This is a genomic window from Stenomitos frigidus ULC18 (genome assembly GCF_003003795.1).
Taxonomy (GTDB): Bacteria; Cyanobacteriota; Cyanobacteriia; order Leptolyngbyales; family Leptolyngbyaceae; genus Stenomitos; species Stenomitos frigidus_A.
The window spans coordinates 1-57,671 of sequence record NZ_PVWK01000009.1 but is presented as its reverse complement, the minus strand read 5'-3'; the positions used below and the strand labels follow the sequence as shown (position 1 = coordinate 57,671).

54 protein-coding genes, 1 tRNA gene and 3 pseudogenes (1 of these 58 running past the window's edge) are annotated in these 57,671 nt (G+C 51.5%); 26 read left to right on the top strand and 32 right to left on the bottom strand.

The genetic code is table 11. The annotated features are described in order from the left end of the window. Nucleotides 1-502, bottom strand: the 5' end (the start) of a protein-coding gene (locus tag C7B82_RS01280) for an alanine/ornithine racemase family PLP-dependent enzyme (RefSeq protein ID WP_106254499.1). 596 nt of this gene lie to the left of the window's left edge; 502 of the gene's 1,098 nt are visible here — the first part of the coding sequence; its start codon is at nt 500-502; its stop codon lies off the left edge, out of view. A 24-nt stretch (nt 503-526) separates the two neighbouring features. Beyond that, entirely contained in the window at nt 527-1,648 is a 1,122-nt protein-coding gene (locus C7B82_RS01275) for an N-acetyltransferase DgcN family protein (protein ID WP_106254498.1), read from the bottom strand. Between the two features lie 1,086 nt (nt 1,649-2,734). Between C7B82_RS01275 and C7B82_RS34915 the strand changes: the two genes are divergently transcribed. From C7B82_RS34915 to C7B82_RS01260, 4 genes and pseudogenes are all read left to right on the top strand, one after another. After that, nucleotides 2,735-2,947, top strand: a complete 213-nt coding sequence (locus C7B82_RS34915; protein WP_425443593.1) for a carbamoyltransferase C-terminal domain-containing protein — start codon at nt 2,735-2,737, stop codon at nt 2,945-2,947. Then, nucleotides 2,926-3,276: pseudogene (locus tag C7B82_RS31230) on the top strand (carbamoyltransferase C-terminal domain-containing protein); the annotation flags it as partial. The gene C7B82_RS34915 and the pseudogene C7B82_RS31230, both read left to right, overlap by 22 nt. 215 nt (nt 3,277-3,491) lie before the next feature. Then, nucleotides 3,492-3,638: a hypothetical protein gene (locus tag C7B82_RS31835; protein ID WP_219903868.1), complete on the top strand. Its 147-nt coding sequence runs from the start codon at nt 3,492-3,494 to the stop codon at nt 3,636-3,638. 20 nt (nt 3,639-3,658) lie between these two features. Then, a complete protein-coding gene (locus C7B82_RS01260; RefSeq protein ID WP_106254496.1) occupies nt 3,659-4,090 on the top strand; it encodes a cupin-like domain-containing protein in 432 nt (143 codons plus the stop codon). A 24-nt stretch (nt 4,091-4,114) separates the two neighbouring features. Here the strand turns inward: C7B82_RS01260 and C7B82_RS31830 are convergent, their stop codons facing one another. Then, nucleotides 4,115-4,255 (bottom strand): hypothetical protein, encoded by a 141-nt coding sequence (locus tag C7B82_RS31830; protein WP_181357300.1) that lies wholly within the window; start codon nt 4,253-4,255, stop codon nt 4,115-4,117. A 75-nt stretch (nt 4,256-4,330) separates the two neighbouring features. Further along, on the bottom strand, nt 4,331-5,353 hold the full coding sequence (locus tag C7B82_RS01255; RefSeq protein WP_106254495.1) for an SGNH/GDSL hydrolase family protein: 1,023 nt from the start codon (nt 5,351-5,353) through the stop codon (nt 4,331-4,333). 499 nt (nt 5,354-5,852) lie between these two features. Between C7B82_RS01255 and C7B82_RS01250 the strand changes: the two genes are divergently transcribed. Continuing rightward, entirely contained in the window at nt 5,853-6,260 is a 408-nt protein-coding gene (locus tag C7B82_RS01250) for a hypothetical protein (RefSeq protein WP_106254494.1), read from the top strand. 150 nt (nt 6,261-6,410) lie between these two features. On the opposite strand, the gene C7B82_RS31225 is transcribed toward C7B82_RS01250, so the two are convergent. From C7B82_RS31225 to C7B82_RS01225, 6 genes are all read right to left on the bottom strand, one after another. Further along, a complete protein-coding gene (locus tag C7B82_RS31225; RefSeq protein ID WP_219903866.1) occupies nt 6,411-6,509 on the bottom strand; it encodes a caspase family protein in 99 nt (32 codons plus the stop codon). Nucleotides 6,510-6,567: 58 nt separating this feature from the next. Then, entirely contained in the window at nt 6,568-6,921 is a 354-nt protein-coding gene (locus C7B82_RS01245) for a Pepco domain-containing protein (protein WP_106254510.1), read from the bottom strand. A 193-nt stretch (nt 6,922-7,114) separates the two neighbouring features. Then, nucleotides 7,115-7,942, bottom strand: a complete 828-nt coding sequence (locus tag C7B82_RS01240) for an NADPH-dependent oxidoreductase (RefSeq protein WP_106254493.1) — start codon at nt 7,940-7,942, stop codon at nt 7,115-7,117. A gap of 138 nt (nt 7,943-8,080) precedes the next feature. Next, nucleotides 8,081-8,920, bottom strand: coding sequence for an aldo/keto reductase (locus tag C7B82_RS01235; protein WP_181357299.1), 840 nt, complete (start codon nt 8,918-8,920; stop codon nt 8,081-8,083). 87 nt (nt 8,921-9,007) lie between these two features. Continuing rightward, nucleotides 9,008-9,541, bottom strand: coding sequence for a DUF4174 domain-containing protein (locus C7B82_RS01230; protein WP_106254492.1), 534 nt, complete (start codon nt 9,539-9,541; stop codon nt 9,008-9,010). 311 nt (nt 9,542-9,852) lie between these two features. Beyond that, entirely contained in the window at nt 9,853-11,388 is a 1,536-nt protein-coding gene (locus C7B82_RS01225; RefSeq protein WP_106254491.1) for a thioredoxin-like domain-containing protein, read from the bottom strand. 85 nt (nt 11,389-11,473) lie between these two features. Between C7B82_RS01225 and gntT the strand changes: the two genes are divergently transcribed. Next, nucleotides 11,474-12,802: a guanitoxin biosynthesis MATE family efflux transporter GntT gene (gene gntT, locus C7B82_RS01220; protein WP_245939678.1), complete on the top strand. Its 1,329-nt coding sequence runs from the start codon at nt 11,474-11,476 to the stop codon at nt 12,800-12,802. A gap of 94 nt (nt 12,803-12,896) precedes the next feature. Here the strand turns inward: gntT and C7B82_RS33500 are convergent. Next, nucleotides 12,897-13,076, bottom strand: a pseudogene (locus tag C7B82_RS33500) (RlpA-like double-psi beta-barrel domain-containing protein); the annotation flags it as partial. Between the two features lie 450 nt (nt 13,077-13,526). Here C7B82_RS33500 and C7B82_RS01210 point away from each other — a divergent pair. From C7B82_RS01210 to C7B82_RS01185, 5 genes are all read left to right on the top strand, one after another. Continuing rightward, nucleotides 13,527-15,323 (top strand): iron uptake porin, encoded by a 1,797-nt coding sequence (locus C7B82_RS01210; RefSeq protein WP_106254490.1) that lies wholly within the window; start codon nt 13,527-13,529, stop codon nt 15,321-15,323. A 119-nt stretch (nt 15,324-15,442) separates the two neighbouring features. Then, nucleotides 15,443-15,886, top strand: a complete 444-nt coding sequence (locus C7B82_RS01205; RefSeq protein WP_106254489.1) for a helix-turn-helix domain-containing protein — start codon at nt 15,443-15,445, stop codon at nt 15,884-15,886. After that, nucleotides 15,883-16,578 (top strand): IS630 family transposase, encoded by a 696-nt coding sequence (locus C7B82_RS01200; RefSeq protein WP_106254488.1) that lies wholly within the window; start codon nt 15,883-15,885, stop codon nt 16,576-16,578. The genes C7B82_RS01205 and C7B82_RS01200 overlap by 4 nt, the downstream gene beginning before the upstream one ends. Nucleotides 16,579-16,892: 314 nt before the next feature. Next, the gene (locus tag C7B82_RS01190) at nt 16,893-17,162 is read left to right on the top strand and encodes an LLM class oxidoreductase (RefSeq protein WP_219903864.1); all 270 of its coding nucleotides are present in this window, start codon (nt 16,893-16,895) and stop codon (nt 17,160-17,162) included. Then, a complete protein-coding gene (locus C7B82_RS01185) occupies nt 17,156-18,370 on the top strand; it encodes a tetratricopeptide repeat protein (RefSeq protein WP_106254486.1) in 1,215 nt (404 codons plus the stop codon). The genes C7B82_RS01190 and C7B82_RS01185 overlap by 7 nt, the downstream gene beginning before the upstream one ends. Before the next feature lie 99 nt (nt 18,371-18,469). Here C7B82_RS01185 and C7B82_RS01180 read toward each other — a convergent pair whose 3' ends face one another. Both C7B82_RS01180 and C7B82_RS01175 read right to left on the bottom strand, forming a co-directional pair. Next, complete coding sequence (locus C7B82_RS01180; RefSeq protein WP_245939676.1) at nt 18,470-18,775, bottom strand: ATP-binding cassette domain-containing protein; 306 nt, start codon at nt 18,773-18,775, stop codon at nt 18,470-18,472. Next, the gene (locus tag C7B82_RS01175) at nt 18,772-18,954 is read right to left on the bottom strand and encodes a hypothetical protein (protein ID WP_245939675.1); all 183 of its coding nucleotides are present in this window, start codon (nt 18,952-18,954) and stop codon (nt 18,772-18,774) included. Before C7B82_RS01175 ends, C7B82_RS01180 begins: the two co-directional genes overlap by 4 nt. Nucleotides 18,955-19,667: 713 nt before the next feature. Here C7B82_RS01175 and C7B82_RS01170 point away from each other — a divergent pair. Continuing rightward, the gene (locus C7B82_RS01170) at nt 19,668-19,865 is read left to right on the top strand and encodes a hypothetical protein (protein WP_106254485.1); all 198 of its coding nucleotides are present in this window, start codon (nt 19,668-19,670) and stop codon (nt 19,863-19,865) included. Between the two features lie 312 nt (nt 19,866-20,177). On the opposite strand, the gene C7B82_RS01165 is transcribed toward C7B82_RS01170, so the two are convergent. Further along, nucleotides 20,178-20,393 (bottom strand): WYL domain-containing protein, encoded by a 216-nt coding sequence (locus C7B82_RS01165; RefSeq protein ID WP_106254484.1) that lies wholly within the window; start codon nt 20,391-20,393, stop codon nt 20,178-20,180. A gap of 314 nt (nt 20,394-20,707) precedes the next feature. On the opposite strand from C7B82_RS01165, the gene C7B82_RS01160 reads away from it, so the two are divergent. Then, nucleotides 20,708-22,183, top strand: a complete 1,476-nt coding sequence (locus C7B82_RS01160) for an aromatic ring-hydroxylating dioxygenase subunit alpha (RefSeq protein ID WP_245939674.1) — start codon at nt 20,708-20,710, stop codon at nt 22,181-22,183. A 357-nt stretch (nt 22,184-22,540) separates the two neighbouring features. Here the strand turns inward: C7B82_RS01160 and C7B82_RS01155 are convergent, their stop codons facing one another. From C7B82_RS01155 to C7B82_RS01145, 3 genes are all read right to left on the bottom strand, one after another. Continuing rightward, nucleotides 22,541-23,089, bottom strand: a complete 549-nt coding sequence (locus C7B82_RS01155) for a transposase (protein ID WP_106254483.1) — start codon at nt 23,087-23,089, stop codon at nt 22,541-22,543. A gap of 16 nt (nt 23,090-23,105) precedes the next feature. After that, nucleotides 23,106-23,176, bottom strand: a tRNA-Gly gene (locus C7B82_RS01150). A gap of 61 nt (nt 23,177-23,237) precedes the next feature. Continuing rightward, nucleotides 23,238-24,278: a hypothetical protein gene (locus tag C7B82_RS01145; protein ID WP_106254482.1), complete on the bottom strand. Its 1,041-nt coding sequence runs from the start codon at nt 24,276-24,278 to the stop codon at nt 23,238-23,240. A gap of 355 nt (nt 24,279-24,633) precedes the next feature. On the opposite strand from C7B82_RS01145, the gene C7B82_RS01140 reads away from it, so the two are divergent. Continuing rightward, entirely contained in the window at nt 24,634-25,521 is an 888-nt protein-coding gene (locus C7B82_RS01140) for a glycoside hydrolase family 19 protein (RefSeq protein WP_106254481.1), read from the top strand. Nucleotides 25,522-25,625: 104 nt separating this feature from the next. Here the strand turns inward: C7B82_RS01140 and C7B82_RS01135 are convergent, their stop codons facing one another. Then, complete coding sequence (locus C7B82_RS01135) at nt 25,626-26,774, bottom strand: DUF3747 domain-containing protein (RefSeq protein ID WP_281258900.1); 1,149 nt, start codon at nt 26,772-26,774, stop codon at nt 25,626-25,628. A 271-nt stretch (nt 26,775-27,045) separates the two neighbouring features. Here C7B82_RS01135 and C7B82_RS01130 point away from each other — a divergent pair, with 271 nt between their 5' ends. Further along, a complete protein-coding gene (locus C7B82_RS01130) occupies nt 27,046-28,281 on the top strand; it encodes a BaiN/RdsA family NAD(P)/FAD-dependent oxidoreductase (protein ID WP_106254479.1) in 1,236 nt (411 codons plus the stop codon). Here the strand turns inward: C7B82_RS01130 and C7B82_RS34910 are convergent. From C7B82_RS34910 to C7B82_RS01110, 4 genes are all read right to left on the bottom strand, one after another. Beyond that, nucleotides 28,278-28,478: a DUF3096 domain-containing protein gene (locus C7B82_RS34910; protein ID WP_106254478.1), complete on the bottom strand. Its 201-nt coding sequence runs from the start codon at nt 28,476-28,478 to the stop codon at nt 28,278-28,280. The two genes, C7B82_RS01130 and C7B82_RS34910, sit on opposite strands and share 4 nt — an antisense overlap. 98 nt (nt 28,479-28,576) lie before the next feature. After that, entirely contained in the window at nt 28,577-29,335 is a 759-nt protein-coding gene (locus C7B82_RS01120; RefSeq protein ID WP_106254477.1) for a HEAT repeat domain-containing protein, read from the bottom strand. Between the two features lie 157 nt (nt 29,336-29,492). Next, entirely contained in the window at nt 29,493-31,934 is a 2,442-nt protein-coding gene (gene ppsA / locus C7B82_RS01115) for a phosphoenolpyruvate synthase (protein WP_106254476.1), read from the bottom strand. 216 nt (nt 31,935-32,150) lie between these two features. Beyond that, nucleotides 32,151-33,875 carry a putative bifunctional diguanylate cyclase/phosphodiesterase gene (locus C7B82_RS01110; RefSeq protein ID WP_106254475.1) on the bottom strand — a complete coding sequence of 575 codons (1,725 nt, stop codon included), beginning with the start codon at nt 33,873-33,875 and terminating at the stop codon, nt 32,151-32,153. An 833-nt stretch (nt 33,876-34,708) separates the two neighbouring features. Here C7B82_RS01110 and C7B82_RS01105 point away from each other — a divergent pair. Together C7B82_RS01105 and C7B82_RS34085 are read left to right on the top strand one after the other, a co-directional pair. After that, nucleotides 34,709-35,161, top strand: a complete 453-nt coding sequence (locus C7B82_RS01105; RefSeq protein WP_106254474.1) for a CAAD domain-containing protein — start codon at nt 34,709-34,711, stop codon at nt 35,159-35,161. Between the two features lie 23 nt (nt 35,162-35,184). After that, on the top strand, nt 35,185-35,319 hold the full coding sequence (locus tag C7B82_RS34085) for a hypothetical protein (protein ID WP_281258899.1): 135 nt from the start codon (nt 35,185-35,187) through the stop codon (nt 35,317-35,319). Nucleotides 35,320-35,368: 49 nt separating this feature from the next. Here the strand turns inward: C7B82_RS34085 and C7B82_RS01100 are convergent, their stop codons facing one another. Further along, complete coding sequence (locus C7B82_RS01100; RefSeq protein WP_106254473.1) at nt 35,369-36,004, bottom strand: (2Fe-2S) ferredoxin domain-containing protein; 636 nt, start codon at nt 36,002-36,004, stop codon at nt 35,369-35,371. A gap of 237 nt (nt 36,005-36,241) precedes the next feature. Here C7B82_RS01100 and C7B82_RS01095 point away from each other — a divergent pair, with 237 nt between their 5' ends. The 3 genes from C7B82_RS01095 (at nt 36,242) to C7B82_RS01085 (ending at nt 39,457) form a co-directional block, all read left to right on the top strand. Then, complete coding sequence (locus C7B82_RS01095; RefSeq protein WP_106254472.1) at nt 36,242-36,658, top strand: DUF1824 family protein; 417 nt, start codon at nt 36,242-36,244, stop codon at nt 36,656-36,658. Between the two features lie 61 nt (nt 36,659-36,719). Continuing rightward, a complete protein-coding gene (locus C7B82_RS01090) occupies nt 36,720-38,975 on the top strand; it encodes an ATP-dependent helicase (RefSeq protein WP_106254471.1) in 2,256 nt (751 codons plus the stop codon). Between the two features lie 302 nt (nt 38,976-39,277). Then, on the top strand, nt 39,278-39,457 hold the full coding sequence (locus tag C7B82_RS01085) for a DUF2949 domain-containing protein (protein ID WP_245939672.1): 180 nt from the start codon (nt 39,278-39,280) through the stop codon (nt 39,455-39,457). Nucleotides 39,458-39,528: 71 nt separating this feature from the next. Here the strand turns inward: C7B82_RS01085 and C7B82_RS01080 are convergent, their stop codons facing one another. From C7B82_RS01080 to C7B82_RS01065, 4 genes are all read right to left on the bottom strand, one after another. Further along, entirely contained in the window at nt 39,529-40,017 is a 489-nt protein-coding gene (locus C7B82_RS01080) for a Crp/Fnr family transcriptional regulator (protein WP_106254470.1), read from the bottom strand. A 196-nt stretch (nt 40,018-40,213) separates the two neighbouring features. After that, entirely contained in the window at nt 40,214-43,288 is a 3,075-nt protein-coding gene (locus C7B82_RS01075; RefSeq protein WP_106254469.1) for a HEAT repeat domain-containing protein, read from the bottom strand. Between the two features lie 280 nt (nt 43,289-43,568). After that, nucleotides 43,569-44,111 (bottom strand): translation initiation factor IF-3, encoded by a 543-nt coding sequence (gene infC / locus C7B82_RS01070; RefSeq protein ID WP_106254468.1) that lies wholly within the window; start codon nt 44,109-44,111, stop codon nt 43,569-43,571. Between the two features lie 213 nt (nt 44,112-44,324). Next, nucleotides 44,325-44,708: a Mo-dependent nitrogenase C-terminal domain-containing protein gene (locus C7B82_RS01065; RefSeq protein ID WP_106254467.1), complete on the bottom strand. Its 384-nt coding sequence runs from the start codon at nt 44,706-44,708 to the stop codon at nt 44,325-44,327. 385 nt (nt 44,709-45,093) lie between these two features. Here C7B82_RS01065 and C7B82_RS01060 point away from each other — a divergent pair, with 385 nt between their 5' ends. The 5 genes from C7B82_RS01060 (at nt 45,094) to rfbD (ending at nt 49,926) form a co-directional block, all read left to right on the top strand. Beyond that, the gene (locus C7B82_RS01060) at nt 45,094-45,714 is read left to right on the top strand and encodes a TetR/AcrR family transcriptional regulator (RefSeq protein WP_106254466.1); all 621 of its coding nucleotides are present in this window, start codon (nt 45,094-45,096) and stop codon (nt 45,712-45,714) included. Nucleotides 45,715-46,020: 306 nt separating this feature from the next. Beyond that, a complete protein-coding gene (locus C7B82_RS01055; RefSeq protein WP_106254465.1) occupies nt 46,021-46,635 on the top strand; it encodes a 2OG-Fe(II) oxygenase in 615 nt (204 codons plus the stop codon). A 109-nt stretch (nt 46,636-46,744) separates the two neighbouring features. After that, complete coding sequence (locus tag C7B82_RS01050; protein WP_106254464.1) at nt 46,745-48,175, top strand: aminopeptidase P family protein; 1,431 nt, start codon at nt 46,745-46,747, stop codon at nt 48,173-48,175. 35 nt (nt 48,176-48,210) lie between these two features. Further along, nucleotides 48,211-48,858: a photosystem I reaction center subunit XI gene (locus C7B82_RS01045; protein ID WP_425443591.1), complete on the top strand. Its 648-nt coding sequence runs from the start codon at nt 48,211-48,213 to the stop codon at nt 48,856-48,858. Nucleotides 48,859-49,041: 183 nt separating this feature from the next. Beyond that, complete coding sequence (rfbD, locus tag C7B82_RS01040) at nt 49,042-49,926, top strand: dTDP-4-dehydrorhamnose reductase (protein ID WP_106254463.1); 885 nt, start codon at nt 49,042-49,044, stop codon at nt 49,924-49,926. 56 nt (nt 49,927-49,982) lie between these two features. On the opposite strand, the pseudogene C7B82_RS33495 reads toward rfbD, so the two are convergent. From C7B82_RS33495 to guaD, 5 genes and pseudogenes are all read right to left on the bottom strand, one after another. Next, a pseudogene (locus tag C7B82_RS33495) lies at nt 49,983-50,195 on the bottom strand (IS1 family transposase); the annotation flags it as partial. A gap of 145 nt (nt 50,196-50,340) precedes the next feature. After that, the gene (gene acnB, locus C7B82_RS01035) at nt 50,341-52,953 is read right to left on the bottom strand and encodes a bifunctional aconitate hydratase 2/2-methylisocitrate dehydratase (protein ID WP_106254462.1); all 2,613 of its coding nucleotides are present in this window, start codon (nt 52,951-52,953) and stop codon (nt 50,341-50,343) included. Between the two features lie 299 nt (nt 52,954-53,252). Continuing rightward, nucleotides 53,253-53,993: a type 1 glutamine amidotransferase gene (locus C7B82_RS01030; protein WP_181357296.1), complete on the bottom strand. Its 741-nt coding sequence runs from the start codon at nt 53,991-53,993 to the stop codon at nt 53,253-53,255. Nucleotides 53,994-54,064: 71 nt separating this feature from the next. Next, nucleotides 54,065-55,042, bottom strand: coding sequence for an aromatic ring-hydroxylating dioxygenase subunit alpha (locus C7B82_RS01025; RefSeq protein WP_106254460.1), 978 nt, complete (start codon nt 55,040-55,042; stop codon nt 54,065-54,067). 185 nt (nt 55,043-55,227) lie between these two features. After that, nucleotides 55,228-56,556 (bottom strand): guanine deaminase, encoded by a 1,329-nt coding sequence (gene guaD, locus C7B82_RS01020; protein WP_106254459.1) that lies wholly within the window; start codon nt 56,554-56,556, stop codon nt 55,228-55,230. 356 nt (nt 56,557-56,912) lie between these two features. Between guaD and uraH the strand changes: the two genes are divergently transcribed. Further along, nucleotides 56,913-57,275 carry a hydroxyisourate hydrolase gene (uraH, locus tag C7B82_RS01015; protein ID WP_106254458.1) on the top strand — a complete coding sequence of 121 codons (363 nt, stop codon included), beginning with the start codon at nt 56,913-56,915 and terminating at the stop codon, nt 57,273-57,275. The last annotated feature ends 396 nt before the right edge of the window (nt 57,276-57,671 follow it).

The window sequence follows — 57,671 nt, the reverse complement described above, 5'->3', positions numbered from 1 at the left end:
TGCCACCATAACAAGCCAAATTGCAGCCAAGACCAACCAGCTTGAGATGGGGCAGAGAAAGCGTTTCCCTGATAAAGGGGGCAAGATCGCACGGAAGCACCCCTTCACGCAAATCACCCAGTTCCACCATCACAATCACCTGATGCTGCTTATGATGTGCTTTGGCATAGTAGGAAAGTTTCTGCAGCGTTGCGATCTCTGTGTTGAGACTAATATCGACACTTTGAACCACCGCTTCCGCCTGACTTAAAGGCGTGCGTAAAAGCACAAACTGAGTGATTAGCCCCGCCGCTTTCATTTTTTGAATGTTTTCAAGACGAGAGTCGGCAATAAACCTGACGCCGCCTTGAATCATAGCCTCGATAACAGCGGGTTCTCCAAGCACCGCTTTAGAAACGCCCATGATGGAAATCCCTCTTTGCCCATAAAGCTCGGAGAGCAGCCGAGCATTCTCCCGAATTTGGGCTAAGGCAATATCTATTCTTGGCAGGAACGCTTTCATGTCATGCTTTCTAGACGGTAACGTCTATCTCATTGCTAAGACAGGAATGGTTTCTAACGGCGATCGCTTGATTTTTTGCTTTAATGTTGGAAACTGCTTGCTTAAGGCTTGCACTAACTTCTGGCAGCCCTGGCTCAAAACATCCGTTGTCGGTAAGTGAAACTGCTGCTCATAGGCCTCAATGATTGGCAGCATTGCTTTATCTGCTAAATTTTCATGACTTAAGGTAATGGCCATCACTCGAGTTTGAGCGATCGCCTCAATCAATTTAATTTCGCTCTCAACAGTGGGCATAGCCAAATGCGGAAAATCGCATCGAAACTTCCTGGCAGGTGGGTGTTGAAGGATAACGCCATCAGGCCTACTTCCTTTCAAGATGCCAAGAGAACTCATAAACGCGGGATGACTCACAGCGCTCTGCCCCTCCACCAAAATAATGTCGGGACTTTCATTATCAAAGGCTTGCAGTATAGAGTGTTCAATTTCACCGATCACAAATTGGGAAATCAGCGCATCGATCGCAACGCCATATCTTGCTCCCTGCATCAAGCTGGTTTGTCCCGTTCCCACCAGGATTGATTTGATGCCCAGGTCAATGAGGGCCTGGTTGAGTGCCACTGCGGTAGTCCTTTTTCCGCAGGCGCAATCGGTACCTAAGATGGCAACGACAGGCACAGTGACCTTACCGATTTGACCCGCGAAGACATGTAAATCTTTTAAATGGGGCGGTTTCCTGATGTCTTTAATTTGAACACCGCACCGAGTAGCCATTTGGGTAAACTCTCGATCGTCAGAAAAGAACTCATGCAAACCATTAAGAATATCCATCCCTTTTTGCATGGCTTCTAAGACAAGCAGCCTTTCTGTAGCGGGTATACAAGCATCTAAGGGCGCTTTGCCATAAATGTAGCAATCAGGAACGGTTGGCAACTGCGCCAACGCAGCCTCTAAATTGGCAAAAATGGGAATATGGTTTTTCGCGCCACCTAAGGCTTCCCCCGCATCCTTTCCAGCCAAGGCACTATCAAGCACCCCAACAATGGTATAAGTCTCCGAGCGTCGCACTAAACCGGCGGCTGTTTTGCCATCTATTAAGCCAAACTGCTTTTCGCAGTAAACTAAAGCTGTTTTTTTCAAAGGCGCCATTAAGATTAGCTCTCAAATTTAGTTTCAACCCCTCAAGCGCTTAACCTGAGCATGCCCTTAATGGACTGGGCAAAAAACTTGCTCAGTCAAAGAACCGAATCAGAATTAGTTAGCAATGAGAAAAGACCGATGGATCAGCTTAATTTCACTTGGACTGGAGCGTTGGCAAGGAAATAAGCATCTTGAGCTAAAGCATTACGCAAGCATTAATGCTTTCATATGAAGCGATTATCTTTACCCTGGTTGAGGTCTGAGTGAGCTTGATCGCAGGATTTTGTAGCTTCGTATACATTTATTCTAGCACGAGATTGGCATCACCATGATGCTTACTTGTTTTAGTCAATCAATGATGAGGACAATCAAGCCCGCTCAGCGCTGCTGTACCTGAGTTGTTAAAGCGAAGCGCTTGGCTAAAACAGAACCTTTCTAATCGTTTTGGGCAAGTGTTTCAAATCGTATCGGTGCCTAAAGTGGCGTAACAAATCGTTTGATTACCACCAACCATGACGTCCTTTGGCGAGGCTGCTGGAGTCAGTGGGCGATCACTTGCAGAACCCAATGACGTTCAGCTTGGTCAAACCCCGCCCCAAAAACGTGCTTTTGTTGACTCGTACGCATCACTAGGTGTTGAAGCAAAAGACCCTTGTCTTTCAAAGCTTCGGGTGTATCCTGGGTGCTCTTATCAATGTCTGCATTCAAGCCGTTAGAACGTTTTACTGTGTATCCTAACAGGCATTTGTAGAGGTGATATGGACAGGATGCTTAAAGATCCGGCATTTTGATACCTCAGCTACTTAGAAGCCACTCAATCAAAATCGGCTTTCTGGGCTCCTACTGACTAGTTAAAGTGCATTTGAAGGAAAACGGACCCTTTGAAAAAGTATACATTCCCCCTGGTACCCATGATTCAGGGACACCTGTTGGCGCAGCATTAGCAATTTGTCATAAATATACGCTTGCAAAAGGCATTTATCAAGTGAGTCCTTACATAGGGCCGGAGTATCAGATCTCACAGCATCTTACTTTAGTTAAACAAGCGGGGCTGAAGGCTCGTTTTTCAAACGATGTAACGCATGAGGTGGCTCAATTAATGCAAGTGGGAAGTTAGTCGCTTGGTTTCAAGGAAAGATGGAGTTTGGTCCAAGAGCACTTGGAAACCGTTCACTGTTAGCGGATCTCAGAAATCCTTCGATGCGAGAGGTGCTCAATAGAAAAGTCAAACATCGCGAGGATTTTCGCCCCTTCGCCCCTTCGCCCCAAGTGTACTCGCAAGTAAAGCAAGTGAATGGTTTGAACTAGGGCGCTTCTCAGAAAGCCTGAAATACATGCTCTTTACCTGTCCAGTGCATTCAAGCAAGCATTCATTCATTCCTGCTGTTCTACATGTCGATGGGACAGCGCGAGTACAACTTGTCTATCCTGAAATCAACCTCAAATATTTTCAATTGATCCAACAGTTTGAGAAAATTACAGGTGTTCCTCTTGTACTCAATACGTCTTTCAATGATAGCAAACCCATTGTTTGTTCTCCCCAGGATGCGATTTCAACCTTTAAGAAAACAGCCATTGATATCCTCGTCTTAGGAGATTACATACTTGAGCGCGCTGAACAAAGAGAAACGCTTTAATAACAGCGACTACGAAGAGCTTTTGACTTCACATCATGACCAATTTTCAAGCTTTACCTAAAAACTCAAAAGAGCCAGTTCTGGTCAAAAATGGTGTTGACTCCTGGATTGCTCTTAGGAAGTGGATCTGGTCTTATCTTGAAACTCTTTCAGGCGATCGCTAAGTTCGCCTCGTGCGGGGAAATCGAGAGCAGTATCAAACCCGCTTTGTACAAATGTCTCTAACTGCTTATATTCGCAGTCTGGCTTATCCTGCGTCACCGACAGAAGACACACTTTATCTCAAAGAATTTGATTTGTTTCAAGAATTTCCAGTCTTGCAGCACGATGTTGACTACACAGATTTTTTCCCAGGAGCGTAACGCCCGTAAAAGCTGCCTGGATTGGGCCAGAAGCCGCTTTGACTGGGCTCCATTATGACGTGTTCAATAGCTTTCTGGTTCAAGTTGTAGGAGACAAAGAAATATGGTTATATCCTCATTCCGCCATTCCGCCTGAATACCGTAGTGACAAGTTTGATTACGGGGCTAGAGATGCAATAGTTAATATGTTTGATCTTGATTTGCAAGCGTTTCCACATCTTAAAGGCGTTGAACCAAGAGTCATGTATGTGACTGCTGGAGACGTCCTCTTTATTCCCAAAGGCTGGTGGCATCAGGTGCGATCACACACCCCTACAGTGACCATTGCCCATTTTATGCTTGGAACGATTGATCGCTTGACGACAGAAGTCTGGGAGAATATGAGACGCTTTCTACATAATCAGGGTGTCTACAAAGTTAAAAATTGCACTTGTCATGCTGCTGATCGTTGAAAAGCTTTGGAGCAGCACAAATGTTTAAACATCAAACCCCGATGAGGGGTCACGAATGAGTGACAAAACCGCAGCTTCCGCTATGACCATTGCAGGCAGGTGATCGCGCCCAGTAGCACGATGAACCCGATCGCCCGCCGGACGTCGTTGACACCCTGAAATCATGCCTGCGATGCCCAGGTGCATAAGGAGCCAACGACGATCGTGTCTAGCTCCTCACCAGACTATGTTTGTACCGGACTATAACAGTGTGGAGGTCGTTGGCTGAGAGTCGGCATCGTTGAGCGGCAACGTTTTTGAGCGTTGGCGTCGCTTGTAAGCAGCTGCACCAGCGGCAAAGACACCAAAGATGGCTAACCCTAAGGACGTCGGTGGTTCAGGCACACCAGCAGTACTGATTGTCGCGGCGGCAGCATCCGCAATACGCTCATGTCCAGCAGTGGTGGGATGGATGTCGTCCCAGAAAAGGTAGGTATCGGGGGTCTGGCAGAGTGTGAGCAGGCAAGCGTCGGTCACATTGGTGAAGCCATAGCGACTTGGCTGGGCGATCGCATCACTAAAGAGAGCGGCGACATCAAACGGAATCACTTGCACATTCGGCGTGACTAGAGCTAGCTGCTGGATGGATTGAGCCAGGGCGACATCATGGGCGGCGCTGAGCGCTGTGAGTTGTGCGTTCCCTTGAGTACCAGGCAGTTTGCCTAAATCAGGTAAATTCGCCAGCAATACCGTTTGTGCACCGACTCCAGCCAGCGCCTGCACGGCACTGACTAAATTTGTGCCGGGCTGTTGCACAGGCTGCAAGGGGTCTAACGTACTGGCAGCACCCAGATAATCATTGGCACCCGCCCACACAATATAGAGCGCGTTTGGATCGGCCACTGGTGTAGCCTGTGTGAAACCAGTAATTTGCTGTTGCAGTCCGGGCAAACCAGGCACAAAGGTATTTTGAGTGCCAGTGGTAGCTCCGCCGTAGGCAAAAGCAGTGGCGTTATTAAAGGTCAGCCCTAACCTGGGTGCCAGGTACTCGACCCAGACGGGGCCATTGGAGAAGCGTCCAGCGGTGTAGAACGGTGCTGGTGGTAGCAAGCCTCCGGTTGCGTTAAAGGTATTCCCGGTATCAGAAAGGCTGTCGCCGAAGACGTAGAGTCCAGTAAAACTAAAGGCCTGCGCGGCCGTTGGAGTGAGGGCTGTGAGCGTGACTGGGAGTGTGCTCAGCAGTAGTGCCTGCTGTAGTTTAGCAACCAAAGAGATGGGGGGCATGGGTCTCTCCTGAAACAGTCGTTGCGGCAAGTGTGCTTTTCTGCTCTCCAGCGCCTGTGCTAGCGCTAAAGCGGTCGAATTTGAACGGCTAAGGTCTGACACGTCTGGATGTTCCTATACACAGAGGATAGATAAAAAACGTGTCGATCGATCGCTCTTTTCTTAAAGCTTGTATGAAGCCTGCCACTGATGAAAGAAAAAGTAGCTGGTTTTAGACCGCCGCGGTTTTCAAACCCTCGATGGTCTTTGAGTATTAGGTTTCGCGTCAACTAATGCTTTACAGACAAGCGCTTGACGGTGCTCAATTGAGCTGAAGAGAGGGGAGATCACGCGCCAAATTCATTTCTAGCATCAGCAACGCTTGTGAGAATAGTACCCTTCTGGGTACTGCTGATGTTCCATCAACGCTTCCATGATCAGAAGGCATGTGAAATGGTTTCCTCCTCTAGTGAGAAACACCCATCACTTGCGCTATCCCCCTGAAAATGGAGTTTTTACAATGCAAGCACAAGCTCTAGACACCGTCACCCCCAACCTGTATGAATTGCAGGGGTACGACAAGCAAATCACTTTTTCGACCACCAGTATTACAGGCGTGCCCCAGCTTAGTTACAACGATCGCGGCGAGGTGAGAACCTTTAGCGGCTCTGACATTCTTACCGAAGAGACCGGATTGGGTCAGATGGTGACCGTTCAGTTGAAAAACAATCAGGCAGATGAAGGCTTTGAGAGCCTGACTCTGCTGCTGCCAGCGGTGCAGCTATCGCCAAAGTCGCGTGAACTTTCCATTCAAACAATGGCAATTCTCAGCAAGCGCGTTGTGTTCGTCAATCCTACTGAACCCATCCAACTACAACAGTACGACACGATCGAACTCGCTGGAACGGCTAAGAACGTTAACTTCTAAGCCGTTGTCTTCTAGACGGTTAAAAGAGTCATCACGTTAGATTCTCGTACCGAGAAGATCCCCCTCAGTCCATCTTGATCAGGATGCTGGAGACAGGGGGATCTTCATCTACCGCGATCGCTATTCAAAGCGGTATGAAATCTTGCTCGGCTAAATTCGCATCGCTTCAGCATCCCGCTTGGCGTACTTCAGCGGTTGTAAAAAGCGATATTGATTAATGCCAATAACGATCGCCCAATTGTTTGCCATCTACGTCGTTGTGTCTGCTTTCGTAAACTCTAGGTTTGTAGAGTGGGCATTGCCCATCCTACGGTTTGGCATCCGATCGCTTGAATTTCAGCTTAATCGCCCCTTTCCCTGCCGCTTTGCCGCCTGCCACCAATTTAACCTCCCCTTCGCCGCTGATTTCAACGGATAGCTCCACCTCATCTAGCGTCATGCCCGATTCAGAACCAATCTGCTGATCCACCTGCTTGAACAAGCGCCCGACCAGTTGCAAGAATTGATTCATGTTCTGCTCTAGCTGCGAGACAGGCAACCGGACTTCCTTCAGGCTGGCGATGCGTTTGCCAACTTCCTCGCGCCATCCCCGTTGACCGTCGATCGGTGCAGAAGATTCATCCGTCTCATCCGTCACAATCACGATGTAGTCTTCTGGCATACGTTGCGGGGCTAGGAGATTAACCTGATCATAGCCTCCAGCAAACGGTAAAAACCAGGTCACATTTTATCAGGATCATTACGCGGGTGTTCTTCTTACTGTTTCGCTGTCGATTACGGGGCTATGGTCATCGTCCCAAGGGGAAGCCCTCAAAATACTATTTAGTTATTCCAGGTATCGCTGGCTGTGTGCCTTAACGCAATGGAAAGCCAAGCTTCTGCAAGCTCTCCTTCAGCCGATCGCGACCACTCAATGCCTCTGCGGTTGCAACTCGCTTGAGCGAATGCTCCACCCAATCGCCAGCAACGCTCATGTTCTGCGCGTCGTAAAACTGTTGCATGACCTCGTTGTACTGGTCGATCGCCGCTTCTTGTTGAGCCAGATCATACGTTTCTCGATGTAAGACAGCCGCCTGGGGTAGACGCGGTTTGATCGCGGCAGGTTTGGCCTCATCGGGATACCCCACACACAGCCCAAAAACCGCAAATAAATGTGGCGGTAGTTGAAGCGTTTCGGCAACGCGTTCAGGCTGGTTTCGTATGCCGCCAATGTAGACCGTGCCCAGCCCCAAAGACTCAGCGGCGATCGTGGCATTCTGTGCTGCTAGTGTCGCGTCGATCGTCGCTGTGACAAACATCTCCAGGTAATCCAACCCATCCGTAGGCAGTCTCCGTTGTGAAGCAAGGTGATGGAGTCGTGCCAAGTCAGCTAGCCACACCAGAAACAAGGGACACTGGCGGATATGGGCTTGATTGCCTGCCAGTTGAGCCAACGTTGCTTTCCGCGCCAGATCTTCAACTGCAACAACGCTCCAGGTTTGCAAATTGGAAGAGGTTGCAGCCGACTGAGCCGCTGCAACCAGAGTTTCCAGCGTTTGAGATGGTAGAGAGTCAGGCCGATAGGCGCGCACGGAGCGATGAGACAGCAGAGTGGTCAACGTTTCGTTAAAGAGAGGCTCTGAATCGAAGGCGCTACTGCCATAACGTTCTCGAATCAAAGCGGTTGGGCTGAGCAGGTTCATGTGAAACAGGGTGAGTGACGGGATAGAGAGTATGGTAAAACAGCACTCCTCGTCTCTGCATCTACCGCTGATCTCATCATTCAACGTGCAAGTAAACTTGACTAACCGAGTGAGGCCGCAAAAACCGCAATAAAGTTGTTACAGCATCTCCAGGGCAACCGGTTTAGTCGGTGGGGGAAAGGCAGCATCTAACGTCGCTAGTTCTTCGATGCTCAATTTCAAAGTCAGTGCAGCGTAATTTTGCTCTACATGATCAATCCGACTGGCTTTAGGAATTACAATCACGTTGTCTTGATGCAATAACCAGGCGATCGCAACCTGCGCCGACGTTACTCCACGTGCTTGAGCGATCGCCGTGAGTGTTGAGTCGTTCAGCAACCGTCCTTGCTCAATCGGGGAATACGCCATCATTGGCATCCCGTGTTGCCGACACCAGGGCAGCAAATTCCACTCAATCCCTCGTCGCGTGAGGTTGTAGAGCACTTGAAGGGTGGCGATCGCGTCTCCACCCTTCAGATGGTTAGCTGCTTCCATAGCTTTGGCATCAAAGTTGCTTACGCCATACGCACGGATCTTGCCTGCTTGTTGTAGCGTCTGGAATGCCTCCAACGTCTCTGCTAACGGGGTAGAACTACGCCAGTGCAATAGATAGAGATCGAGATAATCCGTCTTTAAACGTTTAAGGCTCCGTTCACAGGCCGCGATTGTCCCTTTCTTAGAGGCATTATGGGGATAAACCTTGCTGACCAGAAAGACATCTGAGCGACGATCGACGATGGCTTCAGCAATCACTTCTTCTGCGCCACCTTCCCCATACATTTCCGCAGTGTCAATCAGCGATAACCCTAGATCGAGTCCGTGACGGAGGGCATCACTTTCACTCTGACGGTTGTGAGCCTGCTCGCCCATCTGCCAGGTGCCCATGCCTAGTACAGGGATGGCTTGTCCAGAGGGTAATGTAAGCGTTCGTATCGTCATCGTTATCGACTCAAATGAAAGGACAGAGGCAGAAATCACTTACCAGTCAACCACGAATTCTGGTAGAGGCATGGCAATGCCATGCCTCTACGGTTGGGAGCGCTGTTCTTGCTGACGCATGGGCATGGCGTCGATCGTGCGAAAAAGTGTGCTTGGCGCAATGGGTGCGCGTTCTCGCTGCTTCTCAGTGCCATCTTTGCCAATCAGAATCACGGCAAACGACGCTGAGGTCAGGCCGAATTGTTGCCTGAGACGCGCAGTCGCTGCTGGAGTGATGGGTTGTCCATCGGCTCGACTTTCGCCTTCTCCCAACACTTCCACCAATTTGAGATCCCGTTCTTGCATGCCCGCTTGGTGTGCCTGCCACTGCTCCATCTGTTGCTGATAGGCAGGCGATCGCTCGGAGGGCGCAAAGAGCAACACAATGCGATGTTGCCACTGCTGATCACGCAGATTAAAGCTCATTTCTGAAGGAGAAGGCGTTGCGGCAAGATTGAGTGCTTCAGGCTGTGGTGCAGGAACCGATGCTTTGGGTGATGGTTGCAACCAGTCGGGAAAATGGGCATTGGTGCAAGCCTGAAGGAGCGGTAGAAAAAGGGCAAGGATGAATAACGGCTGCATTTTGGGGATGATGGCTACCTTCTTACTGTAATCAGGTCAGTCATATAGTGGACTGCCTCTGAAGTGAGAATTTTTCAGCTTCGTGGCTGGTTGCACCAACCAAACAGGCGTGACCGCTTGCAGTGATACCGATTCAAAACTAGTCGTTACAGATCAATCATTGGGTAAGAAAATGGCAATGCCATGTCCATCCCTACAAGCTATGTCACCGTTTCAATCTAAATGGGTATGACCATCTTTTCTCGTTGCACAGGTGTCAGGTTTAAGCGTGCCTGCAGCGATAGTTTGCCGTACAGCCCCTTCCAGGTTGTTTAGCTCTTGAGTTGGGCGGGAGTGCAGGTGTAGGGAGAACAAAGCTGTTGCAGCGGCAGCGTTGTCACCTCCAGGGACTTGAGATGCATGCAGCGAATGGCATGATTATTGGTATCGGCAAGATAGAGCCGATCGCTGGCATGGGCGAGTCCAGATGGTTCTGAGAAACAGACAGCCGTTCCCATACCATCCTCAAAGCCTGACGCGATTCCACCAGCAATAGTCTGACAGGTTTGGGTGGCTGGATGAAGCTGTTTAAGCTTGTGGTTATAGGTATCGGCAATCCAGAGCGATCCTTGAGCATAAACCAGTCCTGAACAGTGCTGAAGTTGAACATCCAGGCCAATGCCATCGCGATCGCCAAAGGCAAACAGTTGACCTTGTCCACACACTGTTTGAACGATCGGTGCTGGATCGATCGACGTTGGGTTTAAGGTGATGGCACGAATCGAACTGGTTTCGCTATCCGCCACAAACAGTTGGGTGCCATCGGTTGCAATACCGTAGGGCTGGGCAAAGGCCGCAATGTCCGGCAAACCATCCACACAACCTTCTGCACCTGTGCCCATGAATGTCTGTAGCGTTTGCTGAACTAGATCCATCACCCAGATTTGATGGGAACCTGCCATGTCAATATAAAGCTGCTTTCCAAGCAGTGCCAGATCCCAGGGTGAATTTAAGGCAATGTCCAGCGCCCTACCACCATGTGGGAAAATTGCTCGACTCTGGACACCCGTTCCCGCCAGCGTACTGACCGTCTGTTGCACCAGATCAAGGCGGCGCAGCAAATGGTTGCCCGCATCGGCAATGTAGAGCATCTGCCCGGTTGTATCCAAGGCCATACCCTGTGGTGCAGCAAATTGAGCCATTTCCCAAGCACCATCCTGCCATCCTGCGCTTCCAGTGCCGATCGTCGCTTTGAGCGCTCCATCCAACGTGGTCAGAACAAGCCGATGATGTCCCGTATCTGCGATGAAAAGCGTATCGCTCGCTTCATCAGCCAACACCTTGCCCGGAAAGGCTAAAGGAGTTAGCGGTGGTTGGGACTGCACAATTGCCTGTAAAAAAGGCTCACTGAGCGTGCCCTTGCCCGTATGTTCTTCAAGCACGCGTTGGATCAGGTCATCCAGAACTTGTCGTCGTCCCTCACCCGCAAGCGTTGTCACGATGTAACCCTGTGGGTCGATTAAGACGAAGGTGGGGTAGGCTCGAACGGCATATTGCTCCCAGAGATCGCGATCGCGATCCACCACAACGGGATGGGTTATGCCATAGCGCAAAATGGCCTGCTCAACGCTCTCTAAATGCTGTTCGTGGTCAAATTTAGCCGTGTGGATGCTGATAATGGTGAGATGCTGCGAGTATTTTTGTTCCAGATATTGCAGATCGGGAAGGACATGCAAACAATTGATGCAGCCATACGTCCAAAAATCCAACAGCACGATTTGCCCACGCAAGGCCTTCAGAGACAGAGGGCGATCGCAGTTTAACCAGAGCAAGGCTTGATTGAATGCGGGCGCTCTGACACGAACCATACTTCAAAAATTAAATAACCTGTAAGGACATGGCAGTGCCATGTTCTTACTCTGTGATCGTTAAACCATTATCGTGCATCAGCCCTTGTTCAACCTCCAACCACCGACATTTCTACGACAGTTTCTCAAACTGACCGCCATTAACATCCTCTCGAATGTGATGGTGCCGATCGCGGGGCTGCTCGATGTCGCTTTCTTAGGGCACCTGGCTGACATTCGGCATCTGGCAGGTGTTTCACTGGCAACCGTTGTGTTCAACTACTTGTACTGGACGTTTGGCTTTCTGCGCATGAGTACAACCGGCCTGACGGCACAGGCCATTGGGCGCGGTGAAGAAGAAGAAGCACTTTTGATTGGACTGCGACATGGCCTTCTGGCGCTGCTATTGGGGGTGGCGATCGTCATTCTGCAAGTGCCCCTGCGGCAAATTGGCTTTGCGATGCTCAGTGCGACTCCGGAGGTCTCAGCTGCAGGACAGACCTTTTATAACGCCCTGATCTGGGGTGCCCCTGCGACGCTGGTTAACTTTGTCATCATTGGTTGGCTGCTCGGACGGTCTCAGAGCGATCGTGTGCTGATCCTGACAGCCGTTAACAGTGGCGCAAACGTAGCGCTTGATTATTGGTTGATCGTCCACCTCGATTGGGCCAGTGCTGGAGCCGGAATCGCAACGGCAGCGAGCCAGTACCTCATGCTGGTGGTCGGTTTGGGTCTTCTCTACCGAGACGGGAACGGCAAACAAAGGCGGATCAATGTCCGAAAACTCTGGGATGCGTCAGCGTTAACAGTGGTCTTAGTGCTCAACCGGGATATCTTGATCCGCACCTTTGCCCTCATCTCAACCTTTGCCGTCTTTACCAATCTTAGCTCTGCTTTTGGCACCGTCCCCCTCACTGCCAATGCCATTTTGATGCAGGTCGTGACCTTGGCAGCCTACTTCATTGATGGCATCGCTTTCGCGACCGAAAGTCTAGCCGGACTCTTTCGGGGTCAAGGGAGGCTGAGTCAATTGCAACAACTGGTGCTGGTGGCTGGAGGGCTTAGCCTCTTAGTGGGCGTGTTGTTTGCCATCGCCTTCATCAGCTATCCAGACCCCTTATTCGGGCGACTCACTGATCATGCCTCAGTGCTGCTTTACCTGAAGCAATATGTGCTTTGGCTACTCCCTGTGTTGGGTTTTGGTTCCATTGCATATATGTTGGATGGCTATTTTCTAGGACTGACAGAAGGATGGATTTTGCGGCAATCCATGCTGCAAGCGGTGCTGCTTGGGTTTGTGCCGATCGCGCTCATCGCCTGGTATCAACACAACAATCATTGGTTATGGCTATCGCTATCGCTCTTTATGGCAATGCGGGCACTGTCCCTGAGCTGGCAATGGTTTAACGGTTGGCGTCGTACTGAAGTCAGTTGATACAAGCGGTATCACCCTCCCTACCCTGTTCTGCGGCATAATTATCCCCTTTGGGTACAGAGCCCAGTTGTCGCCATGCGCCCATTTCAACCAATTAGCGATCTAAAACTTCCATTGTGACCCGAGAGGTTTCTGTCAAGCTAATAGACTGGGCAGCACCACTTGAAAGGTCAATCACGACTCCCGGATCAGCTAAGCGATCGTTAATGCGAACGACTACCACACGCCCATTTTTCACATTTGTGACGCGCACCTGTGTCCCAAAGGGAAGGGAACGATGGCTGCCGTTAAGGCCTTGGGATCAAAGATTTCGCCACTGGCTGTTCGGTTGCCGCTGAACCCAGGGCCATACCAGGTTGCGAGGCCATGAATGCTCGCCATGCAGCACGCGTTTCAGGATGAATTGCATTCTCTAGTTGTTTGGACATCTCCAGTTGGCTCATCTTTAACTAGACACGTCAAATTCTAGAGCTTGCCTCCGCTGCGCCAAGTTGGCAAGAGTCCATCTGCTCAAACGCCCTGCCGTCGATTGGGGCGGCGAATGGAACTGATCAGTAAGGTGCACGTGAAGAGAATCCCGTCGGTCTGCAATTTTTGAGAACGTCCGGATCATTAAATGCCACCAGCGTAAGGTTAGTAGGGCAAAAATACTCTTGAGTTCATTCAAAAACCTGTATGTAACTTTTGGGTTTTGCAACGAAAGGTGTGGAGAGGAGGCTTAACAATGTCAAAACAGTCTTGGAAAACTTTACTGACGGCTCCAGCCCTGCTGAGTGCTACCGCTGTGGCTTCTGCGATCGCTGGTACCAGTACAGCTGTGCAAGCCGCTGAAGCGGTTGATGCAACTTCGCCAGCGACGACAATTGACCAATCTGCAAAGGCCTCGAAGGCGCTTTCAACCAACCAGGTATCGGTCGCAGCCGTTGCAGCCGCATCGCCTCGGCCAGCGCCTCCGACGGCTACACTCAACCAAGTCGCTGCTTATAGTGTTGAAAGCAATACTTCTACAGATATTGGTCAAGTCACCTCTGTCTCCCAGCTTTCAGATGTGAAGCCGACTGACTGGGCGTTCCAAGCGCTGCAATCGTTGGTGGAGCGCTATGGTTGCATCGTCGGCTATCCTGACAAGACTTATCGCGGGAACCGAGCACTCAGCCGCTACGAGTTTGCTGCTGGTCTAAACGCTTGCATGGATCGGGTCAACGAGCTGATTGCGGCAGGCACTGCTGATCTCGTCAAAAAAGAAGATCTGCTGGCCGTGCAAAAGCTGCAAGAAGAATTTGCGGTTGAACTGGCAACCCTGCGTGGCCGCGTGGAAGCAGTGGAAGCACGAACAGCCACTCTGGAGAAGCAGCAGTTTTCGACCACCACAAAGCTGAACGGCGAAGTCATTTTCTCGATCGCGGATACGTTTGGTAAGAGTGCGACCGTCAACGGTGCAGGTGGAGCGATCGCAGGCACATCGAGAAATGACAATACACAGACGATTTTTTCCGATCGCGTGCGCCTCTCGCTGGATACCAGCTTTACCGGTAAAGACCGTCTGCGGACTCGTTTACAGGCTCGTAATACGACCCCTTTTGCCGGTGCCTTTACAGGAACCAATCAGACTCGCTTGGGTTTCGACGGTAACGAGAACAATGCCGTGCAAATCGACAAGCTGTTCTATCGCTTTCCTGTAGGCGACAAGCTCACCGTGCAGATCGATGCGCTGAATGATGAGCTTTCAGATACGATCGTGAGCACTTTAAGCCCTTTTGAAAGTAGTGGTGCGGGATCGATTTCGCGCTTTGGGCGTTTCAACACCTTTTATCGGCTTAATAACCCGAACAACAACGGTTCCGCTGGTATCACGTTTGCCTATAAGTTTAATGATGCGCTGAGATTGGAAGGTGGTTATCTGGCTGGTGGCAGCAGCAATAATCCAGCCGCTAAGGGAGGCTTATTTAATGGCTCTAATGCCGCCGTTGCTCAGGTCGTTTTCCAACCCAACCAGGCGCTGACCCTTGGTCTGGCTTATGCCCACTCGTATTACACGGGTGCAGAACCGAATGGTGGCGGCATTAACATCACCAGCAGCACTGGCACTGGCTTTGCCGCCAACCCCTTTAATGGTGCTGCTACATCAGCAGACTCGATCGCTGGCGCTGTGCAGCTTAAGCTTACTCCGAAGATCATTTTGGGGGGCTGGGCCTCGGCATCGTTCGCGCATCGCCGCAGCAACAGCGATAACGCTACGATCCTTAGTGCTGTGGGCTATCTGGCGTTCCCCGATTTGGGCAAAAAAGGGAATTTGGGCGGTCTCCTTTTTGGGATGGCACCCAATGTCATCAGCAACAGCGGTCTGACGAATAATCGTACTGATAGCAGTACACCACTTCATTTAGAAGCCTTCTACCGCTATCGTTTGACAGACAACATCGCGATCACGCCGGGTATATTTGTACTGTTTAACCCAGAAGGGAACAGCCGCAATGATACTCAATATGTGGGTGTGATTCGTACAACCTTCACCTTCTAGATGACCCGACTTGCACAACAGTTCCTTCCTACCCAACCCTAGTGCAGCGTCACGTTTAGGAATTAGGATTGGCAAACCCGTCCAAATCGACGAAATTGGATAAAGCGAGAGGGTGCTTTATGCAAAAGAAATACATTGTCCGCTTAACTGACGAGGAACGACAGCAGCTACGAGAAGTGATCAAGAAACTGGACGGCAGCAGACAAAAGGTTCGGCGTGCCCAAATTCTGCTTAAAGCTGACATTGCCGGGTCACACTGGACAGACGAGCGCATTGCCGAAGCCTTTGGTTGCCGCACCAAAACGGTGGAGAATATCCGACAACGGTTAGTGGAGCGGGGCTTTGAAGAAACTCTCAATGGTGCCCGTCGCAGTACCCCTCCGATTGAGAAACTGCTGGATGGGGAGCAGGAGGCGCACATCCTTGCCCTGCGTCTAGGAGCACCCCCCAACGGCTATGCCCATTGGTCGCTGCGGTTATTATCCCGCAAGGTGGTCGAGTTGGGTTTGGTTGAGCGCATCAGTCACGAAACCATCCGACGCACCCTGAAAAAAACGGGATGACCAACCGCAAGCTTGAGTATTGGGTCATTCCACCCGATGCCGATGCTGAGTTCGTGGCACACATGGAAGACGTGTTGGACACCTACGCCCAACCCTATGATGCGCGTTGTCCAGTGTTATGTATGGACGAACAGCCTGTGCAACTGCAAAGGGAGGTGCGCCAACCCCGTCCCGCAACCGATAAACATGGCAAACGGATTGATTATGAGTATGAGCGTGCAGGCGTTGCCAGTATCTTCATGTTCACGGAACCGTTAGCGGGTTGGCGGGACGTGGCGGTGCGCCCAAGGCGCACCAAAGTGGATGGGGCAATTGAGATGGCTCGGTTGTTGGAGGGGCGCTATGCCCAGTGCGAGCGGGTCATTTTGGTGTGCGACCAACTCAATACCCACACCAAGGGAGCCTTCTATGAAGCCTTTAAGCCAGAGCGAGCCCGTCAATTGGTGCGCCGTATCGAGTTTCGTCAGACGCCAAAACATGGCAGTTGGCTGAACATCGCTGAGAATGAACTGAGTGCGTTAACCCGGCAATGTGTGAGTCGTAGACGCTTTGGAGACATCGCAACATTGCGGCAAGAAACGGAGGCTTGGTCAACCGATGTCAACCGCATGCAACGGGGAGTTGATTGGCAAATGAAAGTCGATGATGCCCGATGCAAACTCACTTCTGTCTACCCTAAAATTAAGCTGTGACACAGCACTAGCTTATAAAAGCTGGTGACAATTCGATCGCCCTCCACTCGGATTAATCCCACAGAGCATGCACTATCATGTCCGTGATCAGCAGTCTCAAAATCCAGAGCAACAAAGGTTGTCATGATCAAGCATCCAGCGCAAGCGGCTAAGGCGATATCGCTATTATCGAGCCTAAACGAGACGAGAACGTGTAGAGATAGTCAGGTTTAGTCTGTCTACTCTGGTACTGGCTGATCGTGCTTGAGTCTCATTTCATGTAACGACAGCGTATGACATTCTCCGGCACGGTCTGACATTAGAAGGGTATGGATATGCAGTTTGGTTACTGGTCTACGGATAAGGTGGGAATGTGGGCAAATTCAGACTTTGCCAATCTGGTGCAACCCAATGATGGGTTCAAAACAGGTTTGATTGGAACGGCTGAGCAGGTAGCGGAAAAGATCCGCGCCTATCATGCCATTGGCGTGGATCTGATTTTGTGTGGGTTTTTGCATGATGCCGATGAGTTAGAGGCGGTTGGTCGCACAGTCATTCCGCTGGTGCGCCAATTGGAAGCCAAGCGGAGGCTACCCTTATGTTGATCGATGCTCAGGGATTGAGCATAACAACGGATGCGCCAGAAACCGTGGAGGCGATCAACGAGTTCACCACTCAATTACTCAGCTATGGCAAACACGCCGATCGAATCTTCAACGGTGTGGCAGCAGACCCAGCCAGTCCCTTAGCCAATGCCTATGCTGCCGCTTTATACCTCTTTGCCGAAACGGCTGATTCCTTGCGCCTGGCGACACCTCACCTGCAAGCGGCTCAGCGGTATGCCGCACAAGCAACCGAACGAGAGCAGTGGGCGATCGCAGCAATCGCATCCTGGGCAGCAGGCGATGTGCAACAAGCCCTTGCCTACCACCAGGCACTAGCAGAGAACTATCCCCGTGACCTCGTTTCTGCGTCGATCGGTCAGTATCATCATCTCTTTGCTTCTGGTAGCACTCAGGGGTTACTGAAGCTGATCGAAACCATCTTGCCAGCGAATGCGGAAAATCATTATGTACATGGCATGCTAGCGTTCGCCCTGGAACAAAACCATCAGTTAGAGGCGGCTGAAAGCGCAGGCAGGCGAGCGGTGGCTATGCAACGGTCTGATCCCTGGGCACACCATGCCATTGCCCATGTGCTAGAAACACAGGGGCGGGCGCAAGACGGTATTGCCTGGCTGGAAAGTGTCGCTGATACCTGGGAGGAGTGCAGCACTTTTCGCTGCCATAACTGGTGGCATCTGGCACTGTATTATCTGGCATTAAACGACATTGATAAGGTCTTGGAACTCTATGATCGCAAGGTTTGGGGACAAGCCATCCACGACTATAGCCATTGCCAGGTAAACGCGATTGCCCTGCTGTTGCGGTTGGAATTGCAGGGGGTGGATGTCGGCGATCGCTGGCAGGCGATCGGCCCTTCCCTGCCATCGCAGATGCACAACCACTTTTTACCACTGACCGACCTGCACCTGATCTACGGCTTAGTGCGCTCCGGCCAATCAAACCAGGCTGAACAAATGCTCAGAAGTATCGAACGTCATGCAGCCAATCGCCACTATGCACTGCAATCCGTTTGGGCTGAAGTGGTTTTACCCATCGCTCGCGGTTTCGTTGCCCATGCCGAGGGCAAATGGTTGGCCGCTATCACTCAGATGAGACCTGTCCTATCACAACTCCAACGAGTGGGTGGCAGTCATGCTCAAAGGCAAGTGTTCCAGCACGTGTACGAGCACGCTCTAGTCAAATCTTAAAGCCGATGGCAAAGGGTTTCCTGACTTAACGACCTTTAGTGATGCAGATAATAATCCAGCAAACTTCGTTGGGACGATGGGGTAATGAGGAGGCAAGGGTTAGCGATTATCTGTCATTCTGAATGATCCCACATGGGGATAGCTTCTTCGCACCGGGTTGCCGTTCAGGTAAATGTCACCTCGATCGGCTGTCTGCAACCCCGCGATCGTTGCCAACAGTGAGGACTTCCCACAACCACTCGCTCCCAGTAAACAAACGACTTCACCCAACTGCACTGCTAAATCAATCCCCTCAAAAGCGGTTAGAGTTCCCTGGCGAGTCTTGTATTGCTTTTGCAACTGCTGCACAGACAGCAGGGGAAACATCTGTTCACGCAGAGGGACATCGGTTAAAGAGGCAATCAATGGCTTACTCTGTATCCCCACCGAGAGGCAAGAGCCCACGCTTCGGAGGGGTTTGGAGCCGTATCTTGTCCCAGCAAACCGGGTGGTTCATCAATCACATGGGCGGGTAAGTCACGCACATAGTTGAGATTGCGAAACCGCCCTTCACAGATGGTTTTGAGCTTTAGGGACTTGACCACGTTAGGGTTCGTTTTTGCCGTGGCCGCCAGCTTTTTTAGCCCCGCCTTGCTAACGGAGCGGAGGTTGTGTGGACTTGACGTCAGTCATGGCTCATATAAATAGAACAATCCATCCAATTGAAGTAAAACTGTGTAACTTAAGCTCAAAGCTTATCGGTGTAAAGCTTAACAATCAGGACTTACGCCTGTGCCCTCAAGCCTTCTTCTTGGCTGCATGACATCGCTATACGCAGGGGCCTTTAATCGACTCAATGCCTCAAGCTTGGCAGCAAAGGGGGAACGCCAACAGAGTCGATGCCAGTCCTAACGTCAACCATCTTCATTCAAGTACACTAAACCGATAGGTTTAAAGATCTTTGATAGGGTTTATCTTTTCATAAATGGCAAGGAAGGTCAATAGCCGAAACCTGTTCGTTATGGGTGAATTTAAACAACAGGCACAACCCGTAGTCTAGTCATGCCTGTAAGCAAGGAATCGGGCTAGGGTCGGCGCACCCGATCGCGCTGGTTAGGCCCTTTTGCAGATGGCTCACGCTGCCACTGGTCTGGCAGCGGTACAGCGTTAAGACGATTGTTTGCGTGCGTAAAAGAAGCCCCAAAATGAGTACGCTCTGTCTAAAGATAGAGGCAGAGAGAGCCGGTTTGCGCCAGCATGAAACACATATCTTGCACCGAGTGGGGCAAGGTTACTGTCCTAATTGGAGGTCATAGTTATGACACCCATTGAACGCCATGACATTGTGGGCTTGACGCGAACCCTAAGTGAGACGTTGCAAGAAGGCATGATTGGACGTGTGCTGTATTGTCATTCCCAAGGCTTTGAGGTGCAATTCCCCACACCCAGTGAAACCCGTTACGCCAATGTGAGTGGTGCTGATCTGAAGTTCTTGATTGGCGGTATAGAATCTTAGTGACTCAGTCTTACGTTGTCTGCAACACTGAACGTTGCGCAAGGAAGAGTCTAGCTTTGTACTCAAATTTCTTTGCTGGCAACAAACTTATAGCTCTACTGAAGAAAACTGGCTAATCTGGCTAATCTGACTAATCAGTATGGATTGTTGGCTCATCAGTTGTCTCTGTAGGGCCTAATCTAATGGTGAGACAGCTGCTAAATTCAACGGAGAAAATCACGGCTCCTCTCGATAGGTTGCCAACTCCTGGTAGGCTTCCTCCGTAATGTGCTGTCTTAGCCATAGGGGCGCAATCACCTCTCCATTCGATCGCTAGTCGCGCAAGCGCATCATGACGTTAATATCACCTGCCCGAATCCACACAGCGTAGTAGGCATCTTTGGCGGAGCGACGATCGATCAGCTTCAAGGTTTTCTGTTGCTCAAGGGGATCAGTGATTGCTTGGCTAATCAGATCGGGCAAACAGCTGTAGGCGATCGGGCGAAAGGTGGGTGGCGAAGGGCATTGATCGCCGTTAACTGTTCCCACAGCGCTTGAACAACCAGTTGCAGGTGAGGCTGCACAAAGGAAAGGGTCTCTAAGACGCGCAGCAGTTCCCAGGTCTGAGCGGCAGAAAGAGCAGCGAAAAGGGCAAAGTGTGCTGTAGCGATCGCGACGACCAAGTTTTCGTCAACGACTGCCCCAGCACTGCGCCGCGACTCTCGTCCTATGACAGCCGTACCGACCCGCTTGGCGCTAAAACACTCTCAAAGCGAGTTGGGAGAACTTTACCCTCAACCCGTCCGCCTTCGATCGCAAAGCTTTGTATAGTCATAGCTAACGCCCCCTCATCCTTAAAAGCCGTGCTCTCTGAATCGCAAACCCAACAAACAAACGCTCATCCTCTGGCTGATCCATCAGACCGCGATGGGCAGTTCCAATGGACGAAGCAATGGTATCCGGTGGCTGTAGTCGAATTTTTAGATCCTGACCGTCCACACGCCATCCAGGTGATCGGGATAGACATGGTGCTTTGGCGAGATGGTTCAGGCGCTTGGCGGTGTTTTGAAGATGTCTGTCCTCACCGTCTTGCGCCGCTGTCAGAGGAGCGGGTGGAAGCCGATGGCACCCTCTTGTGTGCCTATCATGCTTGGCGCTTTAACGGCGAGGGTCAGTGCGTCAGTCTGCCCCAGTCAAAGGACGCTGCTACGGAAGCGACTCACTGCGCTAATCCCAAAGCCAGGGCGATGGTTTATGCCACGCAGGAACGACAAGGATTGCTTTGGGTGTGGGCTGAAGCAGGTGCTGCTGCTGAGTTAGAAAGCCAGCAGCGTGACCCTCGCCTCATACCCGAATTGGATGACACCTCGGGGCACAGCGTCAAAGCCTTTTGGAATATCCGTGACTTGCCCTATGGATGGGATTTTTTTATGGAAAATGTTGCTGATCCCGCCCATGTGCCGGTTTCGCATCATGGCTTGGTGGGCGATCGCTACCAGGATGCCAAGTATTACGATATGCCCCGGCTACGAGAGATCTCCACTCAAGAGGGGTTTGCCTTTGCGGTTACACCGACAGCGCCGACGATTCAGCGCACGAGCCACGACTTCCAACCGCCTTGTCTGATGCGGATTGAGACTACGTTTAGCGATGGTGGGAGCCTCCTACTGATCCTTTATGCAACACCAACGCGCCCAGGGTGGTGCCGTCATATTGGTCGTCAAGTGCTGCTTAAAAATGCAGCAGGCAAAACACCGCCAGGACTTGCCTTCTTCGCGTTACCGATGCCGACCTGGTTAGGGCATGTACTAGCCTCGCTCTTTCTTCATCAGGATCTGGTCTTTTTGCATCATCAAGAGCGAAGACTGGCAAAACGCCAGGGACGTTGGTTAGAACAGGTGTATACGCCCAATCCTCAAGACAAGATGGTCATCACCTTTCGTCAATGGCTAGAGAACAGAGCCGGAGGCGGTATACCGTGGTCTGAGCATTATCTAGAACCGATTGCTGGTGGGAACCATCGCGCTCTGTTTGACGTTTGGGGTACGCACACACAGCATTGTCATACCTGCCAACGGGCACTCAAGCGAATCACTTGGCTGATAACAGGTGTTTGGGGGGGAGCCTTGTTCGCTCTGTTCTTAGCTGTTTTCCTGGATGCGCGTTTCTATACGCTGACCACTGCTCATCAGGCTCAGGCTTCTTTGTGGCAAATGCCTCCCTTGAGTGTGCTACTCCTCCTGGGTGTGGCAGTGCTTCTAGGAATCAGTGGCTATTGGCTCAAACAACTGCGCCAGCTTTTCTATGTGTATGAATTCCATCATGCCGATAACGATTGATCCATCAATACCTCACGGTTTGGGCACTCTAAAGGACCGACGAAATGACGCAGGAATGGTGTCAGCAATGCGGATAGCGATCTATCAAACTGCCCTCTGAGGGCAGCCATATGATTGGTAACGTGCGGTGTATCACGAGGGTGCTGGATGGCTTGTGGTAGCGACACCGCTATACAGAGGCAGCCAAGCGATTCTTTCGCTAACTGCTTAAGCGGCAAGGCTCTGTGCCACGAGTTATGGTCAGTGACCAGTGCAAAAGCGATGAAGCAAGTGCTGAAGAGCTTGGAGCGTCGGCAGCAGCAGGAGTTGAACAGCCACCTGAGAACTTGCCTCAGCCTATAGAACCCATTTGAGATCTCAGGAAGCGGCTGCAAGCCGCTTCAGCAAGAGCCTGACAAAGCAGAGGTTGATCTTGGTCGTGGCATGAGCGAGCGTGCGCTCAAAGTTTTTGACCAGACTTTTACAACGCTCCATCCAAGCTTTGGAGCGTTCAATGACCCCTCTTGCAACGGCTGGGACAAAGCCAGCTTTGCCTTGTGCCGCTTTCGCTTGTTTCGAGGGCTTCGTCGAACGCTCAAAGCTGATTTTCGTCATGAGCTGGGGATACACCGGCTCTAACGCCTCAATTAAACCGTCAAGGTGATAACCGTGGTCTAGCAGGATGGTGGTCTTGGGCAGAGCGACGGGTTTGGCTTGGCAAGAAGCGATGTTGAGCGTCAGCAGCTCAATCAAGCCCACATCATCGGAAACACTCGCTTTGGTGCCGTGAGTGAAGCAGGGAAACCCCAGCGTGTCCACGGCGAGATGCCTTTTGATCCCATTGGTGGCTTTGTAGAAACAAAAGCCCTTCGAGTCCACACTGGCGTTGCAGGTATTTTTTACGGCTTGGGAGTCGATGATGATCAACGTCGTCCATGGGAGAAGCGGGCGGCGAGAATCGAACTCGCATCATTAGCTTGGAAGGCTAAGGTTTTACCACTAAACTACGCCCGCATGGGTAACACGCGTGAAGCATTTATAACCCTAGCATACTTGCAGCTTAAGGAAGCGTGAACTAGGGAAATTGAATTTGGGCGTCGACGGTTAGATTTGACAGTAGAGGCTTTAAAGGTGCATTGTCACCTGATAGGTTTTGAGCAGGCTCAAACTCCCAGGTTTTAAAAATCTGGTCGGCGATATTGTCCAGTTCTTCCTGATCGATCGAACTCGCTGGAGAAAGAAGGCTCGCTCTGCCAATATCTACAACCCGACCGTTTGAGTCGATTGTCAAGGGCACTTCTATACTCATACTGCGACTTGGTAGTTGGGCAATAGCGCCAGAGTAGTAAATCGATACCGTTTTTTGCTGCTCCTTTGGTTTTGCTGGTTGCTGCTGACGATCAACAGAGGGCTGTCGAGGGTTAGAAATGACGACAGCAACCCTGTTTCCTCCGGGTTGCTGTGCTATCTCGGTACCTGATTCTGCTGGTGCCTGGGAGCCGCCTGGCTGTGGATCAGGATTGCCAGAGGGATTAGGCGGAGCGCCTGGTAACCCTGTCTGAAAAGGATTGCTGGGAGCAGGCTGAGGCTGCGTTAAGTCTCGACGATCGGGCTGCTGTGGCAACGAATTTCTAAACGGGTTGGGCTGAGGCTGAGTAGAATTGGGCGCTGGATCGGGCTGAGACGGCAAGGGGTTTCTAAAGGGTTGTGGTTGCCGTGTCCGGAGAGGAAGCGGTCTGCGCTTGACGGGCGGTAGTGGGGCAATAGGTTGTTCTACCGATCGCCTTGGTTCTAAAGATGCTTGAGGTATCTGGGTGGTCAGTGGCGCTTGACGGTTCGCTGAAGCATTGGGCACGGTTTGGCTAGGGCGCGCAGCGATCGCCCGACTCGGTGTCGCCGATCGCGCTTGTACCGGATTTGTCGTTGGATCAACGAACTCAACGGCAATGGGCTCGGCGTCGAGCTGCACTTTTGCCGTACGAGTCAGAACAACACTGACAAGAATAAAGATCACTAAATGGATCAGCACGGAGCCCAACGCCAGCGACAGCCATAAGGTTGGAGGATCAGTCGATCGTCGCCAATCGATCGCTTGAGGTTGATCAGCAGGGCTCATCGCAGTGTCAAGGGGTTAATTGATCTTGCAGGCAGTTCGCAGTTTGCGCACTCAGCCAGCGGTTGCCGCATTGATCCTAGCTCACTCTCGGTCATACCATCACTGATGCCGCGATCGCCGCCTGAAGCTTGCTGTAAAGTAAATAGGGGACAAGCGGCATGTCAATCATGTCAATAAGTCAGGTTGACGCGAAAGCTGCCGGAATCCGAGTCAGTCCGTAAATCCTATTAGTAAAGCTGTAGTCAAGAATCTAGCAATTCATCACGTCTGTGTGAATAATTAGCATACAAAGATTAAGACCTTGCTTTAGTTTTCAAGGTCGGTCTAAACCACCATCAACAAAAGGTGCTGAACTATGGCGCAACTTGATATCTGGAGAATTCAAGCTTTTATACGCTTAGGCTCGTTGATCAGCAAGCTGCAAGGGGCTGCCAACAAGAACGATGAGCTGGTGGATAGCCTCATCCGAGTTTTAAGCAACCTGCCACCACGCCCAACCGATAAGCCACCGTATGCGGGTTTGTTTTCAGTCAGTGACGTTAAGGTCGGCAGACAGGGGGCCGCAAATCGGCTACAAGAGCTGGCAGGCAAACTCCAGGGAAGCGTCAACGATAAAGATGGGCTGGTGGATAATGCGCTGCGTGCGCTTAGCAATCTGCCCGATCGACCAGCAGGGAAGCAACCGTATGCTGGACTTTTTCCGACCAGCACAATGCTTTTGTTGACGCCCCAGCAAATCTTGGCGATCGCGCCTGAAGCCAGTACCAGCCGCATCAATGCACTCACGCCGTATCTCAACCGTACGATGGTTGAGTTCAACGTCTCGACGCCGTTACGGCAAGCCCACTTTTTGGCACAGATTGCCCATGAGTCCGACCGTTTTAACGCCTTGGAAGAGTATGCGTCTGGTGAAGACTATGAGGGTCGTGATGATCTAGGCAATGTTTACAGCGGTGACGGGGTGCGCTTTAAAGGCAGAGGGCTGATTCAGGTGACGGGTCGGACTAATTACATTGCCTGTGGTAAAGCCTTAGGTATGGATTTGATCAACAATCCGACACAATTGGCCAGTCCCGATTTGGCAAGCCGCAGTGCTGGCTGGTTTTGGGCGACCAACCAACTCAATGGTGATGCCGACAATGACGATGTGAGAACCGTAACCCGCGTGATTAATGGTGGTTATAACGGGCTAGACGATCGCATCCAACTGCTTCAAGCGGCAAAGCGCGTGCTCAAGCCGTAAGACTTCAACCGTGAAGTGCAAATTCTGAGACATCCTGGAACGAGCGGCAACGCTGGTAGAAGACCATTTGCTTTTGCTCTCTACCAACGTTGCGGTGCCGATCCTCAAAGCGCTGTCGTTGGCACAACAAAGTCTCCAGGTTTGACTGCCGAAGGTGTTGGGTTTTTCACGATCGGTTGCGGCTGTACAACAGGGCGTGTGACGGATGGTGGCGTGACGGGCGATCGAGTAGCAGGCAGCTGGATCACAGATGGCGCTGGCGCGAGTGGTGGCGCTGGTGGCGGCTGCATGGCTTCGATGCTGGACTCAAAAATCGGTCGGGTGGCAGCAGGGGGAATCGGCACTCGAATGGGCTTCCCTTTGACTGGCGATCGTGTCGTTGTCACTGACTGACTGGCACCCGACGGGACAGCTGGTTTCGGTCTAGAAACGGTAACCGTTGTGGTTGGTGCTGAAACTGATGGGGCAGGCACTGAAGCCGATGGGGTCAGCGCTGGAACTGGACGAAGCGTGCCCTTAACAGACGCTGATTCTGGCGGGGGCACAGGAATCGGAATCGACGTGCTAGTAGGTCGGGTGGGCTGCGATGACACCGTCGAGTTAGGCGTAATGATGATATCGGGGCGAGACACTGGCAAGGGCAATGATGGCTTTGGCAGTGACGGGGAGACAGGTGCTGGAAGCGTTACTGGAGCAGCCGCGATCGCGCTATTCAACGGTTGATCATTGGTGAGATAGAAATGTCCCAACGGCTGGTTATCGTAGACTCGGCGCGTAATCCGCCAGCCAGGATTCAAGTACAGTTTGGCAAAGCCATTCGTGACACCGCCAGCCCGACCGATCGGGATTTCTGGTGCCGTGCGATCGCGGTTAGAAACGCCTACAAGCAGCAAATCACCGTTTCGCTGTACCACTCGCAAGCTGTATTGCAGCCCCAAGTCCTGGTCACCCATCCGAATGGAGTAACCGTTCGCATCAGTACTACGTCCACAAATGCCCGTAAAGTCAAAATTTGCCAAGAGTGGATCAACGACTGTTGGACTGCTGCCACTTTCGCTCCAACAAGCGCGGTTATTCGACACTTGCTCAACGATCAAAAGTTGATGGGCATTGCTGCCATAGGGTGACGCAATCAGAGTCAGTTTGCTGGGATCGAGAGCCGCCTTGCTAAACAATGCAGCATCAGCGGGTTTCATCGGAGTCAGGGAACTTAAAGCCAAGGTTGACAAAGCAACCAATTTTAGTCGAGTCATCATAGCCGTTTGTCTCGGTCGGAAGGTAGGTACTGTTGTCCTGTCCACCAGGGAAAGTAACTGTTCCGGACAAAACCAAACGGCAGTGTGTCAATTTTTCGACTGACACGTAAAAATGTCACAGATCCTTACGTAGTAGTGGTTTTCGGGAACTCTCGGCAACCTTTTAGGTCGTTTAATTGTTAGAACTGCAGCGCAGGACCAAAACGTTTTATCCTTTAGCTTTCAGCCTTTCGCTTTTAGCCATTATCCTTTCGCTCCACCTGCTCTTATGTCGTCTGATCCGTTATCTGTTGTCGTTGTTGGTGGTGGGGCTGCTGGATTTTTTGGCGCGATCGCCTGTGCCAGTCACAATCCCAATAGTCGAGTGACGCTGTTAGAAGCTGCTCGGCAACCCCTTGCCAAAGTGCGCGTTTCGGGAGGCGGACGCTGTAATGTTACCCATGCCTGCTTTGATCCAGCACTTTTAGTACAGCATTATCCCAGAGGTGGGAAAGCATTGCGGGGTGCCTTTAGTCGGTTCCAGGCACGCGATACGGTGGAGTGGTTTGAGTCTCGCGGCGTCACGCTCAAAACCGAGGCAGACGGACGTATGTTTCCCATCACCGATGACTCGGCTACGATCGTCGATTGTTTGATGCAGACCGCTCATACGATGGGCGTTAAACTGTGGCAAGGTGCTGCTGTTAAGGCCGTGTCCCGAAAAGAAGATGGTTTTCGGGTAGATGTGAAAGCCGGTGAGGTACTGACGTGCGATCGCCTTCTACTGGCGACTGGCAGCAACCCTCAGGGGTACGCGATCGCACGCGCTTTGGGGCACACGTTCGCACCACCCGTGCCGTCTCTCTTCACCTTCAACATTGTTGATGAGCGCTTACAAGATCTGGCAGGTGTCTCTGTGACCAGCGCCCATCTCAGGCTGCAAACAGGTGAAAAAAGCTATTTAGAGCAAACAGGCCCACTTCTAGTAACGCATTGGGGCATGAGCGGCCCAGCAGTACTCAAGCTCTCTGCTTGGGGAGCCAGAGTCTTACACGACAGCCATTATCAGGCAACGCTGCTGGTCAACTGGTTGCCGCAGCCGAAGCCAGAAGCACTCCGGCAACAGCTCTTAGCCGTCAAATCGCAGCTACCCAAACGGGCGATCGCCACCAGTTGTCCCGTGCTCCTTCCACGTCGCCTCTGGGAGCGCCTCACCAGCTACGTTGGGATTGCCGCTGAAACCCGTTGGGCAGAGCTTTCCAATAAGACGCTGAATCTGCTGATTCAAGAGCTGACCCGCGGACAATACAGTATCAGCGGTAAAGGTGCGTTCAAAGAAGAATTCGTGACCTGTGGTGGGGTAAATCTTAAGGAGGTGGACTTTAAAACGATGGAGAGTCGGCTTTGTCCGGGACTGCACTTCGCAGGCGAAATTCTAGATATCGATGGTGTCACAGGTGGCTTCAACTTTCAAAGTGCCTGGACAACGGGCTGGATTGCAGGACAGGCAATGGGTGCAAATTAGATCCTCAGATTGAACACTTGCACCAGTCCCGTCAGAATCAGGTAGATTGCCACAATGAGATTGAGCAGTCGGGGGATCGCCAGGATCAAAATGCCTGCGATGAGAGCAACAATGCCGCTGAGTCGAAAATTGACCTGAACATTAGCAACTTGTTGTGCTAGAAAAAGGTGCTGCGTTAGAAAGAGGGAATTGAACACGACGGAGTCCTCGCAGTGAATGGGTTAGAAGCGATCGGTACGCTTAACATACTGCGAGACTAACGGTATCAGGATGTATCCGCAGAGAGAAAAAGGGTTCAAAGGAACCATTCTCGTTCCAGTGCTTCAATAACCTGCAAGCCACGGGGGTCGCCCACTTTAAGTAGAGCCGCTTTGGCATCTTCGCGCACGCCCAGTTCCCCATCTTCAGCAAATACTTCCAGTAGGGCATCGATCGTGGTGCCGTACACAATGTTAGAAGGCAACTCGCGGCAAAGCTGTCCCAACGCCCAGGCGCAATTGCTTCGTACAGCAGCAACGGGATCTTGGCGCACTGACTCAATCAACGGTGGGATGGATGCAACCACGGCATCGTAACTCACAGCCGCCATCTGTGCCAGCGAACTCGCTGCCCACAACCGCACCGCCGAAATATCCGTTTTGAGTGCCTCAATCAAGGTTGGCAACGCACGCCGATCGCGGCAGTTGCCCAAGGCCCAAACAACGCCCTTACGGACATAGCCATTCCAATCGTCGTTGAAGCGCGCAATGAGCGGCTCTACCGCATCCACACTGGGGTTACGACCCAAAGCATACGCTGCACTCACGCGCACCAGTGGGCACGGATCAGTCAAAAGTTGGATCAGACGAGGCACCGCACGATCGTCCTGGAGCTCACAAAACGCTCGGGTCGCCAGCATCCGCTGATTGGTGTCGGTTGCCTCTAATAGACGCAACATTTCATCCGGGTCAGGCTTTGGCTCCTCTAACCCAGGATCAACAGGTTCCATATGATCTAGAGGACTCTCCAGATCACCCTCAAAATCGAGGACACTCAGGTCATCGTCGTCATACATATCTGTAACTTTACCCTACCAGGTGTACCTCGCTAAGGCACAACATCCGACTTTTCTTGTCATCTAGCAGAAGTAGTGACAAGCACCATTCTTTACAGCGATCGCCCGATCGCTTAGGATACCGAGTTGCGAGGCGATGGGAACATTCCACCCCTCCCTACACCCCACTCCCCTTCTCTGCTTCCGCGATCACCATGATTGTTTTCAACACTGAATCTGGATTGAGGCTAATGGAGTCGATGCCTTGCTCAACCAGGAAGCTTGCGAAATCGGGGTAATCGCTGGGTGCTTGTCCACAGATACCAATTTTACGATCGCGTTGTTTAGCGATCGCAATCACATGCTGAATCATGCGCTTGACAGCAAGATTGCGTTCATCGAACAAGTGTGCCACCAGCGCCGAGTCGCGGTCTAAGCCCAGCGTCAATTGGGTCAGATCATTAGAACCGATCGAAAGGCCGTCAAACACATCACAGAACTCATCCGCTAGCCAAACGTTACTAGGCAGTTCGCACATGACGTAGACCTGTAAGCCGTTTTCGCCCTTGACTAAGCCATGTTTTGCCATCTCAGCTAACACTTTGCGACCTTCGTCAGGCGTGCGACAAAAGGGCACCATCAGAATCACGTTCGTCAAGCCCATTTCGTCGCGCACCCGCTTCATGGCCTGGCACTCCAGGGCGAACGCAGCCCGATAGCGCTCGTCATAGTAGCGAGAGGCACCGCGCCAGCCCAGCATTGGGTTTTCTTCTTTGGGCTCAAACTGACTGCCGCCTAGAAGTTTGCTGTATTCGTTGGTCTTAAAATCTGACAAGCGAATGATGACGGGCTTCGGGTAAAACGCAGCAGCGATTGCGCCAGCCCCCTGAGCCAATTTGTCTACAAAGTATTCTGGCTTGCTGCTGTAGAGACGAGTCAACTGCTCCAGGTCTGCTTTGTCGCTGCCATCCAACGTGTCGAAATAAATTAACGCCAGCGGATGTGCTTGAATCTGGTTAGCAATAATGAACTCTAAGCGCGCTAGCCCCACCCCATCATTCGGCATCGCCGCCAGTCGGAAGGCTTCCTCCGGGTTCCCCACATTGAGCATGACTTGCGTGCGAGTGCGGGGCAACGTATCGAGCGCCATTTCTTTAACTTCATAAAGCAGCAGTCCTGCATATGCACGTCCTTCTTCGCCTTCACAGCAGGAAACCGTGATTGCCTGCCCTGGTTTCAGCACGTCGGTCGCATTGCCACAACCCACGATCGCCGGAATGCCCAATTCTCTGGCAATAATGGCAGCGTGGCAGGTGCGACCGCCTTGATCTGTGACGATCGCGCTGGCTTTTTTCATAATCGGCTCCCAATCGGGATCAGTGCGACTGGTTACCAGCACTTCGCCCGCCTGAAACTGGCTGATGTCCTCCGGTTCCAGGATAATTCTCGCGTTGCCTTGCCCGATCGCCTCACCCACGCTGCGCCCCGTAATCAAAATGTCACTATGCTCTTTGAGGTGATACGTGCGAAGAATGTTGCTCGTTTTCTGCGAATGAACGGTTTCAGGACGCGCCTGCACAATAAAGAGCTGACCAGTGACCCCATCCTTTGCCCACTCAATATCCATCGGCGACTGAGTGCCACTCAGTCGGGAATAATGGTCTTCAATCTGGCAGGCCCATTGTGCCAGTTGCAGCACCTCTGCATCCGTAATCGCAAACTGCTGACGATCGCTGGCTTTGACGGGCACGTTTTTGGTGAGCTTGGTGCCGCCTTCGTCATAGACCATCTTGATTTCTTTCGTGCCCATGCGCTTTTTCACGATCGGGCGAAAGCCTCGCTTCAAGGTTGGCTTGAACACCAGAAACTCGTCGGGACTGACGGAGCCTTGTACAACGGTTTCGCCCAGCCCATAGGCCGCAGTGACCAGCGCTACATCCTTAAAACCTGTTTCGGTATCAATCGAGAACATGACGCCAGACGCAGCAAGATCCGATCGCACCATTTTTTGGACGCCAACCGATAACGCCACATCGAAGTGATCAAAACCTTTGGTGTGGCGGTAGGAAATCGCGCGATCGGTAAAGAGAGACGCAAAGCACTTATGGCAAGCCTCAAGCACACCTTGCAACCCGTGCACGTTGAGAAAGGTTTCTTGCTGTCCGGCAAAGCTCGCGTCGGGGAGATCTTCGGCGGTCGCACTCGATCGCACAGCTACATCGGCATCCGCCCCCTGCTCCTGACAAAGGGTAGCGTAGGCTGTAGCAATGGCGTCCTGAAAGTTCTGCGGAAAGGGCGTTTGTAGGATTAAACGGCGCGCTTGTTTGCCAACCCGCTGCAAGCTGTCCATATCATCCACATCTAACGTTGCAAACAGCGATCGCAGCCGTGTTTCCAATCCTGCTACAGCCACAAACTGACGGTAGGCAAAAGCGGTCGTCGCAAAGCCGTTAGGAACGTTAATGCCTTCACTGACTAGCTGTTGCAGCATCTCGCCCAGAGAGGCATTCTTACCGCCAACTACAGACACATCACCCATGCCTACCTGGTCTAAGCGGCAGACCAGCGCCTGCGCTTCTCCAGATTGCTGGCTTTTTTCTCGATGCACAACGGTGCTCATGGCAGATAGTCTCCTTAAGATTCAAGCCTGTAGCGGTTAGCTTTGAGCTTCTAGCTGATACCTAAGATCAGAAGGCTGCTCACGATTTAAAGATGATGGCTATCTCTCTGTTGTAGGCACAACGATCGAGAAATGTGTGGTGAAAGCAACACTTTGTAAGGCTGAGCACTTTTTTCAGTGCGGAATTGTGGATGAGCGTCGAGGTCTTGCTCTCATTCACTCGGCACTATGGATTTCAAAGCGCTCATCAGTCAGTAAAAGCGCTTCGAGGTCTGATGCTGTCAACGGCGGACCAAACCAATTGCCCTGAATGGCATAACAGCCGCTTTGACGTAGAAAGTTAACTTGTGCGGCTGTTTCTACCCCTTCAGCCATCACCTTGAGCTGTAAGCTTTGCCCGATCGCGATGATTGTTTTGGCGATCGCGGCATCGTTGGTATCCGTGAGCATTTTTTGAATGAACGACGGGTCAATTTTCAACAGATTGAGGGGAAAGCGCTTGAGGTAGCTAAGCGATGAAAAGCCTGTGCCAAAGGCATCGATCGCAATCTGCACCCCAATTTCGCTGAGTGACTGTAATTTCAAAACGGTAGACTCCACCGCTTCCATCGCGCATGACTCCGTAAACTCCAGCATCAGCCCCTCTGGTGCAAGCTCAGCCTGCTGCACAATGTCTGCCACTGTTGCGACCAGGTTGTCTTGTTGAAACTGGCGTGCAGACACATTCACTGACAGCCGAATGGGTAGAGGCGCGATCGCTTGCCAGGCTTTTGCTTGCCTGCAGACTGCTGCCAACGCCCATTGATTGATCGCACAGACAACCTCGTCATCTTTCGTCTCAGCCAGCAACCCTTGGAGAGCAATCACTCCCCGTTCAGGATGGTTCCAAAGCAGGAAGGCTTCAGCACCAATGATCCGCCCGGTGATCAAATTGACCTGTGGCTGATAATGGATCTGGCATTCGCCTTGACTGACGGCATGAGCCAGTTGCTTCTGCATCAGCTGACTCTCAGCCGCCAAGGCAGTCATGGCGGGCGTATAAAGCTGGTAATGGTTGCCTTGTGCCGTACGCATGGCTGTTTCGGCGCAGGTAAAGAGTTCGTTGGGGCTGTTACCGTGGTCAGGATAGAACGCAATGCCCACTTTTACTTGCACTTGAACGTTTTGCCCATCAAGAGCATAGGGTTCTGTTAGGGCTGTCAAAAGGCGTTGGGTCAGGTCAGCGATCGCCTGTTCACTCGTAACGTCGTCGAGCAACAGACCAAAATCATTGCCAACCAGGCGCGCGACCGGATAATGTTTGGCAGCTTCCTTGAGACGCTTTGCAACCTTTTGTAGCAGGCAATCGCCATTGAAGTAGCCCAAGGTGGCGTTGATTGCTCCAAAGTCTTTAAGGTTGAAGCGCACTACAGCAACCAGGTGATGGTCTTGCTGTGCCTGCTTGAGCGCTTCCTGACATTGAGCATGAAACGAAAGGCGATTGGGAAGCTCGGTCAATGAATCGATGTACGCTATTTGCCCCAGGCTCTTGGCTGCCCGTTTCATTTCGTCGATGTAAGGCTTTGTTAGGGCAGCGCGTTTGTCTAAACGGGCAGCAATGGCACCCAATAGCTCTACTCGTTTGAAGGGTTTGGTCAGGTAATCATCGGCACCCAACTCCATGCCTTGGCGTAAATCGGTGTGATCGGCTTTACCGCTCAAGAAAATGAATGGAATTGCCGCAGTCGCTGGCTGGCTGCGAAGTTCCTCCAAAACTTCGTAACCATTGAACTTAGGCATCATCACGTCACAGAGGATCAAGTCAGGTTCATGTGCCTGTGCAAGTTGTACACCAACAGAGCCATCATTAGCAATCAGCACATCAAACGCCTCCGCTTGCAGCAGCCTGAGAATCAGAGTGCAGATGACAGAATCATCCTCAATCACCAATATCTGAGTCATTTTCGTTGCTCTCTGTGGGCAGACACGGTTGGGGGATTGGCTTCTAATGCTTAGCGTTGAACAAAGCAAGCCTTGGAGTCTGTTTGAAACGTCTTCTGCAGTTAAAACCGCGACTGTATAAACCAAGTCCGTCTACACGGACTCAGGCAAAGTAAGGGTTTCCGTACCGTGCGGAGGAAGGTTAGAGCCTTCGAGCATGGGGCTTCGCTAGTGCCTGTGTTGCTGCGGCTTCAGTCGCCAATGCTACCCAAATCTCGGCTTTTCAAACATCCTCTTAAGTCCTAGTGTTCCCTTAGTAGAGAGCAAATTAACTTGAGAGTTGATTGGCTAATGGGTGAAATAGAATGGCTCATTGCCGTTCTCGACCCATGCTGGCAGCAATGATCAGTGACCATCAGTCAGCCGCGATCGCCAAACACGATCGCTAACCACTACGATCGTTAACCATTAAATGATGGAGTCTTGATCACAAATCATTAAGGACTGCTATAAGTAACAGAGATATCGAGGAGCTTTTTAGTAAATTCCTCTATCGAGGAACGTCAATACCCCTTGTTTGGTAATACGTGTTGGACGTGGACGACGTCCGCTTTCAGCTAAGATTCTAGATGATTGACTGGCTGGAGCACTGAGCTAGCTAGCTCGAGTCAAACGTTTTACCCCCGTCACGAGTGGAGCCGGAAGCGCCCTTGCTTAATCTGTCTTACTAATGATAAAACCTGAATCTAAGGTTGTTAGTGTCAAAAAAGCTGTCAAACTAGATTCGTCGTTTTATTGCTGGGCTATCCTATTGACCCAGCAGTGCCCAGGTTGTTAATCCCAGGTTGTTGAGTATGAGCCCTGACGTTAAAGAATCCGAGTTTCCCGACACAAGCCCCTCAGGCTTTGCTCCTGAAACAGACTTACCTGTAGAGGAACCGCTCTTGTTGCCGCCTGCCTCTGAATCAGACACGAACGAGCAGATCAAACAGATTGGCGATCGCATTTATGCCTTCTTGTCTGGATTGCCTGACTATTTGTCTGACTTTTTTGGAGAGTATAAGCGACCCATCATTACGCTTGGCCTTATTTTTGGCTCGATCGTATCGGTCAAATTAACCCTTGCGTTGCTGGATGCGATTAATGACATCCCCTTGCTCGCGCCAACGTTTGAACTGGTTGGCTTTGCTTACACAGCATGGTTTATCTATCGGTATTTGTGGAGAGCCTCCAACCGAGAAGAGCTAGCCTCTAGCTTCGGCTCTCTTAGAGACCAGGTTTTAGGCCGAGGAACGCCCAAAGCCTAGCGTTTAGATGCGCACGTTTAGTCATGCGCACAGAGGGTGCTAAAGCTCGCCCAGATGACCTCGCCCAGATGACACACGTCTTTTTAGCAAAGCAAATTGACGTTGAGCGATCGCGGATGATGGGCGTAAGGGTGAGCTTAGATGGCTCTTACCAGTAGCTTAGATGACTGTTACAAGTAGAGTCACCACAGGCAGCTTTGTCAGAGCTCAGATGGCTGATGGGAGGGAGGTCTGTTCGCTTGACTCTTGCTGTACTGGCTTTGGAAACTGTTTGTCAATCAGAGTTGCTGCGTCACGAGCAGAAACCTTGCTATAGCGAGTTTTCTCAGGGATGAAGACCACATTGGGGCCGACTTTGCAATCTTTCATGCAACCTGTACTGCGAATAGTAACTTGATCGGTGAGGCCACGATCGCTCAAGGCGGTTTCTAGAGCACGACAGACTCCCTTACTATCGCGTTTCATGCAATCAGACTTCTGGCAGATGAGAATAGTAGCGCTAGCAGCAGGCTTTTGAAGTTTTGTCTCTTGAGGCGTGGCTGGTAGTGTCTGCTCGATCGAACTAGGAGCAGCCTTGCTGACTTTATAAGCTTTCAGAGATCGATCGGTCTTATCACTAACCTTTGCTTTGTAGCCAGCCTTCGTTTCGCCCCACACTTGAACCCAGTCTCCAGGATTCAAGGTCTGGCTTACAGAAGCACGTATGTCCTTTGCAAGCTTGATGCTGCACGTACCGTTGGCGGTCATGAGCTGCATACGCTTGGGCTTGTCATCTTTAAGCATGAAGCCCAAGAAACGCCCTTCAAGATGCCAGGCTGATGGTTGTCGGTCGAGTTTGGTCATGATGCTGCTTTGAGAAGGTTAAGATAACAGGTCAATTACCGAGTCAGGTATTGAGAAAAATACTCAATAAGCTTATTTACTAGGCTACAACAAAACGCTGGCTTTGCCAGCCGTTACGTTCGCTTTGTCCAGAGGGTGATCGAGCGATTGTTTAGTATCCCGATGGCTCTTGTTTTCTAGCCTGTTAGAAGGTGAACCGATGAATGCTAGGCTGATGCAACGTAGACGGTTCAACTTATGCCAACGATCGACTCCGAGAACCTCACCCTGGAAGCCGCTCAAGCCCTTTTGAAGCAGTTCACTTGTGTGGATCGCGCGTCCGCCCCAACGACTCTTGACCCGGTTCTAGTGCGTCAGTCACTCTTGCTAGTAGCCGCTCATTCTGACTACCAGATCCTGGGCATTTGCGCAGACACGCTTGAGCAAGCAGCGACAGCACTCAAAACTTACCTCACGGCGCTAGGCTATGAAATAACGCCTGAGATCCCACCGCTTGAAGGTGTGGTCTACGTTAAATTCAACCCGAAGCGCGATCGCTGTCACGTAGCGCCCTACGACGGCGTCCATCGTGGCATGCTCGTCTCCTGCCAATCTGCCTATGATGGAGATGTCAATGAAACGTTTGGCCATTTGCCGCTGGATTTGTTTATGTAGTCAGCAATTAGCGGTCAGCGGTCAGTTGCAACCAAACTCAAAACTCTAGTTCCTCCTTCTCATGCCCGTAGAATCGCCTGCTCACGTTTCGCTAGAGCAACTTCGCGACAGGTTGCGTCCGGGGCAGCGCGAGCTTGCGCTGTGGCAGGGAGGCCCTCTAGCCGTTTCGGCTGTGCCCGGTGCGGGGAAGTCTACAGGGATGGCAGTCGCTGCCGCGATCGCGATTGCTCAACATCAGCTCAATACGCGTCGCCAGTTAGTCGTAGTGACCTTTACACGATCGGCGGCCGCGAATATTAAAACCAAGATTCGTCAGAATCTCAAAGCGCTAGGGCTACCACCAGGTGGCTTTGTGGTGCAAACGCTGCATGGACTGGCCTGGACGATCGCGCGTGCCCACCCAGAACTCTCTGGCTTGAACCAGGACAGTGTGCTGGTAACGCCCAACCAAAACCATCGACTCATTCGCACCTGCGTTGAGCAATGGATCTCGGCCAATGCGCGTCACTATCAAACGTTGCTGGAGGGACGCCAGTTTGATGGTGAAGAAACCGAGCGTCTGCGTCGTCAGTCGGTCCTGCGAACAGAGGTGCTGCCTGCACTGGCGACGACGGTGATTCATGAGGCGAAAAGTTCAGGGCTGTTGCCAGACGACCTGCGATCGCAGAGCAATGAAGTGGATGATCCCTACACTGTGTTGACGATCGCGGCGGGCTTGTACGAGTTCTACCAAACCCAACTCCGCTTTCGTAACCTGATTGACTATGACGAAATGATTTTGGCAGCGCTACGGGTTCTGGAAGATCCCGCCGTGCGCCAGTCATGGCAGCAGCAAGTGTTTGCCGTCTTTGAAGACGAAGCTCAGGATTCTAGCCCGCTTCAGACTCGATTGCTGGAGCTTCTAGCGGCTGATCCGGCTGACCCAATGAACCGCGATCGCTACAATCTGGTGCGCGTTGGCGATCCAAACCAGGCCATTAACTCGACGTTTACACCCGCAGACCCCATCTTTTTTCGAGAATTCTGTGAGGAGTGTCGCACTCAAAACCGTCTAGCAACCATGACGCAAGCGGGACGGAGTAGTCGCCCCATCATTGAGGCAGCGAACTTTGTGTTGCAGTGGGTCAATAAATCCAGGCTAGCAGGTGTGGAGCAACCGTTTCGCGTACAGGCAATTTGCCCGGTCGATCGAGACGATCCGCAGCCCAATGCGAATCCGGTTCCAGAAGGGCAGGGGCTAGAGCTGCATACACCAGATGATGTGTATCAGACGGTGGAGCGCATTGGTCAGCGAGCGCTGCAATTATTCAAACAGCATCCTCAAGGGCAGGCGGCAGTACTGGTGCGCACGAATGATCAGGGGCGCTTTGTCGCGAAAGAACTGCATCGCTGGTACGGGGATAAATTATTGGTCTATGAGGTGGGACAGCGCGATCGCCAGTCTCATGTACCAGTGGAAATGTTGACTTTGCTAAACTTCCTCGATCGTCCCCATTCGCCGGATCACTTAAAAGCTGCACTGACTGTTTTGGTCGCTCGTAAGCGTATTCCTACGCAAGATCTCAACGCGTTAGTCGGTTTCCCTGAACAGTTTCTCTATCCTGGCCCACTTGACCCCTTGCAGCCAGAACCGGTCATCGAAGCACGTCACTATTGCAATAGTCTCCTCAATGCGCGCTTAAAGCTGCCACCAGCCCAGCTCATCCCCTTCCTGGCGTTAACGCTTGACTATGAACAGACGGAGCTGGCAACCGCTGATAAGCTGACAGAACGCATTGCTCAACAGCTCGCTAGTAATCAGACGCTTGCAGCCATTTTAGGCAGCTTGAATGAAATCGTTGCTTCAGAACAGTTTGAGCCTGTCGATGCCGATGATGCTGAAGAGCGCTACACTCGCCTTGGCCAGCTCACCGTCATCACCATGCATAAAGCGAAGGGGCTGGACTGGGATTACGTCTTTATCCCTTTTTTGCATGAGCAAACCATTCCTGGTAGCCAATGGATACCGCCACAAGGGCAATTCCTGGGCGATTTTACCCTGGCAGAAGTGGCCCGTGCCCAAATTCGCGCCAGCCTGCACAACCAGTTTCCGCTGCCGTCGATCGATGCTGCCTGGGAACGCGCCAAAAACCTCAAGACTGCTGAGGAATTTCGCTTACTTTATGTGGCGATGACGCGAGCCAAACGACTGCTGTGGCTATCAGCCGCGCGGAAAGCTCCCTTTACCTGGAATAAGCCCGAAAATCTGCAAGACCGTGAGCCGTGCCCTGCCTTACCAGCACTGATGGAACGGTTTCCCACCTCGGTAATGGCTTAAGTCGTTCGGTTTTCCGATCGGGAAAATGAGCGCTTAGCGATGAAGCTTAAAGCGGTTAACGAGCATTACTCTTAGCCATTTCTCAGGCCACATTAAGTAACCAGCTTTAGGTTAAAGACGGAATCGCTTTTGAACCAGGCGCTGAACGTGCATTACTTTACAAATTCAAACACCAGAGTTTGTGGACTTGTGCGGCACGCTGTTGCAGAATGAGTTACGGTATTTCTGAGAGAACGTTTCAAAAGTTAACATAATCGTTAAAGATGTTTAAATTAGCTGCAAAAGGCTGGATGGAGGCTCCCATGGAAGCCCGTTTGATCAAATTTTTGCAAGAAGAACTGGCAATCTCGGATTCGGCGATCGCCACGGTGAAACGCCACCAGGAATTCGACGTAACCTTGTTGCCAATGATTCTTTGGCAATATGGGCTCGTCACGCTGGAAGAGCTAGACAAGATTTTTGATTGGCTAGAAACTGCTTAGTAGAATGATTGCTAGCTTGCCTCAAACCATTACGCTTCAAGCCATGCTGCAACAGTTTCTGCCACAAGCAATTAACGCCGTTTTGCAGCCCTATACGCCGGTGGTGGCGGCGGCTGAACAGTTGGTTGAGTCCTCATCGTACCCATCTTCTGGTTCAATTCGCGGATACGACGCGAGAGCAGCCGAATGATATTGACGGCAATACCAGGAGTTTCGTCGATCGCCTCGTAAAGCTGCTGCTGCGTCAAGACTAAGCATTCGCACGGTGCCAGGGTGGTAACAGAAGCAGAGCGCGGTTCCGCATCGAAGAGAGACATTTCACCAAAACAGGTGCCTTGCTCAAGCTGCACAATTTCTTGATTGCCGATGTGAACACTTACCCTGCCTGAAACAACAACGTAGAGCGATCGCCCTTCTTGCCCTTCGGTAAAAATGGTGTGGCTAGTGGGAAACGACAACTCGTCCATGATGGATGCCAGACGTACAAGAAAATCGTCCCGCAACTCTTTAAAGATGGGAACCTGTCGGACAAACAAAAGGCGATCGACGCTGGTTAACATAACTCGATAGCGTGCAGCGGGGATGGGAGCTGAGACGATGGACTTTAGGCTGGAAATGGGTGACTAGTACAATGTTTAATCGGCGGGAGTAGCGATTAGCCCCTGTCTGAAGTCGATAGTCTGTTGATCACTTCACGACTTCTATGGCTGAGACAAGGCTTTCTCTAGAATGCCCACGCTGCTGATATAAACCCTACTAAATCGTCTCAAATCCCGTGCGATTTGGGAAATCAATCACATTATTGCCTCGTTTTGCTGTTTGGTTGCCTGTTTTTGCTGAAACTGATGCAAATTCTCGCATAATCGTCTGAACCTGATCAGCGACCAGTGGATCAGGATCGTGGGTTAGCATCGGCAATAGCTTCATCAAAGCACGAGGCGAAGCCATTTTGAGATACGCTAATACCGACTCACGCACGAACCCTCGAGGATGACGCAGGCAGGCGATCGTTTGGTCAGGTGTCAAGCTCCAGCGGGCCTGTCGTGCTAAATGGAAACAACAGGCTAGCGACCAGTCAGACAAAAAGTGGCGCAAATCGAGTAGGTGACGCAGACGATCGCTGGGTGTCATCGATTCGTAGCTCATCAGCTCTGAGAGGCTTTGCAGTTTTTCCAAATCAGAGTTGCGATCGAGCAAACTCAACAAGGCACGCTTACTGGGAATATCCAGCGTGTTGTCCAGAATTTCGAGCCCGCGCGCCATATTGCTGCGTGAGTGTGACTGTAGGTTAAACGCAGCCGCTTTGATAGAACTGATCGGGTATAAAAATTTCATCAACATAAACAGTCGCTCTTCGGCATCCAGCTGTAAGTCGCGTAAGGCACGTCGCAAAAGATCGGCCTCCCGTCCCCAGGTCTGAGCCGGTGTGAAATCGAGCAGTGCTGCATAGAGCTGCCCCACAAACATCAATTCTTGATCGATCAGTCGTTCAATGCCACTTCTACCCAAGCGATCGGCCACACTGTCGATGCCAAGGTCACGCGGCATTTCTAGTAAGATCCGCAAAATGCTACGGCGATCGATTCCCCAAGCGGTCATCAGGTGTGAAATCAGCGCGTCCAGGGCTTCATTTGTGCCAATTTGCCCGATCGCCCGCCAAGCATGGAGCCTTACAAGATCTGGCTTATGGCCATCTTCCGCTAGTTCGACCAGCATCGGAATCGCATCGTTTTCTAGTCGTACTAGCGCTTGCATGGCCGCTTCACGCGTGGATTTGTAGTAAAGCCCACGCAGCAGTGAAGGGTAAAATTCTTCGAGATGAGTCGAGGCGATCGCCTCCAGTAAGGCGCAGCGTACACGCAACGATTCATCTTGCAGCAGATCGGGAATGTAAAGCCGTAACGCCTGCAGGTAAACAGCTTCGCCCAAAGCGCGACACCCCATGACCCGCTCTCTTTCCTGCTTGTGCGTCAGCATAAATCGAAGTGTGTTGGTTGCTTCCGCTTTTTGAGTGGGGCTCCCCCGTCGCATCATTAGCGACGCTGCGGTGCCTCGTACCACCGAATCGACTTCTGGTCGCAGGTAGGGCCGTAGCTGACGAATATCAGGTTCATCTTCAGTAATCCAGACGTAGCGCAACGCCACAGCCAACACTTCTGGCGCTGGTGATTGATCAATTAAGGCTCTTACCTGCCCCAAATAGGCCGGATTGGGGTAAGCCAGCATGGCCTCTAAGCTTTTACGCTGTAGGCCAGGCGATAACTTGGTCAGCAGTGGTGCCAGCACCTCACCCACATTTTTGTGATCAAGCTGGCTTAACAACTCGATGCAGGAACCTTTATGAAGGTCTGTTCCTGGTTGATCGAGTGCTTCTACGACTGCTCGCTTCAGCTCACGCAGATCGACATCGCCACTAAGCTGCCCCCGTTCGGCACTCATAACCAGAAGACCAACATACTTGCTGCGTAACAACCAGATTGTCAATACCCAAATTACAGACAGGCAGACGATCGCAGGCAGCAGCCAGTTCAGTCCAACGTCACCAAAACTTGTATTGCGGCTAAACCAAACCAGCACCAGTAAGGCGAGCCCTGTCACACCTGTAGACAACGGTTCGGCAATGCCACGGACAACTGACTGAATACCACTGCGAATGCTGTCTGGAACGGGCTGAAATAGAACTGGCCCCAGACTGGCAAACAGCGTGTAGTGTAACAATTCGTCAAGAAACTTGAGCGCCACAATGTTGACGAACAGCCCCAATATCCATCCGGTTGGCGCGATCGCCATGGCCACTGCCCCCAGGATGCCAATCATGCCGGGCAGCAGCATTGCGGTTGCGAAGACACCAATGCGTTCAATGACACGACTAGATGCCAACCACTGCATCGCCAGTTCGCAAATGCCCAAAACAGCGCTGAACCAGCCCAGGAAACTGGCGATCGCGGCGTCGGAGTTTTGCTGCCCCAATAGCTGCGTGATCATACCTTCATTGCCATGCAGCTGCAGTTGGCGTAGAAACTGGAAATCGACTAGCAGCAGCAGCACCTGCGCCAGAATAAAAAACGTAAACAGCAGGACGACATAGCGACGAAGCGGCCCCTGTAAGCGGCGACTGGCAAATTCACTCAGACGATCCTCAGAGGAGCGGCGCAACGAATCGGGAAACGCCTGCTGATAGGACTGACTTAAATAAAAGAGAATGCCCGCTCCGATGACCATCATCAGGCAGGCCATCGCAACAACGTTTTTCAGCCCGACCCAGGCAATCAATAGCGTCAAGGAAAAACCACTGATTACATCGGCGACGAGAATGCCGCTGCTAATCAGCGGATACGTGCGCTTGATCTCTCGAATATTAAAGAGTTGATTCGCGGTAATGGAGGTATTGAGGTCGTTGAGAACATAAATTGCCTCCAACCAGAGTCGCATCAGGAAGATGGTGATGGCAACAACGGTGCCGCCCCACAGCGGTGATTGGTTATCTAACCCAAACCAAAAAAATAGCAGCGGCACAGCCATTAGCAAAGCCGTTAGCACCAGCACTCGTCGAAGTGGCAGCACTTTTTGCAGTTGCGAGTAGACGAAACCTAAGCCCGAACCAATACCGGCGCTAGCAATATAAATCCACGGTAAGCCCTCTTCCGCCTTGTACTCTTGCAGAAACAGTGCAACGGTACTGGCCTCGAACCATACGAGCCCGATCGATGTGATGGTGTAGAACGCAAACATCAAAAAAGTGCGCTCACTTTCCTCTGGGCGGAGATTGACCCACCGCAGGAATTTCTGCTTCACACCATCATCGATTAACCACTGGCTCTTGAGTTCCATGCTGCGCTTGTATCCTGTATTCGTCGCTGACCCCTCAGATCGGCTTCACCCTAACCAACATTTGCCTGTAGACCACTGACGATCGCATCATCCTTGTTGCTCACACTTCATTAGAGGTTGCCCCGAATGGCCTTCATTGTAGATAGCCATCCGTCGTTTAGCGCAAAAAATTCCTTGCCAGAAACCAGTGATCAACATTAAAAAGACACTCCAGACGTGACCGGAGTGTCTTTACATGAACAGCAGACTCAATCAAAGCTGTCCACACTTACTTAGGAGCCTATTTTTTAGGAGCCAGGAGCATCATCATATTACGACCCTCTCGCTTCGGCGCTTGCTGCACTTCTGCCAGTTCTTGCAAGTCACCTGCCATGCGCTTCAGCAGATCTTCAGCAATATCGCTGTGCTGAATCTCTCGTCCCCGGAACATAATGGTTGCCTTCACCTTGTCCCCGTCTTTCAAAAACCGCTTAGCTTGACTGATGCGCACGTTGTAGTCGTGCTCCTCAATCTTGTAGCGCATCTTGACTTCCTTAACGTCAACGGTGTGCTGCTTCTTCTTCGCTTCGCGAGCCTTTTTCTCCTGCTCGAACTTAAACTTGCCATAGTCCATGATCCTGCAGACAGGCGGATCTGCCTTATCGCTGACCAGAACTAAATCCAAGTCCTTTTCTTCAGCGATTTGCATGGCATCACGGGGAACCATAATCCCCAGCTGTGCGCCATCTGAATCGATCACTCGGATTTTTGGGAAACGAATCCGTTCGTTAATTGCTGGTAGATCGCGGTTTGGTCTTCTCTCAATTCTTTCAATCACAGGCATTTGATGGTTGGCAAAATAAGGGTTGACAACTGGAAATCAGTCTTCAAACGTGGACTGGATGGCGTGTCGTCAATCGTCAGAGAACAAATGATATAGATGATCAACTGTAAGTCAGATACGAGCTAATACTTGCTATTCTACTCAGTTCGCTGAATATTCTGCCTAATTGTTACGTAAGTTCCAAGTCGGTGCCATCGTCGGCCGTTGTTTGCCTTAACAATAGTGGCTAATATCTTGACCACATTCGTCTGCTAGATAGCAGAGTGCCCGAAAGCGTAGTCCCACAACCTGTTCATAGAAAGGGTTGAGCTTACAAAGAGGCGGAATTGAGAAAAGAGGGCGATCGAACAGGCTAATCGTGCGTTCAAAGGGGCAGCGAGCAGGAATGACTTGGCACAATACGTTGGCGGTCTCTGCGTCACGGATTTCGATGTTGTCAAGCCACTGGCGGATTGAGAGCAGTGGCGCAAACTGTGGCCGTCTGGTGGTGTGCCGCTTCGTTGCCCTATCAACCGTCCTCTCAATGGTGGTTTCTTGCGCAATCCAAAGCTGCTGTTGAGGACTTGACGTGGAAACGGCGGAGTGAATACTGTTCATTGCTTCCCCTCGGTTTTAGAGTGAAGTGTCTAGTGATCATCTATCAGCGACTGTGGGCAGTTTCCTCATCCAGGAGAGTTGTGGAGTATGGGATAGAGAGGAGGGTTTGTTGTGTCCTGATCGCGCTTTAACCTTGATAGACCTATACTGCCCGTGTCTCAAGAAATCTTAATAGTCAGGATTACTGAAGTTTTGCCGCCTTCTTTTTGGGTGTCAGCAACTTCACCCAGTGATCTGCAAGGGGTGGGATCAGGCGTGAAAATGCAGCACCTTGCCTCGCGTGCAATACCAAATTTGTAATGTTCTGTGACACTTCTGCCGTTTTAGAAAAACGCATTGGAGAATAGCGCTACAGACTTGACCGAAACCGCTCATACAGAATGCTATGCGTCTTTCCCATCGTCCGCCGTCACCTGAAACCGAAACGCGCGATCGCATCTTAAAGTCAGCGCTACGGTTGTTCGCGAAACTGGGATACGACGGTACGACCACGCGTGATCTGGCTGAGTCTTCTGGTGTGGCAGAAGGGACGTTGTTTCGCCACTTTCCGAACAAAAAGGCGATTTTGATCGAAGTGGCGACTCAGGGCTGGGTCGAAATTTTGACTGATTTGCTCACGGAATTAAGCGAAATGGGCAGCTATAAAGCTGTTGCCCAGGTGATGCGACGGCGCATGCTCAACCTGCATAAGAATGCAGACATGCTGAAGGTTTGCTTCATGGAGGCGCAGTTTCACCCAGAGTTGCGCGATCGTATCCAGATCGAAGTCATTAACAAGATGACGGATGTGGCAGAAGTCTTCTTTCAATCGGCAATGGATCAAGGCATCTACCGTCGCATGAATCCGAAAATTGTGGCGCGGGTGTTTTTGGGCATGTTTGCGGTGGCTGGGTTTAGCCAGGATACGATTATGGGCGAAAGCTCCTCACCTGCGGAGATGCAAGAAATGGCAGAGGGCTTGGCAGATATCTTCTTGAATGGCGTGCTGGTGAAGGATGAGGGATAAGGGATAAGTTTTGAGTTTTGAGTAGCGCTTTGCGCCGCTACGCTAGAGAGTTTTGAGTAGCGCTAGCTCCGAAGGAGCCACTTTGTGTTTCTTGTATGCCGAAGGCTTTACGCGCCGACAAGCTAGAGAGTTTTGAGTTGGAAGAGAGGAGTCAGGAAGTTCTGAGTTTTGAATTTTGAGTTCACCCTTTACCTTGCCTCTGACGCCCCTACTCTCTTTTCTTGCCCTGCTCTCTCTGCCTCCTGAATTCTGCGGCATCGAGTTAGGATGAAGAATCTGTAATTTGCACCAAGCGAACCCCTATCTTTGAGCTACTACCGTCAACAACCTGATGCGTTTGCGATCGCCTATCTGCAAACGTTGCGCGGAGAAATCCTGTCGTGCCCATATTTTGCGGTGAATAATCTGAACCGTGACTTTGTTGGCACCAACGGGTTCTCTGTAGTGTTTCAGCGTTCTGCCTTAAAAACGGTCGCGCAGCAGTTTCCCTTTTTTGAGTCCTATCTCGATCACGCACTGCAACCACACTGCAATGCGTTTTACCTGAATCCGCTTTTGCTAAAGGAAGGATCGCGAGTCGATCCCCATATTGATCGATCGCTGCGATCGTATTGCAAGACGGTGGAGCCACCTGCGATCGTCAGTGTCCTTTATGTGCAAGTGCCGCCCGACTTGCAAGGTGGTGAACTGGTGCTGCGGAACCATCGGCAACAGGTGGGGCAAATTAAGCCGAGAATTAATACACTGCTGCACTTTCAAGGCAATCTGACCCATTCCGTGAATCCCGTTCGGGTGGGCGGTGCACGGCTGAGTCTGGTTTGTGAGCAATACAGCTTGAGTGCAGCTGAGTTGCACGAGATTCCTGAGTTTACAGTGGAATCTAGAGCTGCGAAGCCGAAGCGGGCAACGGTGAGAAGATGACACGATTGAAGGATAGCGTTTAGCGGTCAGCGGTCAGCTTTATACTCATAGCTAATAGCTAGACCAACGGGGTGTGACAAGCTTCAAATTTTTTAGCTGATTTCTGTGTATGCAAACGCTCGATCGTAACACCTCTCTCATTGATGCTTTAAAGGCTCGACGACTTAAACTGGCAACGTTGGTGGACTTTCCTGTGCTGCTATGGTCGGGACAAAGCAGTCCGCGAAACTTTCGGGCAAATACGTTTCCGTTTCGCGCTAGCAGTCACTTTCTCTACTTTGCGGGACTGCCACTGGAAAACGCTGTGATTCGATTAGAGGGTGGCAGGCTGACTCTGTTTATCGATGAAGCGAGTCCGGCAAGTGCGCTATGGCATGGAGAAACCCCGAAGCGAGACGACATTGCAGCGGCGATCGGTGCAACCGAAGCGTATCCACTCTCAGAATTAAAGCCAGAAAAGAATGAAAGGGGTGAGGAGTGGTTGGTAACACCTTCAACGTGGACGAACGGTGCGGCAACGATCGGTGTGCAGGATGGTAAAACTCATGCCAATCAATACATCATGTGTCAGCGCAACGTTTTTCGTGATGCAGGCAGGATCGAAGGTATTGACTTAGAGTTGGCACGAGCGATCGTCTCCTTACGTATGATCCATGATGAATTTGCTTTGACTGAACTGCGAAAAGCGGCAATGGTCAGTATTGCTGCTCACAAGGCCGGGATGGCAGCGACGCGTTGTGCGAGCGTGGAAGCAGAGATCCGAGCCGCAATGGAACGTGTCATCATCGCGAATGGGATGACTTGTGCTTACAGCAGCATTGTCACAGTGCATGGAGAAGTGCTGCATAACGACCAATATCACCATGCGATCGGTTCAGGAGATCTGCTGCTGGCGGACGTGGGTGCGGAAACGGCTTCAGGCTGGGCATCGGATATTACACGTACTTGGGCCGTTTCGGGCAAGTTTTCTTCGACGCAACGATCGCTCTATGATGTGGTGCTGGCAGCCCATGATGCCTGCATTGCAGCCATTCGTCCTGGTGTAGAGTATCGAGACTTGCATCTTCTGGCAGCACGAACGATCGCAGCCGGATTAGTTGACTTGGGCATTCTGCGTGGGCAGGTCGAAGATCTGGTGGATCGAGATGTCCATGCGCTGTTTTTTCCGCATGGTGTTGGACACATCTTGGGTCTGGATGTACATGACATGGAAGATTTAGGCGATTTGGCAGGTTATGAGACAGGACGTACGAGGAGCGATCGCTTTGGCTTGAATTACCTGCGGCTCGATCGTCCGTTACAAGCAGGCATGGTCGTTACGATCGAACCGGGCTTTTACCAAGTACCTGCGATTCTGCAAGACCCAGAAAGGCGAGCGAAGTATCACGATATCGTGGACTGGGATCGGCTCGCTCAGTTTGCTGATGTGCGCGGCATTCGCATTGAAGATGATGTGCTGGTGACAGAAACTGGGGCAGAGGTACTGACTGCGGCACTGCCAACAGAAATAGAGGCGATCGAGCAGTTGGTGCAGAGTTGATCAATCCCTTTTCTACGTTCGACAAAGTGTTTTAGATGCCAGGCTCGATCGACTCACTCTATCGCTGGAGAAAGACGACTTACGAGCGCAATGCTTTTAGGATGGTTGCCACGTTGCCAAAAAACAATCAGGAATTACGGAATATGGCTAATCTAGTCGATCGGATTGAACGGTCTAACACAAACCCAAATGACCCTAGAAATCGCGAGGTTGTCCATGCTGCTTGGAACGATCCTCAAATTGGCAACCTTGAGACTCCCATCAATGCATCTGGTTTTTCGCGTGCTTTGATCAATAACTTGCCTGCCTATCGTCAAGGCTTGTCTCCTTTACGGCGAGGCATTGAAGTAGGCTTAGCGCATGGCTACTGGCTGCTGGGTCCCTTTATTACGTTTAATCCACTACGTGATACTGAAGTTGGATCAATCACAGGGCTACTAGGTGCTATTGGTACCGTTTTGATTGCGACACTAAGCCTGTCGCTATACGCCGCTAGTAATCCTCCCGGACCGATCGCTACGGTCACGGTACCCAGTCCACCAAAAGCTTTAAATAATGCTGAAGGGTGGAACGAATATTCCACTGGCTTCTTTCTGGGTGGCGTTGGGGGCGCTGTTTTTGCTTACGCCCTACTCACGAACATTGAACTGTTCCAGAAATATCTGAGTTTTGTCGCTCAGTAGACTTTGAGTGTTGTCGCTGAACAGCGCAATGCTTTATGTGCATATTGTGAAGAAAAATCTAGAGCTGCGCGGCTCTAGATTTTTCTTGTTTAAAGAAGCAATTTGTAAGCACTCAAAAGGTGAAGCTGAGAGAGTATTTAGGTAGAGTGGCTCAAGCAGCACTTTAAACTTTCCCTCTTACCTATGACCCGAATTTTACTCACAGGTATCACCGGACAGGTTGGTCAAGAACTCCAGCAAACTCTGGCTTCTCTGGGAGAAGTCGTCAGCGTGGGGCGCGATCGCGTCGATTTTTCGCAACCAGAAGCCGTACAGCAGGTGATGGAAACGGTAAAACCTACGATCGTTGTCAACTCGGCTGCCTACACGGCGGTTGATAAAGCCGAAAGCGAACCAGATCTTGCCAATTTAGTGAATGCCGTTTCGCCTGGAATCCTTGCTAAAGCCGCAAAGAGTATTGATGCAGGTCTAATTCACATCTCTACAGACTACGTGTTCGATGGCACGCAGAGTTCGCCCTACCTGGAAACGGATGCGACGAATCCGCTGGGTGTGTATGGTTCTACCAAGTTGGCAGGTGAAGAAGCTGTTCGTGCAGCGTGCGATCGCCACTTCATCATCCGTACTGCCTGGGTTTATGGCGCAAAGGGCAAAGGTAACTTCGTCAAAACCATGCTGCGACTGGGAGCCGATCGGGAAGAACTAAAGGTCGTAACCGATCAAATTGGTGTGCCGACCTGGTCGAAGGATCTGGCAGGGGCGATCGCTCACCTCGCACCGCAACTGTCTGCCAATACTGCTGGCACCTATCACTACACCAACAGCGGCGTGTGTAGCTGGTATGATTTTGCTGTCGCCATTTTTGAAGAAGCAGAGCAACTTGGCTTCCCCCTTAAAATCAAACGCGTCATCCCCATCACCACGCCTGAATACCCCACTCCCGCCAAACGTCCCGCCTTCTCCGTCCTCTCGCTCAAGAAAGTCTCGACGCTGCTGGGAACTCATCCTCCCTACTGGCGAGAAAGTTTGCGTGAGATGTTAGCAGAATTGAAAGCTACAGGGCATTAAAGGGATAAATAGAGGGTAGTTTTATTGAGTAAAGGATGGAGAGAAATACGGTTTCCTTAGCAATCGAATCGTTCCAACCGAATCAGTTCGTTGTGGTAATGGATGAAATTCCCGCTGGCAGCGATGTGATGCTCCCACTGCTGCGAGCACGATAAGGTCTGTCTCACCAACCGTGAGACTCGTTGTCTTCAGGTGTTGTTGAAACGTTCAATGTCACTGGTCAAGCCCGTTTCCTTGCCCACCGCACAATGATGCTTTGAGGGTAGGACGGTCCTGCCTCCCAAGGGTCGGTATCAAGCATGGCGTTCGAGTACGGTGTCTTTTCAATAATGGAAGGTGCTTTTGATGCACGATCGCGTCATTTCAATGTATTGATCTATCAAAAAAGGGGCAGCATTGTCTACCCCTCTTTCTTTATCGTGCTGCTGCAGTGGGCATACCCAGAATGTCTTCAATCCGGGGCATTTCATCCAGCGGAATGACGCGTCCCTCATCCTCAAAATCAGGAATCTGGTCGAAGTTGAGGTAGCGGTAGAGGTCAGCGGCAAAGGGATCAATCTTTTTGGTGACGATCGCCATATATTCCTCAACCGTCGGAATCTTGCCCAGCAGCGCACAAACTGCCGCCAGTTCTGCCGAGCCAAGGTAGACCTGAGCGCCTTTACCCATTCGGTTGTTGAAGTTCCGTGTTGAAGTCGAGAAGACTGTTGTACCGTCTGCCACGCGTGCCTGGTTACCCATGCAGAGCGAGCATCCCGGCATTTCAGTTCTGGCTCCTGCAGCAGCGAAAATGCCATACATCCCTTCTTCGCGCAGTTGCTTTTCATCCATGCGAGTCGGCGGGCAGATCCAGAGGCGTACCTTCACAGGCCCTGCACCTTCCAGGATTTTGGCGGCGGCGCGGTAGTGGCCGATGTTGGTCATGCAGGAGCCAATGAAGACTTCCTGGACCGGATCACCCGCGCATTCGGACATCAGTTTCACGTTGTCGGGATCGTTAGGAGCGGCGACGATCGGTTCCGTCACCTGATCCAAATCCACTTCAATTATTTCGGCGTACTCGGCGTCGGCATCTGCTTCCATCAGGCTTGGGTTTGCCAGCCACTGTTCCATCTTGGCAACGCGGCGCAAGATGGTTCGGGCATCTCCATAGCCTCTTGCCACCATGTTGTTCAGCAGTGCCACGTTGGAACGTAAATACTCTGCCACCGTATCTGTGCTTAACTTGATGGTCGAGCCAGCGCAGGAGCGCTCTGCCGTCGCATCTGTCAATTCAAACGCCTGCTCCAGCTTCAGATCGGGTAGTCCCTCCATTTCCATGATGCGACCAGAAAAAACATTTTGCTTGTTCTCTTTGGAAACCGTCAGCAGCCCTCGTTGCATGGCAGCGTAAGGGATGGCGTTGACAATATCGCGCAAAGTCACGCTTGGTTGCAGCGTTCCTTTAAAGCGCACTAACACGGACTCAGGCATATCCAATGGCATCGCACCAAGAGCTGCCGCGAAGGCCACTAAGCCGGAGCCAGCCGGGAACGAAATACCCAATGGGAAGCGGGTATGAGAGTCACCGCCCGTACCAACGGTGTCGGGCAACAGCATCCGGTTTAGCCAGGAGTGAATGATGCCGTCACCGGGACGCAGAGCGACACCACCACGCTCATGCATGAAGTCAGGCAAGTCTTTGTGAGTCTTGATATCGACCGGCTTGGGATAGGCGGCAGTGTGACAGAAGCTTTGCATGACCAGATCGGCGCTGAAACCAAGGCAGGCAAGCTCTTTCAGCTCGTCGCGGGTCATGGGGCCAGTGGTGTCTTGAGAGCCAACGGTCGTCATGACCGGTTCGCAAGACGTACCGGGACGCACACCAGGCAATCCAGACGCTTTGCCCACCATTTTTTGAGCCAGCGTAAAGCCTTTGCCCGTGTCGACTGGCAGATGGGGACGGCGGAATAGGGGACTGTGCTCTAAGCCCATGTCAGCGCGAATTTTATCGGTCAGGGTACGACCAATGAGGAGAGGAATGCGACCGCCTGCACGGACTTCATCCAGAATGGTGGCCGGTTTGAGAGCGAAGGTGGAAACGATCGCCCCTGAGGCATTTGTAATTTCGCCTTTGTAGGGATAAATCGTGACGACATCGCCGGTCTCAAGCTGGGTAATGTCGCACTCGATCGGCAGTGCTCCCGAATCCTCAGCCGTATTGAAAAAGATTGGCGCAATTTTGCCACCCAGGATGTAGCCACCCGTGCGTTTATTGGGCACAAACGGAATGTCGTTACCAATGTGCCAGAGAACCGAATTAATAGCGGATTTCCGAGAAGACCCAGTCCCCACGACATCACCCACATAAGCAACGGGATGTCCTTTTTGCTTGAGGGTGGCGATCGTTTCCAGACTGCCTGGTTGACGCGTTTCCAACATCACTTGGGCATGGAGAGGAATATCTGGACGCGTGGTTGCGTGAGGTGCGGGAGAGAGATCATCTGTGTTGGTTTCTCCCGGCACTTTGAAGACCGTGACCGTAATGGCCTCTGGTAGTTCTGAGCGGCTAGTGAACCAATCGGCGTTTGCCCAGGAGTCTAAGACCTGCTTGGCATAAGTGTTGCCGTTGGCGGCGAGTTCCTGCACATCGTGATAGGCATCGTAAACAAGCAAAATTTTGCTCAATGCAGTGGTGGCAGTGGCAGCAATATCAGCCTCCGAAACTTGCAGCAGATCAATCAATGAGTGGACATTGTAACCACCCATCATCGTACCTAGAAACTCGACGGCTTCTTTGGGCGACACCAGAGGACTGGTCGTCTCACCTTTAGCGATCGCCGTCAAAAAGCCAGCTTTGACATAGGCCGCCTGATCGACACCGGGGGGGACACGATCGCGCAGCAGCGTCAGCAAAAACGCTTCTTCGCCAGCGGGTGGTTGCTTCAATAACTCGCCCAATGCAGACATCTGTTCGGCGCTGAGGGGTAGTGGAGGCACGCCTTGAGCTGCACGATCGGCCACGTGTTGACGGTAGGATTCAAGCATAGTCAGAGTCTCTACAGAGCGATAAGAAGGATGTTTAGATGTGATCGAGCATCAACCGTTAAGGGTACTCTCGCCATTTCGCGGCTGCGGTTGGGATTGATACTGACTGCATAAAGAAGTTTACAAGACAGAGGCAGATTGATGTGAGCCGTTTTTAGGGCGAGCGTTTAAGCAGACATCGATCTCTAGTATGTCTTGAGAGCACATCTGACGTGGGGCGATTGAGGAAATAGAGGTGTGACCCAAAACATTAGAACGACATCGACTACGCTCTAGTCACTTCTTCTGACTTCAGCTTGCTATCCTTTCACGATTTTCAAGAAGTTATCGAAAATAACGTTCGCCTCGTGATTCATGATCGGAAGCCGCTCCCTAACCGCCTGGGTTAAAGCTTCGCAGCCAGTAGGACCCAGCGTGACGTCCAGATCGGCGCGATAGGCAGGAATCTCCACCCATTCCTTAATGGTTGCCGCACTCACTTCGCTGTGAAACTGCAGCCCAAAGACACGGCTCTCCTGGGGTGACTCGCCGCCAACGCTAACAGCATACGCCTGTACCGGACAGTGCGCCGATGATGCCAGTACTGTTGCTCCTGGTGGTAGTTTTTGGACAGCTTGCCCATGCCATTGCAGGACTTTCAACGTATCAGGCAGTCCGGCGGTAAGCGGATGCTGCTGTCCTGCGTCTGTCAATGTGATGGGTAACAACCCTACTTCTGGGGCCGACATCGCACTGACTTCGCCACCCAGAGCATCGGCCAGGAGTTGGGCACCGAGACAAACTCCCAGATAGGGCAGTTGTAACTCCTGCACCGCTTGTCTGATCAATGCTTTCTCCTCTACCAACCAGGGATAATCGGCCTCCTCCCCCACGTTCATGGGGCCACCCATCACGCACAGCGCTGCGTAGCCTTCGAGTGAGGGGAAGCGATCGCCCTTCTCAAGTTCCACATAATCGACGGCAATGCCAGCCTTCTGACAAAACTGCTCAAAAATGCCAAGCCCTTCGACGATGGCATGCTTAATCACTAAAAATTTCATGGTGCTAACCTCCTTGATAGCAGCGTTAGATTCACATTGATCAGGCTGAGCGATTGTCTCCAGTCTAAGCGCTAGCTGCCAACGGTACCGAAACGTAAGCCCATGTCCTGCAACCATTTGCGGTAGAAAATCAGGGTGCGATCGCTATTGAGAAGCAAATCTGTCTGGCCATAGAGCGGCAGCAACGCGGGTCGTTGTGCCTGGATGATCGGGATATCTTGGTTCAGAATTTTCTCTTGCCATGCGATCAACTCAGCCGCGGGTGTTTCATGGTCATAATTGAGTGCCATCCACATCCAGAGCGTGCTTTTAAGCGCCGTGTGCGGTGTCACGCAGAAGAGAATCGAAAAACGGGCACCCTCTGACTCTTTGACTAAATAGGCTGTCAGCGGGCGAAAGGCGCGATAGGTGTAGGCGACAACATCTCCCTGGCCTGTCCCATACGGATTTGGTTGATACACGCTAACGCCTTTAGAGAGCACCCCGTCCGGCTCGATCGTGGTTTTGTAATCCTCAATTTCAGGATGGGCCACATCACCCAGAATGCCTTCATGGATGAACGGAAAGTGCGCTACGTCGAGAAAGTTTTCGATCGCCCGCAGACCACAGAGCTCAAATGGTCCATACGGTCCACATAGAAGCTTGCGATAGGTGGGATCATCCCATTCAGGAAACGATGGCACATCTTGTGCTGGCTCACCAAGCGCCACCCAAATCAGGTTATAGCAATCTTGCACCTGGTACGTCTGCACTTGAGCACGTTTGGGAATTGCCTGTTCAGGATGAGCCGGAATGTGCACGCACTGACCATCGCCGTCATACGCCCAACCGTGATACGGACAGACCAGCGTGGCACCGTTGACATGACCGCTAGACAGGCGGGTTCCTCGGTGGGCACACAGATCCCGACAGACATGGAGTTGCTCCCCCGCTCGCCACAGCACTAGCTCTTCCTCTAACAAACAGATGGGCAGCAGTGTACCTTCGGGCACAGCTTCCGATCGCGCAACCGGGTGCCAATCATTGACCACAATCGGGTCGTCAACCATTGAACTCTCCTTATCCAATCTCTAACAGGGTTTACAAAAGTCATGGCAAACGGCAAAGAGTAGCGGTTATGCGACCTCATAGGTCATTGCCCACTGACTCATGTTGACCGCACACTGCTGCCAATGAGACCGAATCAGACTCTCCATCATGAAGTCCCGATCGGCCTCTTTATGTCATTGCCACGCTAAACTACACCAGATTGCCCGTGAGCGAGCTCGCCCATGATGTAGGTCGCGTGAATCGCGCGATCGTCTCCCAAAATCATCGTGGCAAACATTTGATCTGCTAGAGCCTCTAGTGAGTCAGCGATCGGAGTTGGATTACGACGTGCCATCAGCGGCGTGGCTCTCGGATTCACGACAATAAAATCGGCCTCCTTGCCGGGGTCGAAGTTGCCCAGCGTCTCCTCCAAAGAAAGCGCTTTGGCACCACCCAGCGTTGCCAAAAAGAGCGCCTGAAAAGCTGAAAGCTTCTGCCCCCGAAGTTGGGTCACTTTATAGGCTTCACTGCTTGTCTGCAGCATTGAGAAACTTGTACCGCCTCCAACATCGGTTCCAAAACCCACCTTGACCGGATACTCTACCGATTTCGCTTGCTTTAGCTTAAAGAGTCCACTGCCTAAAAAGAGGTTAGAGGTTGGGCAAAAGGCGATCGCCGATCGTGCCTTTGACAAACGCTGAAATTCGGCATCGGTCAACTGCACCCCGTGGGCAAAGACAGATTTATCGCCAACCAGCCCAGCGCGATCGTACACATCTAAATAACCATCGCTGTCAGGAAACAGTTCTGCGACCAGCGCGACTTCTTTCACATTCTCTGATAGGTGAGTATGCATATAGACGTCAGGAAACTCCGCCAGTAGCTGACCCGCCAGCTGCAGTTGCTTGTCGCTGGATGTGACCGCAAAACGAGGTGTAATGGCATACAAAAGGCGATCGTGTTTATGCCATTTTTGAATCAGTTGCTTGCTTTCTGTGTAGGCAGTTTCTGGTGTATCCACCAAAAAAGCGGGTGCGTTTCGATCCATCAACACCTTGCCCGCAATCATACGTAAATGGCGACGACTCGCTTCTTCAAAAAAGGCATCAACCGATTCGGGGTACACCGCAGCAAACACCAGAGCCGTCGTTGTACCATGCTTGAGCAACTCATCTAAGAAAAAAGACGCAATTTCTTGAGCATAGGCTTTGTCTTTAAATTTACCCTCCGTTGGAAAGGTGTACTTACTTAACCACTCCAGCAGTTGCTCTCCATACGACGCAATCATTTCCGTCTGCGGAAAGTGAATGTGTGTATCGATCAATCCTGGCATGATCAGCATGTCGGGATAGGTGATGACGGGAATGTCTGCATAGCTTTCCTGAAGACTGTCATAAGCCCCCAGCGCTTTGACCTTGCCATCCTCTAGAACCAGCAAACCATCCGCAAAGTAACGAACACTTTCTGCTTCTGAGACATAGAATGGATCATCAATGAAGTCGAGAAAGGCACCACGAAACGCTTTAAGAGACACGCTTATAGCCTGAAACGGTGAATAGCACACGGTGAATCCATGATTTACTCATAAAATCACACCGTTTCAGCAACTCCGTATCTAAAGCAACAAAACCAATAAAAATGACGAGAAAAGAATAGCGTTGGCATGGCAGTCAGTAGTCAGCAGTTAGCAGTCAGCAGTTAGCAGTCAGCAGTTAGCAGTCAGCAGTTAGCAGTCAGCAGTTAGCAGTCAGCAGTTAGCAGTCAGCAGTCAGGAACGACTCAAAATTCAAAACTCTCTAGCGAAGCGGCGCAAAGCGCGACTCAAAATTCAAAACTTCTCCCTCTCCCCCTCCCTCTCCCTCTCCCTCTCCCTCTCCCTCCTCATCCCCCATGTCTGGCAAACTTACAACTCATGTTTTAGATACCGCGCAGGGCTGTCCGGCGGCTGGTTTGTCGATCGCTCTCTGGTCGATCGCATCCCCATCAGGCGACAAAACGCTGCTGAAAACGGTGCTTACCAATGCTGATGGACGCACAGATAGCCCACTCCTAACCGATGAAGCGTTACAGGTCGGTGTGTATGAATTGGTCTTCAGCGTCGGAGCCTACTTTGCTCAACATCTTCCAGACTTGCCCAACCCACCTTTTTTAAATGAAATTCCGATTCAATTTGGTATTGCCGATCCCAAGGCTCACTACCATGTTCCACTATTGGCTTCGCCCTGGTCTTACAGCACCTATCGCGGCAGTTAGCGCTTGTCTGTGGGGCATTGCATTTAATGTTCTCAGGGATGAAAAAACATCATTTGAAACACGACCCTACAAGCAATTTACGTTGATTAAAACCTAACAACCAAAAATTCACTGTTGCCATGACTCAATCGACTCTCGATCCATCTACTACTGTGGCTCCTGCTCGCATTGGTGGCTCAGTTTACACCTATCGATGACACTATCAGGGGCAGGAATTTCCGATCGTGTATGAAACTCGAGGACAGGGCGATCCGATTTTACTACTGCCTGCGTTCAGTACTGTTTCCACCCGTGGCGAAATGCAGGGTTTGGCAGCACGCTTAGGAACGTGGATTAAATAACCTGTAATTCTGGTTTAGCCGTGTAATTCCATTGCGGTAGAAACTCATCAAAGAC

Coding starts and splice junctions, on each gene's coding strand:
- C7B82_RS01275 (WP_106254498.1), bottom strand. CDS start 1,648: ATGGCGCCTTTGAAAAAAACAGCTTTAGTTTACTGCGAAAAGCAGTTT.
- C7B82_RS31835 (WP_219903868.1), top strand. CDS start 3,492: ATGTCTCTAACTGCTTATATTCGCAGTCTGGCTTATCCTGCGTCACCG.
- C7B82_RS31830 (WP_181357300.1), bottom strand. CDS start 4,255: ATGATTTCAGGGTGTCAACGACGTCCGGCGGGCGATCGGGTTCATCGT.
- C7B82_RS01255 (WP_106254495.1), bottom strand. CDS start 5,353: ATGCCCCCCATCTCTTTGGTTGCTAAACTACAGCAGGCACTACTGCTG.
- C7B82_RS01250 (WP_106254494.1), top strand. CDS start 5,853: ATGCAAGCACAAGCTCTAGACACCGTCACCCCCAACCTGTATGAATTG.
- C7B82_RS31225 (WP_219903866.1), bottom strand. CDS start 6,509: ATGGCAAACAATTGGGCGATCGTTATTGGCATTAATCAATATCGCTTT.
- C7B82_RS01245 (WP_106254510.1), bottom strand. CDS start 6,921: ATGCCAGAAGACTACATCGTGATTGTGACGGATGAGACGGATGAATCT.
- C7B82_RS01240 (WP_106254493.1), bottom strand. CDS start 7,942: ATGAACCTGCTCAGCCCAACCGCTTTGATTCGAGAACGTTATGGCAGT.
- C7B82_RS01235 (WP_181357299.1), bottom strand. CDS start 8,920: ATGACGATACGAACGCTTACATTACCCTCTGGACAAGCCATCCCTGTA.
- C7B82_RS01230 (WP_106254492.1), bottom strand. CDS start 9,541: ATGCAGCCGTTATTCATCCTTGCCCTTTTTCTACCGCTCCTTCAGGCT.
- C7B82_RS01225 (WP_106254491.1), bottom strand. CDS start 11,388: ATGGTTCGTGTCAGAGCGCCCGCATTCAATCAAGCCTTGCTCTGGTTA.
- C7B82_RS01210 (WP_106254490.1), top strand. CDS start 13,527: ATGTCAAAACAGTCTTGGAAAACTTTACTGACGGCTCCAGCCCTGCTG.
- C7B82_RS01205 (WP_106254489.1), top strand. CDS start 15,443: ATGCAAAAGAAATACATTGTCCGCTTAACTGACGAGGAACGACAGCAG.
- C7B82_RS01200 (WP_106254488.1), top strand. CDS start 15,883: ATGACCAACCGCAAGCTTGAGTATTGGGTCATTCCACCCGATGCCGAT.
- C7B82_RS01190 (WP_219903864.1), top strand. CDS start 16,893: ATGCAGTTTGGTTACTGGTCTACGGATAAGGTGGGAATGTGGGCAAAT.
- C7B82_RS01185 (WP_106254486.1), top strand. CDS start 17,156: ATGTTGATCGATGCTCAGGGATTGAGCATAACAACGGATGCGCCAGAA.
- C7B82_RS01170 (WP_106254485.1), top strand. CDS start 19,668: ATGACACCCATTGAACGCCATGACATTGTGGGCTTGACGCGAACCCTA.
- C7B82_RS01145 (WP_106254482.1), bottom strand. CDS start 24,278: ATGAGCCCTGCTGATCAACCTCAAGCGATCGATTGGCGACGATCGACT.
- C7B82_RS01140 (WP_106254481.1), top strand. CDS start 24,634: ATGGCGCAACTTGATATCTGGAGAATTCAAGCTTTTATACGCTTAGGC.
- C7B82_RS01135 (WP_281258900.1), bottom strand. CDS start 26,774: ATGACTCGACTAAAATTGGTTGCTTTGTCAACCTTGGCTTTAAGTTCC.
- C7B82_RS01130 (WP_106254479.1), top strand. CDS start 27,046: ATGTCGTCTGATCCGTTATCTGTTGTCGTTGTTGGTGGTGGGGCTGCT.
- C7B82_RS01120 (WP_106254477.1), bottom strand. CDS start 29,335: ATGTATGACGACGATGACCTGAGTGTCCTCGATTTTGAGGGTGATCTG.
- ppsA (WP_106254476.1), bottom strand. CDS start 31,934: ATGAGCACCGTTGTGCATCGAGAAAAAAGCCAGCAATCTGGAGAAGCG.
- C7B82_RS01110 (WP_106254475.1), bottom strand. CDS start 33,875: ATGACTCAGATATTGGTGATTGAGGATGATTCTGTCATCTGCACTCTG.
- C7B82_RS01105 (WP_106254474.1), top strand. CDS start 34,709: ATGAGCCCTGACGTTAAAGAATCCGAGTTTCCCGACACAAGCCCCTCA.
- C7B82_RS34085 (WP_281258899.1), top strand. CDS start 35,185: ATGCGCACAGAGGGTGCTAAAGCTCGCCCAGATGACCTCGCCCAGATG.
- C7B82_RS01100 (WP_106254473.1), bottom strand. CDS start 36,004: ATGACCAAACTCGACCGACAACCATCAGCCTGGCATCTTGAAGGGCGT.
- C7B82_RS01095 (WP_106254472.1), top strand. CDS start 36,242: ATGCCAACGATCGACTCCGAGAACCTCACCCTGGAAGCCGCTCAAGCC.
- C7B82_RS01090 (WP_106254471.1), top strand. CDS start 36,720: ATGCCCGTAGAATCGCCTGCTCACGTTTCGCTAGAGCAACTTCGCGAC.
- C7B82_RS01085 (WP_245939672.1), top strand. CDS start 39,278: ATGGAAGCCCGTTTGATCAAATTTTTGCAAGAAGAACTGGCAATCTCG.
- C7B82_RS01080 (WP_106254470.1), bottom strand. CDS start 40,017: ATGTTAACCAGCGTCGATCGCCTTTTGTTTGTCCGACAGGTTCCCATC.
- C7B82_RS01075 (WP_106254469.1), bottom strand. CDS start 43,288: ATGGAACTCAAGAGCCAGTGGTTAATCGATGATGGTGTGAAGCAGAAA.
- infC (WP_106254468.1), bottom strand. CDS start 44,111: ATGCCTGTGATTGAAAGAATTGAGAGAAGACCAAACCGCGATCTACCA.
- C7B82_RS01065 (WP_106254467.1), bottom strand. CDS start 44,708: ATGAACAGTATTCACTCCGCCGTTTCCACGTCAAGTCCTCAACAGCAG.
- C7B82_RS01060 (WP_106254466.1), top strand. CDS start 45,094: ATGCGTCTTTCCCATCGTCCGCCGTCACCTGAAACCGAAACGCGCGAT.
- C7B82_RS01050 (WP_106254464.1), top strand. CDS start 46,745: ATGCAAACGCTCGATCGTAACACCTCTCTCATTGATGCTTTAAAGGCT.
- C7B82_RS01045 (WP_425443591.1), top strand. CDS start 48,211: ATGCCAGGCTCGATCGACTCACTCTATCGCTGGAGAAAGACGACTTAC.
- rfbD (WP_106254463.1), top strand. CDS start 49,042: ATGACCCGAATTTTACTCACAGGTATCACCGGACAGGTTGGTCAAGAA.
- acnB (WP_106254462.1), bottom strand. CDS start 52,953: ATGCTTGAATCCTACCGTCAACACGTGGCCGATCGTGCAGCTCAAGGC.
- C7B82_RS01030 (WP_181357296.1), bottom strand. CDS start 53,993: ATGAAATTTTTAGTGATTAAGCATGCCATCGTCGAAGGGCTTGGCATT.
- C7B82_RS01025 (WP_106254460.1), bottom strand. CDS start 55,042: ATGGTTGACGACCCGATTGTGGTCAATGATTGGCACCCGGTTGCGCGA.
- uraH (WP_106254458.1), top strand. CDS start 56,913: ATGTCTGGCAAACTTACAACTCATGTTTTAGATACCGCGCAGGGCTGT.